Source organism: Variovorax sp. J22R115, assembly GCF_030317005.1.
Classification (GTDB): domain Bacteria; phylum Pseudomonadota; class Gammaproteobacteria; order Burkholderiales; family Burkholderiaceae_C; genus Variovorax.
The window spans coordinates 396175-453714 of record NZ_JASZYM010000003.1 but is presented as its reverse complement, the minus strand read 5'-3'; the positions used below and the strand labels follow the sequence as shown (position 1 = coordinate 453714).

The 57540-nt window shown below is 63.0% G+C and carries 50 protein-coding genes and 2 pseudogenes (1 of these 52 only partly in view); 17 read left to right on the top strand and 35 right to left on the bottom strand.

The features are described from left to right. Positions 1-929, top strand: the 3' portion of a protein-coding gene (locus tag QTI04_RS07480) for an IS1182 family transposase (protein WP_286614797.1). 520 nt of this gene lie to the left of the window's left edge; 929 of the gene's 1449 nt are visible here — the last part of the coding sequence; its start codon lies beyond the left edge, outside the window; its stop codon occupies positions 927-929. Positions 930-1320: 391 nt separating this feature from the next. Here QTI04_RS07480 and QTI04_RS07475 read toward each other — a convergent pair whose 3' ends face one another. From QTI04_RS07475 to QTI04_RS07405, 15 genes are all read right to left on the bottom strand, one after another. Next, positions 1321-2502 carry an aminotransferase class V-fold PLP-dependent enzyme gene (locus tag QTI04_RS07475; protein ID WP_286614795.1) on the bottom strand — a complete coding sequence of 394 codons (1182 nt, stop codon included), beginning with the start codon at positions 2500-2502 and terminating at the stop codon, positions 1321-1323. Between the two features lie 49 nt (positions 2503-2551). Next, positions 2552-3904 (bottom strand): NAD(P)/FAD-dependent oxidoreductase, encoded by a 1353-nt coding sequence (locus QTI04_RS07470; protein ID WP_286614793.1) that lies wholly within the window; start codon positions 3902-3904, stop codon positions 2552-2554. Positions 3905-4122: 218 nt separating this feature from the next. Next, complete coding sequence (locus tag QTI04_RS07465) at positions 4123-4785, bottom strand: amino acid ABC transporter permease (RefSeq protein WP_286614791.1); 663 nt, start codon at positions 4783-4785, stop codon at positions 4123-4125. After that, positions 4782-5444, bottom strand: coding sequence for an amino acid ABC transporter permease (locus QTI04_RS07460; protein ID WP_286572167.1), 663 nt, complete (start codon positions 5442-5444; stop codon positions 4782-4784). The genes QTI04_RS07465 and QTI04_RS07460 overlap by 4 nt, the downstream gene beginning before the upstream one ends. Positions 5445-5495: 51 nt before the next feature. Further along, positions 5496-6371: a transporter substrate-binding domain-containing protein gene (locus QTI04_RS07455; RefSeq protein ID WP_286614788.1), complete on the bottom strand. Its 876-nt coding sequence runs from the start codon at positions 6369-6371 to the stop codon at positions 5496-5498. 50 nt (positions 6372-6421) lie between these two features. Next, the gene (locus QTI04_RS07450; RefSeq protein ID WP_369292795.1) at positions 6422-7150 is read right to left on the bottom strand and encodes an amino acid ABC transporter ATP-binding protein; all 729 of its coding nucleotides are present in this window, start codon (positions 7148-7150) and stop codon (positions 6422-6424) included. A gap of 77 nt (positions 7151-7227) precedes the next feature. Beyond that, positions 7228-8004 (bottom strand): amino acid ABC transporter ATP-binding protein, encoded by a 777-nt coding sequence (locus QTI04_RS07445; protein ID WP_286614786.1) that lies wholly within the window; start codon positions 8002-8004, stop codon positions 7228-7230. A 45-nt stretch (positions 8005-8049) separates the two neighbouring features. Continuing rightward, the gene (locus tag QTI04_RS07440; protein WP_286572169.1) at positions 8050-8691 is read right to left on the bottom strand and encodes an amino acid ABC transporter permease; all 642 of its coding nucleotides are present in this window, start codon (positions 8689-8691) and stop codon (positions 8050-8052) included. Positions 8692-8698: 7 nt separating this feature from the next. Further along, positions 8699-9352, bottom strand: coding sequence for an amino acid ABC transporter permease (locus QTI04_RS07435; protein WP_286572170.1), 654 nt, complete (start codon positions 9350-9352; stop codon positions 8699-8701). A gap of 31 nt (positions 9353-9383) precedes the next feature. Beyond that, positions 9384-10217, bottom strand: coding sequence for a transporter substrate-binding domain-containing protein (locus tag QTI04_RS07430; RefSeq protein ID WP_286572171.1), 834 nt, complete (start codon positions 10215-10217; stop codon positions 9384-9386). Between the two features lie 56 nt (positions 10218-10273). Beyond that, positions 10274-11269 (bottom strand): glutamate cyclase domain-containing protein, encoded by a 996-nt coding sequence (locus QTI04_RS07425; protein WP_286614785.1) that lies wholly within the window; start codon positions 11267-11269, stop codon positions 10274-10276. Next, the gene (locus QTI04_RS07420; protein ID WP_286614782.1) at positions 11266-12549 is read right to left on the bottom strand and encodes an aminotransferase class I/II-fold pyridoxal phosphate-dependent enzyme; all 1284 of its coding nucleotides are present in this window, start codon (positions 12547-12549) and stop codon (positions 11266-11268) included. The genes QTI04_RS07425 and QTI04_RS07420 overlap by 4 nt, the downstream gene beginning before the upstream one ends. 12 nt (positions 12550-12561) lie before the next feature. After that, positions 12562-13650, bottom strand: coding sequence for a glutamate cyclase domain-containing protein (locus QTI04_RS07415; RefSeq protein WP_286614781.1), 1089 nt, complete (start codon positions 13648-13650; stop codon positions 12562-12564). Positions 13651-13660: 10 nt separating this feature from the next. Beyond that, entirely contained in the window at positions 13661-15160 is a 1500-nt protein-coding gene (locus QTI04_RS07410; protein WP_286614779.1) for an aldehyde dehydrogenase family protein, read from the bottom strand. Between the two features lie 33 nt (positions 15161-15193). Further along, entirely contained in the window at positions 15194-16081 is an 888-nt protein-coding gene (locus QTI04_RS07405; RefSeq protein ID WP_286614776.1) for an NAD(P)-dependent oxidoreductase, read from the bottom strand. 251 nt (positions 16082-16332) lie between these two features. Here QTI04_RS07405 and QTI04_RS07400 point away from each other — a divergent pair, with 251 nt between their 5' ends. Both QTI04_RS07400 and QTI04_RS07395 read left to right on the top strand, forming a co-directional pair. Continuing rightward, positions 16333-17301 carry a LysR family transcriptional regulator gene (locus QTI04_RS07400; RefSeq protein WP_286614774.1) on the top strand — a complete coding sequence of 323 codons (969 nt, stop codon included), beginning with the start codon at positions 16333-16335 and terminating at the stop codon, positions 17299-17301. Between the two features lie 264 nt (positions 17302-17565). Then, positions 17566-17661, top strand: a pseudogene (locus tag QTI04_RS07395) (RidA family protein); the annotation flags it as partial. A 273-nt stretch (positions 17662-17934) separates the two neighbouring features. Here the strand turns inward: QTI04_RS07395 and QTI04_RS07390 are convergent. The 7 genes from QTI04_RS07390 to QTI04_RS07360 form a co-directional block, all read right to left on the bottom strand. Beyond that, positions 17935-18915 carry a tripartite tricarboxylate transporter substrate binding protein gene (locus QTI04_RS07390; RefSeq protein WP_286614772.1) on the bottom strand — a complete coding sequence of 327 codons (981 nt, stop codon included), beginning with the start codon at positions 18913-18915 and terminating at the stop codon, positions 17935-17937. A 37-nt stretch (positions 18916-18952) separates the two neighbouring features. Then, the gene (locus tag QTI04_RS07385; RefSeq protein WP_286614768.1) at positions 18953-20332 is read right to left on the bottom strand and encodes an FAD-dependent oxidoreductase; all 1380 of its coding nucleotides are present in this window, start codon (positions 20330-20332) and stop codon (positions 18953-18955) included. 24 nt (positions 20333-20356) lie between these two features. Beyond that, positions 20357-21322 carry a tripartite tricarboxylate transporter substrate binding protein gene (locus tag QTI04_RS07380; RefSeq protein ID WP_286614766.1) on the bottom strand — a complete coding sequence of 322 codons (966 nt, stop codon included), beginning with the start codon at positions 21320-21322 and terminating at the stop codon, positions 20357-20359. An 18-nt stretch (positions 21323-21340) separates the two neighbouring features. Next, positions 21341-22699 carry an FAD-dependent oxidoreductase gene (locus QTI04_RS07375; protein WP_286614765.1) on the bottom strand — a complete coding sequence of 453 codons (1359 nt, stop codon included), beginning with the start codon at positions 22697-22699 and terminating at the stop codon, positions 21341-21343. A gap of 106 nt (positions 22700-22805) precedes the next feature. Next, positions 22806-23585, bottom strand: coding sequence for an IclR family transcriptional regulator (locus QTI04_RS07370; protein WP_286614762.1), 780 nt, complete (start codon positions 23583-23585; stop codon positions 22806-22808). Positions 23586-23587: 2 nt separating this feature from the next. Beyond that, the gene (locus tag QTI04_RS07365) at positions 23588-24508 is read right to left on the bottom strand and encodes a tripartite tricarboxylate transporter substrate binding protein (RefSeq protein WP_286614873.1); all 921 of its coding nucleotides are present in this window, start codon (positions 24506-24508) and stop codon (positions 23588-23590) included. 94 nt (positions 24509-24602) lie between these two features. Next, complete coding sequence (locus tag QTI04_RS07360; protein ID WP_286614760.1) at positions 24603-25964, bottom strand: FAD-dependent oxidoreductase; 1362 nt, start codon at positions 25962-25964, stop codon at positions 24603-24605. Between the two features lie 99 nt (positions 25965-26063). Between QTI04_RS07360 and QTI04_RS07355 the strand changes: the two genes are divergently transcribed. From QTI04_RS07355 to QTI04_RS07345, 3 genes are all read left to right on the top strand, one after another. Next, the gene (locus QTI04_RS07355; RefSeq protein ID WP_286614757.1) at positions 26064-26948 is read left to right on the top strand and encodes a LysR family transcriptional regulator; all 885 of its coding nucleotides are present in this window, start codon (positions 26064-26066) and stop codon (positions 26946-26948) included. 541 nt (positions 26949-27489) lie between these two features. Next, the gene (locus QTI04_RS07350; RefSeq protein ID WP_286614753.1) at positions 27490-28473 is read left to right on the top strand and encodes an IS5 family transposase; all 984 of its coding nucleotides are present in this window, start codon (positions 27490-27492) and stop codon (positions 28471-28473) included. A gap of 242 nt (positions 28474-28715) precedes the next feature. Then, entirely contained in the window at positions 28716-30617 is a 1902-nt protein-coding gene (locus QTI04_RS07345) for a P-loop NTPase fold protein (protein WP_286614751.1), read from the top strand. A gap of 480 nt (positions 30618-31097) precedes the next feature. Here the strand turns inward: QTI04_RS07345 and QTI04_RS07340 are convergent, their stop codons facing one another. The 5 genes from QTI04_RS07340 to QTI04_RS07320 form a co-directional block, all read right to left on the bottom strand. After that, positions 31098-31799: an SOS response-associated peptidase gene (locus tag QTI04_RS07340; RefSeq protein ID WP_286614748.1), complete on the bottom strand. Its 702-nt coding sequence runs from the start codon at positions 31797-31799 to the stop codon at positions 31098-31100. Between the two features lie 15 nt (positions 31800-31814). Then, positions 31815-31961, bottom strand: coding sequence for a hypothetical protein (locus QTI04_RS07335; protein WP_286614747.1), 147 nt, complete (start codon positions 31959-31961; stop codon positions 31815-31817). A gap of 522 nt (positions 31962-32483) precedes the next feature. Then, positions 32484-33086, bottom strand: a complete 603-nt coding sequence (locus tag QTI04_RS07330; RefSeq protein WP_286614744.1) for a hypothetical protein — start codon at positions 33084-33086, stop codon at positions 32484-32486. A 150-nt stretch (positions 33087-33236) separates the two neighbouring features. Next, positions 33237-33623 (bottom strand): putative phosphothreonine lyase domain-containg protein, encoded by a 387-nt coding sequence (locus QTI04_RS07325; RefSeq protein ID WP_286614743.1) that lies wholly within the window; start codon positions 33621-33623, stop codon positions 33237-33239. A gap of 760 nt (positions 33624-34383) precedes the next feature. Continuing rightward, positions 34384-34707 (bottom strand): hypothetical protein, encoded by a 324-nt coding sequence (locus tag QTI04_RS07320; RefSeq protein ID WP_286614742.1) that lies wholly within the window; start codon positions 34705-34707, stop codon positions 34384-34386. A 142-nt stretch (positions 34708-34849) separates the two neighbouring features. Here QTI04_RS07320 and QTI04_RS07315 point away from each other — a divergent pair. The 3 genes and pseudogenes from QTI04_RS07315 to QTI04_RS07305 form a co-directional block, all read left to right on the top strand. Then, a pseudogene (locus tag QTI04_RS07315) lies at positions 34850-36505 on the top strand (DNA internalization-related competence protein ComEC/Rec2); the annotation flags it as partial. Positions 36506-36541: 36 nt separating this feature from the next. Then, positions 36542-38050, top strand: coding sequence for a circularly permuted type 2 ATP-grasp protein (locus tag QTI04_RS07310; RefSeq protein ID WP_286614739.1), 1509 nt, complete (start codon positions 36542-36544; stop codon positions 38048-38050). An 18-nt stretch (positions 38051-38068) separates the two neighbouring features. Further along, a complete protein-coding gene (locus tag QTI04_RS07305) occupies positions 38069-39025 on the top strand; it encodes an alpha-E domain-containing protein (protein WP_286600042.1) in 957 nt (318 codons plus the stop codon). 31 nt (positions 39026-39056) lie between these two features. On the opposite strand, the gene glpK is transcribed toward QTI04_RS07305, so the two are convergent. Both glpK and QTI04_RS07295 read right to left on the bottom strand, forming a co-directional pair. Next, on the bottom strand, positions 39057-40550 hold the full coding sequence (gene glpK / locus QTI04_RS07300) for a glycerol kinase GlpK (protein WP_286600043.1): 1494 nt from the start codon (positions 40548-40550) through the stop codon (positions 39057-39059). 13 nt (positions 40551-40563) lie between these two features. Continuing rightward, complete coding sequence (locus tag QTI04_RS07295; RefSeq protein WP_286614737.1) at positions 40564-41334, bottom strand: DeoR/GlpR family DNA-binding transcription regulator; 771 nt, start codon at positions 41332-41334, stop codon at positions 40564-40566. A 98-nt stretch (positions 41335-41432) separates the two neighbouring features. On the opposite strand from QTI04_RS07295, the gene glpD reads away from it, so the two are divergent. The 7 genes from glpD (at position 41433) to QTI04_RS07260 (ending at position 49201) form a co-directional block, all read left to right on the top strand. Continuing rightward, positions 41433-43097 (top strand): glycerol-3-phosphate dehydrogenase, encoded by a 1665-nt coding sequence (gene glpD / locus QTI04_RS07290; RefSeq protein ID WP_286614736.1) that lies wholly within the window; start codon positions 41433-41435, stop codon positions 43095-43097. Beyond that, a complete protein-coding gene (locus QTI04_RS07285) occupies positions 43088-44164 on the top strand; it encodes an ABC transporter ATP-binding protein (RefSeq protein WP_286614734.1) in 1077 nt (358 codons plus the stop codon). Before glpD ends, QTI04_RS07285 begins: the two co-directional genes overlap by 10 nt. 1 nt (position 44165) lies before the next feature. Next, positions 44166-45236, top strand: coding sequence for an ABC transporter ATP-binding protein (locus QTI04_RS07280; RefSeq protein ID WP_286600048.1), 1071 nt, complete (start codon positions 44166-44168; stop codon positions 45234-45236). Then, positions 45233-46126: a carbohydrate ABC transporter permease gene (locus QTI04_RS07275; RefSeq protein WP_286600049.1), complete on the top strand. Its 894-nt coding sequence runs from the start codon at positions 45233-45235 to the stop codon at positions 46124-46126. Before QTI04_RS07280 ends, QTI04_RS07275 begins: the two co-directional genes overlap by 4 nt. Then, a complete protein-coding gene (locus tag QTI04_RS07270) occupies positions 46123-46935 on the top strand; it encodes a carbohydrate ABC transporter permease (protein ID WP_286614731.1) in 813 nt (270 codons plus the stop codon). The genes QTI04_RS07275 and QTI04_RS07270 overlap by 4 nt, the downstream gene beginning before the upstream one ends. A 133-nt stretch (positions 46936-47068) precedes the next feature. Then, positions 47069-47377: a DUF2160 domain-containing protein gene (locus QTI04_RS07265; protein ID WP_286600088.1), complete on the top strand. Its 309-nt coding sequence runs from the start codon at positions 47069-47071 to the stop codon at positions 47375-47377. 93 nt (positions 47378-47470) lie between these two features. Beyond that, positions 47471-49201, top strand: coding sequence for an ABC transporter substrate-binding protein (locus QTI04_RS07260; protein ID WP_286614727.1), 1731 nt, complete (start codon positions 47471-47473; stop codon positions 49199-49201). A gap of 51 nt (positions 49202-49252) precedes the next feature. Here QTI04_RS07260 and QTI04_RS07255 read toward each other — a convergent pair whose 3' ends face one another. Both QTI04_RS07255 and gltS read right to left on the bottom strand, forming a co-directional pair. Continuing rightward, positions 49253-50536 carry a bifunctional 2-polyprenyl-6-hydroxyphenol methylase/3-demethylubiquinol 3-O-methyltransferase UbiG gene (locus tag QTI04_RS07255; protein ID WP_286614724.1) on the bottom strand — a complete coding sequence of 428 codons (1284 nt, stop codon included), beginning with the start codon at positions 50534-50536 and terminating at the stop codon, positions 49253-49255. A 117-nt stretch (positions 50537-50653) separates the two neighbouring features. After that, the gene (gene gltS, locus QTI04_RS07250) at positions 50654-51868 is read right to left on the bottom strand and encodes a sodium/glutamate symporter (RefSeq protein WP_286600053.1); all 1215 of its coding nucleotides are present in this window, start codon (positions 51866-51868) and stop codon (positions 50654-50656) included. 235 nt (positions 51869-52103) lie between these two features. Here gltS and QTI04_RS07245 point away from each other — a divergent pair, with 235 nt between their 5' ends. Next, positions 52104-52484 carry an antibiotic biosynthesis monooxygenase gene (locus QTI04_RS07245; protein WP_286614723.1) on the top strand — a complete coding sequence of 127 codons (381 nt, stop codon included), beginning with the start codon at positions 52104-52106 and terminating at the stop codon, positions 52482-52484. 5 nt (positions 52485-52489) lie between these two features. Here QTI04_RS07245 and mltB read toward each other — a convergent pair whose 3' ends face one another. From mltB to QTI04_RS07225, 4 genes are read right to left on the bottom strand one after another with little or no spacing between them, the layout of a single operon-like run. Next, positions 52490-53569: a lytic murein transglycosylase B gene (gene mltB / locus QTI04_RS07240; protein WP_286614721.1), complete on the bottom strand. Its 1080-nt coding sequence runs from the start codon at positions 53567-53569 to the stop codon at positions 52490-52492. 53 nt (positions 53570-53622) lie between these two features. Beyond that, a complete protein-coding gene (locus tag QTI04_RS07235) occupies positions 53623-55617 on the bottom strand; it encodes a DUF3488 and transglutaminase-like domain-containing protein (RefSeq protein ID WP_286614719.1) in 1995 nt (664 codons plus the stop codon). Next, the gene (locus QTI04_RS07230) at positions 55611-56618 is read right to left on the bottom strand and encodes a DUF58 domain-containing protein (RefSeq protein ID WP_286600060.1); all 1008 of its coding nucleotides are present in this window, start codon (positions 56616-56618) and stop codon (positions 55611-55613) included. Before QTI04_RS07230 ends, QTI04_RS07235 begins: the two co-directional genes overlap by 7 nt. After that, on the bottom strand, positions 56615-57535 hold the full coding sequence (locus QTI04_RS07225; RefSeq protein ID WP_286600061.1) for a MoxR family ATPase: 921 nt from the start codon (positions 57533-57535) through the stop codon (positions 56615-56617). Before QTI04_RS07225 ends, QTI04_RS07230 begins: the two co-directional genes overlap by 4 nt. Positions 57536-57540: the final 5 nt, after the last annotated feature.

The following is a 57540-nucleotide window of genomic DNA, read 5'->3' as shown; positions in this document are numbered from 1 at the left end:
AGCGCTACCTCGATGCTTTGGAGACGGCCGACCGCACGCAGCCGCCGGAAGTCGAGGCCAAGACCGAGCGGTTGCAGGACAAGATCAAGAAGCTGCGCGAGCAGATGAAGCAACTCGATGCCACCAAGGAACAGCTGAAGAAGGAGCCCGACGAGCAGCGCTCGCTCACGGATCCCGATGCACGTTCGATGCTTCAGTCAGGCAAGAGCACGGGCCTGGTGGGCTACAACGTTCAGACCGCCGTCGATGCAAGGCACCACTTGATCGTGGCTCACGAGGTCACCAACGTCGGCCATGAGCGCGCGCAACTCAGCAAGATGGCAAAGGCTGCGCGCGAGGCGATGGGCAAGACCAAGCTGCAAGCCCTTGCCGACCGCGGGTACTTCAACGGCACGGAGTTGAAGGCCTGCGAGGACGCGGGCATCACGACCTACGTTCCCAAGCCGATGACCTCCAACGCCAAGGCCGAGGGGCGCTTCGACAAGAGCGACTTCATCTATATCGCCAAGGATGACGAGTACCAGTGTCCAGCGGGGCAGCGAGCCATCTTCAGGTTCGGCACGATCGAGAGGAGTGGCCTAAAAGCACGCCTCTACTGGACCAGCGCCTGCCCCAACTGCCCGCTGAAAAGCCAGTGCACGCCCAGCGCCTATCGGCGCATCCGGCGATGGGAGCATGAAGCGGTGCTCGAGCGCGTCCAGCAACGCCTTGATTGCAAGCCCGTCGCTATGACACTAAGACGATGCACCGTCGAGCATGTCTTCGGCACGCTGAAGTACTGGATGGGTTGGACGCACTTCCTGACGAGGAAACTGGAGCACGTGGGCACCGAGATGAGCCTGCACGTGTTGGCTTACAACCTGAAGAGGGTCATCGCGATCTTGGGTATCGCCAGGACGATGAAGGCGATGAGATTGATGGAGGCGTGAGCCTTATAAGGCCCCTCTGACGACCGATTCGAACGACCCCGGCGCACTTGCTGCGCGCCGCCTACTGGACAAACTGCTTCTGGCACTTCGCCGCGTTCAAGTAATGTTCTGCGCACTGGAAGCCGAGCGTTTGCACACGGCCTCGGCCCGAAACTGCTATCGAAAGGCCGAGCAGGAAAATTCCGTTGTGCAGCGGGAACCGTCCTTAGGAAGAGCAGGGCGGATCTGCGGCTTCGTGCCCTTTGCGGAACTAGCGGCCTTAGAAAGGCAGCCGTTCAAGGCGAAAGTTTGCTTCGGCGCCGTACGAAGCGCCTACGCCATACGTCAGTTCAGATGCCCCCAACGACAGCGCCGCAGTGGAGCGCCGGCACCTTCCAACTCACATGGGATCTCAATCCATCGCGCCGGACGGACCGTCGGTATCGACCCGTCTGCGCATGCGCGATGAAACGAGGCCGAGGAGTTGGTCAACGTCATCCGGAGTGTTGAAGGCGCCAAACGAGATGCGGACGCCACCTCGCTCGGGCGAAACACGGACCAGATTCTGCGTGAGGTAGTTCACCCACTTCGCCGCAGGAAGAGCCAGGACGTAGATGTGAGCTCGCTGGCCTCGCTGTCGCGGCCCCACCAGGGCAACGCCCAACTCGTCCAATCCCTCGATGAGTCGGTCCCCGAGCATCTGCACGTGCTCTTCGATGCTCGCGACGCCGATACTTTGAATGAACTCAATCGACCTCGTGAGCGCATGCAGGTGTGGGAGATTGAAATTGCCGAACTCGAAGCGGCCAGCATCTCGGCGGGTTGTCATCTCGTCCGGTCTTGCCACATAGTCCTCGGGTGGGTTGGCCAGGCTACTCATGGCAAGGTACACAGGTTGCAGCTCCTGGAGGTTCTGCTTCACGTACAAAATCCCTGTGCCCTGTGGCACCAGCAGTCCCTTATGGCATCCGGCGGCCAAGACGGATACGCCCAGCTTCTTGACATCAATGGGTAGGACCCCGACGGATTGCATGGCATCGACCACTAGGTAGATGTTCTTCTTCGCGCAGTGCCGTCCGATGTCCTCGATGTCGTGGCGCTGACCGGCGTGGAACGTCACGTGCGAAAGTGAGATCACACGGGTCGACTCGTCAATGTGGTCGGCAAACGTATCTGCGTTCGCCACTTGGTCATCCGGAAGGCTCACGAATTTGACCTTCACGCCTCTGCGCTTGAGGTGAAGCCAGGCATAGGCGTTGTTCGGATGGTCCCCTTCGAGCATCAGGACGGTGCTCCCGGGCTGCAATGGCACTGCGTTTGCGGCTATGTTGAGCCCCTCGGACGTGTTCTTTGTGAACGCAATCTCGTCGGACGAGGCATGCAAAAGCTCCGCCACCTTTTCGCGGGCGACCTCGACTCGACGCATCCAAACCGGTTTGGGGCCAGCCATCTCGTTGCCCTCAACCAAGAATTCGCTCAATGCGCTTCGAACACAGTTCGGCATGGGCGTCTGATGGGCCGAATCCAGGTAGAGCATCCGTTTCGTCACAGGGAACTCCTGCCGAACGGCGTTGATGTCAAGGGAAGCGCTCATTTCGTCCTTCGTGATTGCTGCTTGTGCCACCAACGGCACCAGCGTGGAATTAGTGCAGCTTGACCCGCGAGCCGCTTGAGGGCTCAAGGCAACGGGCTAGCGTTTCGAGCGTCACACGCCGCCATCCGTGCAGTGCGGCTTCGTGCATCTTGTACATAGAGAGGTACATCAACTTCGCGAAGACACCCTCCACGAACATGCTCTTCCCTACCACCCCGCCCATCAGGTTTCCGACGGTGCTGTAGGAGCCGAGGGAGACCAGAGAGCCGAAGTCGCGGTACGTGTAGTTGGGAAGCGGGCGGCCCTCGACGTGCGTGGGCAGATGTCGCGCCAAGAAGGCGGCCTGCTGGTGCGCCGCCTGGGCACGCGGAGGCACGAAGCCTCGGCCGTCAGGCTTTGCACAGGCCGCGCAATCCCCAATAGCAAACACTCTCGGATCGTTCGTCGTTTGCAGGGTCGGGCGAACGACCAGCTGATTGATTCGGTTCGCCTCCAAGCCGGGAAGGCTCCGCAAGAAGTCTGGAGCCCGGACCCCGGCAGCCCAGACCGTGATTTCCGCGGGGAGCAACTCACCGTCGCTCAACTCGACGCCATTTTTGTGAACTCTCGCCACTTTGGCTCCGACGTGAACCGAGATGCCCTGCTTCGTGAGAAGTTTGTGTGCGGCCGCTGAAAGTCTGGGAGGAAGCGCGGGCAGTATCCGGTCCGCCGCCTCGACAAGATGAATCTCGAGCCCCTTGTTGCTGGTCGAAACGGAAGCGCCGTACGCAATCACTTCACGCCCGGTCCTAAGCAGTTCGGCCGCCAACTCGACGCCAGTGGCGCCCGCACCGATGATGCAAACCCTCAGCTGCGCCGCTGCCAGAACGCCCTCCTGAGACTGTGCACGAAAGCACGCATTCATCAATTTGCGATTGAACCGCGCCGCGTCGCTAAGACACTCTAGCTTGAGCGCGTGCTCCTTGACACCTGGAGTTCCGAAGTCGTTGCTCTGGCTTCCAACCGCAAGGACCAGCGTGTCGTAGGGAAACGTGCGAGCCGGCGTAATCTGCTCGCCCTCCCCGTCGACGAAGGGCGCAATTGCCACCTCGCGAGACTGCCGGTCAAGGCCAGTCATCTCGCCCATTCGATACACGAAGCCGTGGTCACGTGCGTGCGCCAGGTAGCCTACCTCGTGCCGCCCCATGTTCATGCTGCCCGCTGCAATCTCATGCAGCTTCGGCTTCCAGATGTGGGAGCGCGCCTTATCGACGAGCGTCACCGAGAGCCACTCGTGCCTGCCAAGTTGAGTTGCTAGTTCGAGCCCGGCTGCGCCGCCCCCAATTATCACGACGCGATGACGCCCAGCGGAATCCGACGTCTGGTCTCGCCCGGGCAAAGTGGCTGCCGTATGCTTGGTCATGGCAAACCTCAGTTGTAGCCAAGGACCGCTACGTTGCGGAGGTCCACTTCACGCGCATCATTGGCCGGCGGGATAGCGCGCACCGCCAATGTGAGACTGCTATGGTCAGAGCCATTGCCCTCAGTCGGGCCTGTCCACTGGAGCAAGTGGCTTTTCAAAGGGTGCAGTGAGCCAGCCTCGGCGACGAGACGAATTTGCGATTGCATGTTCATGATAGGTTAGCTGCGCAGCTTGCTTTCGAGGTAGCTAGCCAGCAGAGTAAGTGGATAACAAATGGCGAAGAAGACGAGCAGGACACCGCAGTAGATGGGCACTGCGTGCGCGTCGGTACTGACGTAGGCGAGCCGCTCAATCATCTGACGCGCAGACCCGAGCAGGTCGGTGACGCCGACTACCGATGTCAAAGCACTCGCCTGGATGAGCACGGTCAACTGGCCGATGTACGGTGGGAGAAACCGGCGGATGGCCTGAGGCATAACGGCAAAGACGAGCGCCTCAACCTTGCTCAATCCAAGTGCTCTTGCCGCTTCCGTCTGACGTGACGAGATGGACTTCAATGCACCACGAGCGGTTTCGGCAATGTTCGCCCCACCCCAGACAGCAAGTCCCAGTACGGAGGCAGTAATGGGACCGGTCGTGATGCCGACATGCGGGAGCGCGAAGAAGACGAAGAGCAGCGTAATAAGAGATGGCACGCCTCGGAAGATGTCGATGTAAAGCCGGACGGCAACTTGCACCCACCTCGTCGTACTAGCAGAAAGCGACCCGATGAACAGACCAATCGCCGTCGCCAGCAACGTCGTGAGCAAGGAAACCCACAACGTCACATAGAGGCCACTCAGCATGTGGGACGCAACGGGTCCAATCCAATCCTGGTTCATTTCACAGCTCCCAGACCCGGAACTGCGACTGCACGTTCAAGCCGGCGAGACGCAATGGCGATAATGTTGGACACAACTAGGTACGCGAGAGCGGCAATGCCGAAAATCTCGAACACCTTGAAGGTATCGGCGACCATTCGGTTCGCCACGTAAGTGAGCTCCTGGTAGCCCACGGCAATCATGAACGACGAGGAGCGGAACTGGGTTATTGCCATCGTCGTGGCCGCCGGAATCGATGCACGGACGCCGAGCGGAAGCGTGACGTCCAGGAACGCACTCGGCGCGGACATGCCGAGCGCACGAGCTGCGACCACTTCATTCGGATTCACCGCGCCGTACCCAGCTCGGAAAATCTCCGTGTGATAGGCGGCACCCCACAGTCCGAGCGCCAACCACGAGGTATCGAACGGCGTCAGCTTGATTCCGAGGTCAGGCAGCGCGAAATAGAGCATCACCACCTGCACCAAGAGCGGAGTACATCGAAACAGGTTCGCGTAGCAGGCGATGACTTGGCTCAACACGGGAATTCGAGCGTGGCGAGCGGCGCCCATCAGCATCCCGAGGACGATTCCCATCGAAATTCCGATGACGCTTATAAGCAGTGTTCGGCCAAGTCCGCCGAGCAAGACCTGCAGCTCGTTCAGGGTTGATGTAAACATGTTTTCCTCTTCATCGCAGGTACGCGCTCAGCAGTACGTCCGAACTCTTCCTCAGGAAGCCTTCAGACAGTCAAGGGCGCCGCTCTTGGAGTAGTCCAATTTCAGGTTCGGGCCCGGGACCAACTGGCGATACTTGGCCGCGAAGGTCGGGTCCTTCACCTCCTGGGAGAACGACTTGAAGAAAGCGTCTTCGGCCCGCATCTCTTCCAGCACAGCATTCACCCAGTCGAGCATCGGCTTGTTGCCCTTCTTCACGCCGACGCCTTGGACGGCGGTCGCTGCGAGAGTCCCGACAACCTTGAAGTTCTTTTGCATCTGGGCGAAGTTGAACCCGTACACGTCGATGTACGCGAAGGCATCCGCCCGGCCTTGAGTCAGCATCGTCGAGCCTTCTGCCGCCGTCTGCGACGTGACCAGGTTCGCCTGGGGATAGCACTTCTGCAGCCACGTTTGATAGGTGCTGCCGGTTGGCGTCACGACGGTCTTGCCGGTCAGGTCGCCATAGTCGGCCACCTTCGAGTCCTTCGGAACAATGAGTTGCAGATTGCTCACCCAAATCGGATTCGAGTAGTCCAGCTGTTCCGCTCGCGCCGGCGTGTATGCAAGCGACGCCAGAATCATGTCAATCTTGCCCGACTGCAGGAACGGGATGCGGTTGCTGTCGTTCACGCACTGTGTCTTCAGGCCGTCGCCGGTACCGAGCGCGAACTCTGCGATGCGCTTCACCATCGCGTACTCGTAGCCGGCCGGCTTCCCGTCAATGCCGACGTAGCCCGCGGGCGGGTACGTGCAGTTGATGCCAACGGTGAGAAAGCCCGCGCTCTTCACCTCAGGGGGAAGAGGAACGTTCACCTTCGACGCGGCAGCACTGGCAAACGACATCGTTGCGATGGCGACGGAAATCGAGGCAAAGAGAATGCGATTCATGGCTTACTTTCAGTGTGATTGGGAAGGGATGGGGAGCAACTGCTGCGTTCTCAATGTTTTGTCATGCGCGAAAGGAACTGCTTGGTTCGTTCCTGCTTCGGATGGTCGAGAACCTCCGACGGCGGACCTTGCTCAACAATGTTTCCGCCGGCCATCAACACCACACGGTCACCGACCTCGCGAGCGAAGCCCATCTCGTGCGTGACGACAAGCATCGTCATCCCGGATTTGGCAAGGTCCTTCATGACCGCCAGAACCTCGCCGACCAGTTCAGGGTCGAGAGCTGAGGTCGCCTCATCGAAAAGCATCACATGCGGCTGCATCATGAGTGCTCTAGCGATTGCGACGCGCTGCTGCTGTCCGCCGGAGAGTTGGTCGGGGTAGTGGTCGGCCTTCTCGGCCAAGCCAACCTTTCGGAGATACTCCCGGGCCCTCACCTCTGCGTCGGCGGGGGATTCCTTGAGAACACGGCGCGGGGCCAGCGTCAGGTTCTTCAGCACATTAAGGTGCGGAAAGAGGTAGTAGTGCTGGAAAACCATCCCGACTCGCTGCCGAATCTGGTTCTCGTTCAGCGAACCGGATGAGAGGTCTACGCCCTCTAGGAGAATCTGCCCAGAGTCGATGCGCTGAAGAAGATTCGCGCACCGAAGCAGAGAGCTCTTGCCCCCACCACTCGGGCCGACGATGACAACTACCTCACCACGCTGAACCGCGAGGTCAACGCCTTTCAGGACCACGTTGTTCCCGAATGCGAGGTGAATGTCCCTCAACTCGAGAATGGGCTGTTCGGCGGCCCTCGTTGCAGACGAGCTCATCATCGTGGCACCTTCTAGTATTTTCACGACAGTTCTCCTGTTCAACCCCGGTGGCTGTTTGCCTGGAAGCGCTTCACGAAGGTCTGGAAGCGTTCCGTTTTCGGATTGGCAAAGACCTCAGCGGGGGGACCGTCTTCGATGATTACTCCCTGATAGAAGAACAGAAGCCGGTCGGCGACGTCACGTGCGAACTGCATCTCGTGCGTCACGATAATCATCGTCATGCCTTCGTTGCTGAGGTCCCGCAGCGTCTTCAAGACCTCGTCAACCAGCTCTGGGTCCAGCGCCGACGTCACCTCGTCGAAGAGCATCACCTTGGGGCGCATGGCGAGCGCCCGCGCGATTGCCACGCGTTGCTGCTGGCCGCCGGACAACTGAGACGGAAAGTGGTCTGCCCGGTCCTTTAGGCCTACCTTGGCCAGGAGCTCCAGACCATGCGCGCGGGCATCCGCCTTCGAGTCTTTGTTCACAAGGACCGGTCCCATCATCACGTTCTCGATGGCCGTCTTGTGCGGAAAGAGGTTGTAGTTCTGGAAGACCATTCCAGCCTTGGTCCTTAGGTTGGCTACGTCTGCTTCAGACTGGCGGCGCCGCGAGGGGCCGCTTGTGCCGCCGCTGTAGCCAACAGCATCGCCGTCAACCAGAATCTCGCCCGCCTGAAATTCCTCAAGGAAGTTGATGCAGCGAAGAAGGGTCGACTTGCCGGAACCGCTGGGGCCCACCAAGACAACAACTTCTCCCTCTTTCACGTCAAAGGAGATGTCCTTCAGGACCTGGTTGCTTCCAAAACTCTTGGATACGCCCTTGACCTCAATCATGGTCCGCCGAGATGTTGGGGAGTGCGCTAAGTTCATCGTTTGCCTTCAGGAGGTCTTGAGACGGCGCTGCAGGTACGTTGCGCCGAGCGAGATGGGGTAGCAGATGCAGAAGTAAATGAGCATCACAGCGAAGAAGATTTGGAACGCTGCGAGCGTGCGTTCCACGACTTCACGCGAGGCGTAGGTCAGCTCCCAGACACCCACGATGGATGCGTACGAGGTGCTCTTGACAGCAATCGACGCCGTCGTCACGAGGGGTGGCAGCGCCAGACGCATGCCGAGAGGGAGTTGAATTTGCGTCAGGATTTGCGCCTTGCGCAGCCCGATAGACATGCCCGCTTCTACGGTCGTCTTGGGGACGGCGAGAATCGAGCCGCGCACGATGTCGGCCACGAACGCAGCGAAGTAGATGACCAGGGCAATAGTCGCCGCCACATAGTTCGGGGCATCCAGGCCCATGCGGGGCAAGCCGAAGTAAGCAATGAAGATGAGCACGAGAACGGGCACCCCGCGAACGATGTACACGTACACCGTCAGCACCGAGCGCACCGCCGTGCCACCGAGAGCGGCGAACACGCCGAGTGCCGTCCCCAGCAGGAAGCTGAAGACCACTGTAGCTGCGGCCATCTCAAGCGTCACAATCGCCGCCTTGAGGAGATAACCGAGGTTGAGAATTGCAACGTCCATGTGAACCTCAGCGGCGCTTGCCTGCAGGAATCTCGAGCCAACGGAACAGGGCGCTGGCGATGGTGGTCAGGATGAGGTAGAAGGCGGCGATGACCACGAACACCTCGTAAGATGAGGCGGTGCGCTCCATGACGAGCTTGCCGCTCAAGGTCAGGTCCACGACGCCGATACCGGCCACAAGTGACGTGTCCTTGATGAGCACCACGACCTGATTGCCAATCGCCGGCACTACCTTGAGCACCGCTTGGGGCAGCACGACGCGGAAGAACACGCCCGCCGGCTTTAACCCGATTGCACGTCCGGCATCCCACTGGGTCCGGGGCACCGCGGACACGCCCCCTCGGAAGACTTCCGCCAAATACGCTGTGTGCTGCACAGCGATTGCAATGGCGCCGCAGTAAATGCCGTCTAGCCTGGAGCCTAGAAGAGGAGCGCCGTAGTAGACGACAAGAATGAGAAGGAACGTCGGAACGTTCCGAAGGAACTCGATCACGGCGTAGGTCGGAACCCAGACCACCGCCCTCTCTGAGACGCGCAGAAGGACCAGCAGCACGCCCAGCACCACCGCAACTGGCAGACACATCGCGACGAGCGCGAGCGTCACCAGGAAGCCGTCGAAGAACTCCGGCAGCCATCCTGCGGCTAGATTGAGCCAGTTCATGATTGCTGTCCCTCTGTGCAGCGCCCAACGCTCACTTGGCGTTCACGTAGTACTTAGTGTTCAGCGCGTCTTTGCCGAACCACTTTTTGTAGCTGGCGGAATAGTCGTTGAACATGGAGCCTGCCCGCATTTCATTGACGTACGTATCCAGGGCCAGCCACCACTTGAAGTCACCTTGCTTCATGTAGATGGCGTTGTTGGTGACCGCAGTCATCCGCTCGTCGAGGATTCGCACGTCCTTGTTCTGCGCGGCGTACCAGAGGGCCACCGGCTCGTCGAGCTGGGCTGCATCGACTCGTCCGCCCTTGACCGCAGTGAACTGAGCGCCGATGGAGTCCAGCGTCGTAGTCTTGGCCTTTGGGAAGAACTGCTTGGCACGTTCAGCCTGCACAGGAGTCGACAGGATGGCCGTCGACACCTTGTCGTTGTTGAGGTCTGCGAAGGTCTTGAACTTCGAGTCGGCCTTCACGATGACAACAATCGAAGAGTCGATGTAGCCGCGGGTGAATGCGACACGCGCGATGCGGTCTGGAAGAACCGTTGCCACGTGAATCCCGAAGTCCACCTTGCCGCTGTTGACGTTCTCCCAACGAGCTGCCGAGCTCTGCTTGACGAACTCGATGTGCTTCGGGTCGTCGCTTCCGAACAGCCCCTTCGCGATGAGCTTGGCCACGTCGATGTCGAAGCCAGACAGGTCACCCTTCTCATTCACGAAGCCGAAGGGCGGAGATTCGCTGCTGACGCCCACGATGACTTTGCCGCGGGCGAGCACTTCGTCGAGCCTGGACTTCTCCTGGGCGGCAGAAGTTTGCGAGACGAGCAGACCTGCAAAGAGCATGCAGACAGCACCAATAAGTTTGCGCATGGAGAACTCCTCTTGTGGTGGGGATGGGTTGATGGGAAGGATTGGTAAGCAGCCGGTCAGTTGAGCGCCGGCTTGACGACAGCGCGCAGCATTTCGGTGAAGGCGATGTGTGTGTCCAAGTGCATGCCATCGACATTGGCGTCCACGACGTTCTGCACGGAGTTGATGAGGCCGATATCCACGCCGCGCATCAGCAATTGACGCTCCAACTCCGGGGTGTTTAGCAGGCGCGCATTCTTTCGACGCGCAGCGATTGCCGCGGCGATTGCGTTGCAGCCCCAGTTCGAGCATGCAGCGGTGACCAGCACATCTGCCGGCGTCACTGCGGCGATGGTTGCGCCGAACTTCACGTGGTCGGCGACTGCCTGGGTGATAGCTCCCATACCGATTTCGTTTCCGCCATCGCCGACAGCCACCGTGGGAATGCCTTGAGCAAGCGCTTCGTCGAACAGAACGTCGATGCGCGCCCGCCCCATGCCGTAGTCGATGGCACGCATGCTGTAGTACACGCCATCTCTCGCGCGTCCGACCCGCTCAGTCGAGAAGAAGAGGCTGGGCTTGTAGCTGGCGAGCAAGGCTTTCGCCTCGGCCTTGGCGTCCTCGTCCTTGGTCGTGAACGGCAAGAGCGAGCAAACTGCGAGGCTTCCATCCTTGCATGCGATTTGCGCTTGCTTGAACGGCAGCACTGTCACGCCGGCGCTGGTCAGGATGGCTTTCATGCCCGGAAGCAGAGTCTCTTCTGCGAGCAGCACGCAATGGACGCGCTTTCCGATGGACAGGGCGCGAATCACGATAGCGGCGCCGGCAGGTCCATCGTTTTCGCCGATTTCGGTCGAGATCCAGGCACGCGAGACCGAGCCTGTGGTCACAAAGACGGTTGCGCCGTCCGGCACGCCCAGCAGAGCATCTGCTGCCGCACCGACCAGGGAGCCGCCTTGGCGTGCCCGAGCAGCCACGTAGAGGTGTTCGACGCCGCGGCCGCCGATGTCCAAGCTCACTAACTTGTCGAGCCGCTCGTCGATGGATTCAAGCACTTTGCGGTCGACCGTCATTTCGTGTCCCCCAAGATGAGTTGGGCCAGGTCCTCGGGCTTCGCGACGTAACGGGCGACCTCGCTGAACGAAGTGTTCATCGCCTCGATGACGCGAGCCATGCCGCCGACGCGCTCGATGGCGCCATGAGTCGGCTTGAGGCGCACAGAGACACGGGCGCCTGGTTGACCGTGCGTGTTGACCGTCAAGATGCCGTGGTCACGCAGAAGGACCATGCCCAGGGCAGAGGTCACTTCGGCGGGCGTGACGCCGGCGTTGTCGGTGCTCCTGCCTGCACGGCGGAAGACCTCCTTGAGCGCCAGATCCTCTTCAATCATCGGCCCGAGGTCGCTGACGGCGACGAGTTCTGCTCCGAGACGCTCTTGCAGTGCATGAGCCAGTTTTTGCCCGGCTTGTGCCTCGTCGATGAGGTCTTGCGGGGAGAAGCGTTGAATCGAGCGAAGGGCACTTGCCGCAATAGGGGCCCGGGCTTCCATCCCGAACTCCGAGGCCTTGGCGGAGACTCGCGTCACCAACTCAGGACGCCCCACCAGAAGCCCAGAACGTGGACCAGACAGACCGGCCTTGTCGCAGTTGGTGATTGCCAGGTCGCCGCCAAGCTTGAGGCTGAGAACGCCAGACCGCAGCACGGGCCTCATGCGAGCACCGTAGGCTTCATCGAGCAGCACCTTGGCTCCGCGCGCCTTCGCGACGCCTGCGGCATCCATTGCAACTGCGTCGTCCAGGAACTCGAGGCTGCTGGTCACGGTGGTGATGACGACCAGCGCAGGCTTGTGCTGCTCGATGGCTGCAGCCCAGTCCTTGTCACCTTGCACTTCGTGGAGTTCGACTCGTGCGATGCCGCAACCACGAATGACCGATGCGTGCGAACGACCGCCAGGCGGCACCACGGAAACGACGCTGCGGCCCTCGGCCAGCGCGGCGATGGCAGCGATGATGCCGGCGCTCGTGCGGTTCACGGTGGCGACTCCGTCGGTCGGAAGCCCGCCCATGTGAGCGATAGCGGCCTGCCTAAGCTCCTCGGCGAAGAGACCTGGCCCGACCCACTCTTCACAGTGAGTGTTTAGGTCTTCGACCTTGAGTGGGAACTCACGCTGGTTGCCGGTGAAGACGCCAATCGACTGGGGGCCGAGCTTGCGGACGCGTTCGGCCGCGACCTTCTGGCCCTGGCGAAGACGTCGAGCTTCGTCGACGCTGGATTGAATGATGCGGCCCCTTGCGAATCCGACGATGGGGTCGAGCGGATTTCCGAAGGAGTCTGTGGATTTTTTCTGTTGCATGCGAGTTCCTACTTACGCGGCGGACGAGGTGCGGATGGAGATTCCGGCAACGACCCTCAGAAGGGAGACGAAGGCGAGATGGCCCGAAAAGTCGATGCCATCGACGACCATGCTCTGCTTCGAAGTGGCGCCATCTCGTGCACCTGCAGCGACGGTGACGGCAATGAGTTCGTGCTCGGTGTCGGGGTCATGGAGCAGCTCGGTGTCCGAGAGCAAGACTGCCAAGGCTGCCGCGACTGCACACGCGCCCCAGTTGGATACAGCGGCGCTCACGGTCACGTCCGTCGGGACGACGGTCACAACGCCGGAGGCGTGGCCGGCGAGCGAACGACCGCGCATGGGAAGTACGTCGCGAATTGCCTCGCGGACCGCCCCGAAGCCAACTTCATTGCCGCCATCGCCAATGCCGATGGTGAGGACGCCTGCTTCAGCGGCGTGGTACGCGAGCAGGTAGACATAGCCGACGGTGAGCGGGTCGCGGCAATCGCCCCGAACACCATGGAACTGACCTTCGACGTTTGGTCCATCCCGTTCGACGAACACGACGGCGCTGGGATTGAGCCTTTCGATGAGTTCGCGAGAGCGGGTCTGCCCTGCGTTCATTCCGATAGGGAACGACTCGACCGTGATAGGTTCGTAGGTCCGACCTGGTTGGGATTCGGCCCAAGTGGCAAGCTTGGTGTTGACCAATTCGACAGCGGCGACGACTGGTGGGAGATGCGCGTCTTCGGTCACAAAGACGACCTTGGCATGCAGACCTTTGACGATAGCCGCGGCCAGCGCCGCGGCGCCGACGGGCCCGTCGGTTTCGCCCAAGGGCAGCTTGGGAGCAACGCCGGCGCCAGTCGCGATGACGACGGTGCTGCCAGGGCGGACCTTGGCCTTCAGGGCGGCGGCGGCGGCCATCGAGAGTGGCGCTCCCTGATGGGCGCGACAGACCTCGTACATGGGCACAACGATACCTGGGGGAAGTCCGCCGCTAAGCGGACGGATTTCCAGGGTCATCAGACGGTCGATTCGGTTGCCCGATTCAACCTGCTCCGATGTCAGGGCGACGCCGGTCGCGGCGCTCGCTGTGGTCGACGAGGTTGTCACGTCCATTTTGGTCACCTCAGATGCCGTACGTCACGCTCTTGCGGCTGGTGTAGCTCTCGAGTGCACCTTCAATCGAGTACTCAGCGCCGATCCCACTCTGCTTGGCACCGCCGTAAGACATGCCCGGAATCTGACCGCCTGCACGGTTGACCTGAATCCAGCCGGCGTCCAACGTTTCGGTGGCGCGCATTGCGGCGTTGATGTCGTTGGTGAAGACGTACGCAGCCAAGCCGTAGTGGGTGTCATTTGCCATAGCCAGCACTTCGGCTTCGTCCTTCCATGGGATTGCGACCAGGACGGGACCGAAGACCTCTTCCTTCGCAATGCGCCAGGTGTTGTCCACGCCACTGAAGATGACAGGCGTCGGGAAATAGCCCTTGGCATCCTGAACTGCGGGCGGCAGCTTGCCGGTTTCGACCTTGGCGCCTGCGTCGATGGCTTCCTTGATGAAGCCGCAGACGGCGGTGTACCGTTCCGCGTTGATGACCGCACCGATATCGGAAGATTCGTCAAGAGCGTCGCCGACCTTCAGCGCGTTGACCTTCTCGACGAGGCGCGGCATGACCTTGCCCCAGGCGGATTCGTGGATGAACAAGCGGGAGCCGGCCGTGCACGACTGGCCTTGGCGGGCGAAGCGCATCGCCGCAATGATGTTGTTCACGGTCGTGTCGAGCTGGGAGTCGCCCGCCACGTCCGGATAGACAATGCAGGGGCTCTTGCCGCCGAGCTCAAGCGTCAGGTGACCGATGCGGTCGGCGACGGCGTGAGCCACCTTCTGGCCCACTTCATGGGAGCCGGTGAACGAGACCTTCGCGACGTCGGCGTGCTGGCTCAGGGGAGCGCCTGCCTCCAGGCCTTCACCGGTCACGACGTTGAACACACCAGCCGGGAAGATGTCGGCGGCCAGCTCGGCGATGCGGATGACGGCCAGCGGCGCGTCTTCGGCGGGCTTCAGGACCAACGTGTTGCCCGTGCCCAGCGACATGCCAATCTTCACGGCGGCAAGCACCAGCGGCGAGTTCCAGGGAATGATGGCGCCGACCACGCCGAAGGGTTCGCGAGTGGTGTAGCTGAAGAGGCCCGGGCCCAGTGGGAGGGTTTCACCCTTCTGCTCGGCGATGACGCCGCCGTAGTAGCGCAGGACCTCGGCAGTGCTTGCGACTTCCGGGCGGCTTTGGGTGCGCAGGGCATTGCCCGTTTCGGCGGCCAGAATCTTGGCAATTTCCTCGGCGTTGGCCGTGATGCGGTTGCCGAACTCGATGAGCATCGCGCCGCGCTCACGAGCGGCCCTGCGACGCCACTTAGGGAACGCCGCCTTGGCTGCGGCCACTGCAGCGTCCACATCCCGCGCATCAGCCGCTCCGACGTTGGCGATGGTGTCCAGACGGCAGGGATTGACGACCGCCAAGGTCTTTCCACCAATCGGCTTGGACCATTCACCATTGATGAAGTTGCCAGCCAAACCGGCGCTCGGCAGCTTGACGTCGCCGTATTTGGATTGAGTAGAGTTGCTCACGTGAATCTCTCGCAAAAGGGGATGGTTGAAGACTTAGGCGGCTGCTTGCAGGCGCACGCCCAGCAACTCTTCGTAGATTTCGCAAATGCTGGTAGAGTCCTTGCCGCCGAGGCCCTTGGCGCGTGCGGCGTTGTAGGTCTGCTTGACCAGCTGGCCCAGGGGCATCGGGTAGTTCGAGAACTCGTCGAGGCACAGGCCGATGTCCTTGTGCATCAGGTCGATGGCGAAGAACGCCGGCCGCTCCGCAGTGAACAGCGTCTTGTGGAACCAGTCGAGCATCTTGCTGCCCGCCATGCCAGCGGTCAGAACGTCACACAGCACTTCGAGATTCCCGCCAGCCTTGACACTTGCGGCAAGGACTTCACCGAGTGCAACGGTGTTGATGGCAACGATGAGGTTGTGGCTCAGCTTGGTCAGTTGGCCGGCGCCGATGGGGCCGCAATGAACGATGCGACCGGCCAGGTTGTTCAGCATCGGAGTTGCGCGTTCGAGAACGGCAGCATCGCCGCCGACCATCAGGACGAGCTTGCCGTTTGCCGCACCGGCCACACCGCCGCTGACCGGCGAGTCCAGGAACTCGACGCCCTTCGAGGCAGCAGCCTTGGCGAGTTCCTTCGTGGTTTCAGGGTCGACCGTGCTGAAGTCAACCAGGACAGCGCCCTTGCTGACGGAATTGAGCACGCCTTCGGGGCCAGTCACCGCGGCGCGAAGGATGGCCGGCGTGGGAAGGCTGAACATGACGGCGTCGGCGCCCTCCGCAGCGGCCTTCGGGTTCGAGGCGGCAGCGGCACCCTTCGAAACCAGCGCCTTGACTGCAGCGTCGTTTGGGTCAAATACGGTGACCTTGAAGCCTGCGGCGACCAGGCGGGAAGCCATTTCCGCGCCCATCTTGCCTACACCAATGAATGCAACGTTCTTCATAACTTTCAATCGCTCCTGTTTGGAATGAGTGAACTTTATGGAGAAGGGTCTCGAAAGATAAGACCACAGATGCTTACGGAGAACGTTAGCTTTTCTTTCCTATTGAACCGTCATCAGTAAGCGGCCCGCAGCCCTGGCGCGCTACTTGCATGCAATGAACCTTCGTCTATTTTTCCTTGGGGGAAACCCTAAGTAGAGGGTGCCATGGGCCCTTGAGAGGCGTAAAACAACGTTAGTTTTTCTGTCGCCTTATGCTGAATCTCTCCCGGCTTCACCTTTTAAGCGAGCTCGCCGTCCTGGGCACCATCGCCAAGGTCGCTGAAGCCGTAAACCTAACCCGCCCGGCTGTTTCCCAGCAGCTCGCCATCCTCGAACAAGAGACAGGAGCGGTGCTTTTCGAACGGTCCGGCCGCGGCGTCCGGCTAACTCTGGCCGGGGAGAGCCTTGTCGCTCGGTCGGCCAAGGTTTTGGACCTGGTCAACGAAATTGAAGCCGACTTGGCCTCCGCCAAGGGCGCGGTGGCCGGGGAAGTTCGAATTTCCGCGTTCGGGTCCGTTGCGACCACCTTCATCCCCGCGGTATTTGAAGACCTACTGCGTGAGTTCCCGCAATTGGACTTGCGTTTCGAAGAGCTAGAGCCTGGCGAGAGCCTGAAAGCTGCGGCAGCAAAACAGGTCGATTTGGCGTTGGTCGACGACTCGATTAGCGCAGAAGCGCTCGCGAGCATGCTGTACTTCCGACCTGTCTATGAAGACCACTTCTCAGTGGTGATGGCAGCCAATCACAGATTAGCCAAGGAAGCATCGATTCAGGTCTCGGAGTTGTCATCTGAGAACTGGGCCATCAACAGGAACGCGCAGACCTACAAGGCGCAAATCGTCAACGCATGCCATGAGGCTGGCTACACGCCACGCGTCGTGGCCAGCTGCCGCAACATGGCGGCAACACTCGAGATGGTTCGCACTGGCTACGTGGTCACTGTTCTCCCTGCCTTGGCGCTCCGGGCGGCGGCAGCCGACCCAGCCTTCGCGGTGGTGCCGGTGGCACCACTGATGGTGCGCCGAATTTTTGTGGCGATGGTCCAAGGCACGTTCAGACGACCAGCAATTGCCGCCGTACTGCGCGCGCTTGACGGCGTTGTTGCCAGGTTCGCGGGGACGACGCAATCGCTCAACTCCGACGCGAGGGCCAAGCGCACCGAAGGCGTGCTCTCAGACTAGGTCGGCACGCTTCGGCGGCGGCGGCAGCGGCTGGCTCGCTACGGCTTCGCACAGGAGACTGATGACCGCCTTCGCGTTAGGGCGCTTGTAAGCCCGTTGGGCGTCGCTATGAGAATGTTTCGCGTGGCGGGTGGGTCGAGCGGCGCGATGTATAGGCCGAGAACTCGGCCCATCTCGCGAAAATCCGATGGCTGGCACACCGACACGAGCCCTGCGTTCCGGACGAGCTCAGCGTCGCGAGCATGGTCCGACACCTGCTGATTGGGCGCTCACGCCCGTAGCGCAGTAGGCGTGGCGCAGCTTCCGCGGGGCGCCTGCGTGGAGATCGAACTGATCGCGCAACTCGTGGAAGCGGCCTAGGTCGGTGGGACGTTCACGTATCCGCTTTGGGCAGGAGCCGGCACCCCAGGCATTGGGAGCGTTTTTGCCAGAGTAGCCGACGGCTTCTCAGCGAGAGCAGACGAAGGGGAGGGCAGGGCGGATGTGCTGCTTCGTGCCCGTTGCAGACACCTGCGTGAGCTTGAAGAACTGGAGCAACCGGGGCCAACACCAGCCATTCAATGGGGATGCCAGCAAGCAGCCGCTCGAGGCCAGTCTCGTGACCCGGAAGCCGACATTCCGACGCGCGACCCGTCATTCAAGCGTAATGCCGGCTCTCTTGATGGTTGGCCCCCACAGGGCGGCCTCCTTCTCCATCATTGCCTTGAACGACTGGGGCGATCCTCCCATGGGAAATGCACCAAGACGATCCAGTTGTTCTTTGAAAGAGGTGGCTGCCATCGCCTGATTGACCGCCGCATTCAGACGCTCCACAACTGCATCAGGAACGTCGGAAGGCACAACGATGCCGAACCAGGAATACAGCTCGAAATCCTTCAGCCCTTGCTCGATCAGGGTGGGCACTTTCGGGAACTGTGGCGAGCGTTCTTTGCCAGTCACGCCCAAGGCCTTCAATTTTCCAGCCATAAGCAGCGACTGAGCGGAGAACTGAATGTCGAAGTAGACGGGCACCTCGCCGGCCATCACTGCGGTAAGAGCCGGGCCCGAACCCTTGTACGGGATGCCCGTGATCGAGGTTCCCGTCGCCTGCTTGAATAGTTCTGCGCCCAGGTGAGGCATCGTGCCGCCGCCTGACGACGCGTAGTCCAGTTTGCCCGGCTGCGCCTTGGCCATGCGAATCAGGTCCTGGATGTTCGTTGCGGCAAAAGTCGGTGCCGCGACGACGATGTGAGGACTGCGAAACACGCCTGCGACGGCGCGAAAGTCACGCATCGCGTCGAAGGACATTTTGGGGTACAACCATTTGCCCGTCGTCAGAACGTTGCTGCCCATCAGCAGGGTATAGCCGTCGTGCGGCGCTGCAAGGACGGCCTCACTGCCCACAATCGCGCCGGCGCCGGGCTTGTTTTCGACCACCACAGGCTGGCCGAGCGCCGCGGCCATGCCGCCCGCAACGGCACGTGCCGTTGTATCCGAGGGACCGCCCGGCGGATAGGGAACCACCAGTCGAAGCGGTTTCGTCGGAAAGCCCTGGGCCGCTGCCTGGTTGGCCCATGCTGTTGCAACGACGAGAACGGCGGCGAGAATGCGCCACTTGCGCGAACTTGAGGACATTGCGTCTCCTGAAATTGTTGGGATACGTTGGGCCGCCTTAGGTGGCCAGTGCGACAGCTTTGGCGTCCTCCAGGGATACGAGCGCGCTATCGCGCCGGAGTCGTGCCTGCACGGCCTGATGGTTGACGGCAGTGGGTTCGACCGCTTGAGCCGTTGCAAGTCCCGCCAGCACGCCGCTGGCCTCGCCCAGTGCCATGGCCGTGCCCATGTGCCGGCTGCCGCCATTGGCGCTACGCGTGGCGGAGATTGCGCGGCCGGTCACGATCAAGCCGGGCGTCAACTCGGGCAGAAGACAGCCCATCGGAATCTCGAAGGGATGTTCAGGCATCCAGAGCGAAATGCCGGTGCCGCCGGCTTCGTGAAGGTCCATCGGGCCGGCGCCGAGCGCAATGGCATCCGTAAAGCGCTTGCCGCTCACGATGTCTTCCTCGGTCAGGGCATAGCGTCCGCGGATGCGGCGCGTTTCCCGCACGCCGACATGGGCAGCAATGTTCGCCAGCGTCGAACGCCCGAAGCCCGGCACGCGCTCGCGCAGGAAGCCGACGATCGAGTGGACCTGGCCTCGCCCTTCGCTTTCCGCGCGGCCAAGGTCGGCAGGATCGAGCGCATCGATCTCGGGGATGCGACTCATGAGGCAGATCGCATCGGTGTTGCCGGGCGTGCTGCAGAAGGAAAGGCTCTCCCAGAAGATTCGACCTGCCTTCACGCCCTCGAGCGCGAGCGCGCGCTTCTCCTCGCGCGGCAACGCACGAAAGCGGGCGACGTCGACGTTCGAGAGGCGGAAGACGAGTGTGCAAGGCTGGCGGCGCCGACGCAGTTCTTCCTCTCCTCCCTCAAAAGCGGCACCGCTCGCAGCCGCGACCATCGCATCGCCGGTCGCATCGATGACCACGTTGGCACGAAAGGCCCGACGGCCGCCAATGTCCTCCACGACCACGCCGCAGATCCGGTCGTCTCGCAGCATGGGCGCTGCCACGCGTGAATGAAGGCGAACATCGACACCCGCCTCGCGCGCCAAACGGTCGCAGGCGATCTTCGTGACCTCTGGATTGAACGGAAAATTGACGAGCGGAATGGGCTTGTTGCTGGCTTCCGCCAACACGTACCGACTGAACCCATCGCTCCCGCCCAGGTCCGTCACCATTTCGGTCAGTTCAAGAGGGAGCCCGCCGACGACGCGAGTCTCGCCGTTGTAGAAGCCGAGCCACTGCGCGACCATCGCGTAGGTGCCCGTGCCGCCGAGGCACCCGGCATGTTCGATCAGCAGCGTCTTGGCGCCTGTGCGCGCGGCGGCGACTGCAGCGATCAAGCCCGAGGCCCCCCCGCCTGCGACGATGACGTCATAAGTCGCATCAATGGGTGTGCGCAAGCGCTCTTCAAAGATCGACGCGATCGGTGAATCAATCATGGTCTTCATGTCCTCATCTGTTCTGCCAGCCACTCACTCGGCCGAGATGTTGTTGCGCTCGATCACGGGCTTCCAGCGGGCCAACTCATCCCTCATGAACTTGCTGAACTCCTCACGCGAATTCGCGGCTGGTTCCATCATTTGCTGCTCGAGGATCGAGACAACTTCAGGGTCTCGCAGGACAGCGCCGATTTCCTTGCTCATGCGGTCTGCGAGGGCGGGTGATGTCTTTGCCGGTGCAACGAACCCAATCCAGGCGCTGCCGACGATGTCCGGGTAGGACTCGCGCAATGCGGGGACTTGGGGGAGCAGCGCCGCACGTTCAGCGGTGGAGACAGCCAGCGGCACCACGGTGCCCGCCTTGACTTGCCCGATCACGCCTTGCGCAGGCAGGCAAGCCATGTGCACGTCGCCCGCCATGATCGAGGTGATCGCCTGTCCGGCGCCGGCGTACATCACAGGCACAATTTCCGTGCCGCTCTTCATGGCCAGCATGGCCATCACGAGGTGCCCGAGCGAGCCGTTGCCCACGTATGCGTAGTTGTATTTGCCAGGGTTCTTCTTGAGAAGCGCCACGAGTTCTGCGACGGTCGACACACCGAGCGACTTCGTCGCCACCAGCAAGCAGGGCTGGCGTACACCCAATGTGAGCGGGACCAGGTCCTTAAACGGGTCATAGCTCATGCTCTTGTACAGCAGCGTGTTGTTGACCAGCGGGCCGGCGATGCTCACGCCGATCACGCTGCCGTCCGCGGGCGCCTTTGCAATAAAGGCTGTACCGATCATTCCGCCGGCGCCGGGTTTCGATTCGACGACGAAGGCTTTGCCCGATTTCTTTTGAAGGCGATCCGCGACGACGCGCGCAACCGTATCAGTAGTCGTCCCTGCGCTGAAGGGGTTGACAACGGTCGTCGTCCTCGACGGCCAGTCCTGAGATGAGGCGATGCCTGCCGCAAGAAACGCGAGCGCTGCGACGGTTGTGCGGATGAATGGTTTCATGGTCATGTTCTCGACGACCTATGCAGCAATCGCGGTCTCGACCTGCGATCTGCGGAAAAGGGCCTTGCCCTGCGAGAGGCGGCTTTGCACTTCCGCAACTTTCACTGCGGAAGGAAGGCGATTCGTGGTCGTTGCCATGGCCGCCAGCGTGCCGACGGCTTCGCCCATGGCCATAGATGTGGCCATGTGACGTGCCCCGGCCATGGCTTCCCGCGTCGAGCTCAAAGTACGGCCGCAAACCAGCAGTCCTTCGATGCCGGCAGGAACAAGCGCACCGAGCGGGATCTCGAAAGGCGACGGCGGCGCATAGAGCGTGATGCCGGTCCCGTCGGGCTCGTGTCGATCCATGGGACCCGCGCCCAGCGCCACGGAATCCTCGAAGCTGCGCTCGGTCATGATGTCTTCTTCGGTGAGCGTGTAGCGCCCTTGAATTCGACGCGTTTCCCGGACGCCCACACGCTCGGCGATGTCCGCCAGGACTGCGTTCTCGAAGCCCGGAATCTCACGCACGAGGAAGGGCACGATGCTCGCAATCTGCCGGCGTCCCTCCTGCTCGGCGCGCGAGGCATCGCGTTCGGAGAGTGCATCGATGCCCGTGATCCGGCTCATCAGGCAGATGGCGTCGGTGCCGGCCGGCGTGCTGACGAATGAAAGCGATTGCCAGAACAGTTCGCCGCGCTCCAGGCCGCCAAGGACAAGGCGGCGACGCTCAGCCGACGGGACCGCCTTGAAGCGCGCAACGTCGACGTTCGAGAGTCGGAACGAAAGCGTGCACGGCTGCCGCTCAGCGCGCGCGTCGACAGCTTCGCCATGACATTCGACACCGGCGCTGGCGCAGACGGCAGCGTCGCCCGATGCGTCGATGACGGTGCCGGCCGTGTAGGCCTTGCGTCCGCCAACCGTTTCGACGATCACGCCTGTGATTCGCCCGTCGTTCGTGAGAGCACGCGAGAAGCCAACGTGAAAGAGCACCTCGGCGCCGCTTTGCTTGACTGCATCGTCGAGAACGACTTTCAACGTTTCGGGATTGAAGGGCAGGACCCGCAGCCCGAAAGGGGTGCCAGCCGCTTCGCCCATCACGTAGCGATGGAAGCCATCCGAACCCCCTGCGGCCTGCACGCGTTCGGCAAGCTCAAAGGGAATCCCGCCGACCACGCGCGTTTCGTCGTGAAAGAAGGCAACCCACTGCGCAACCAGATTGGCGGTGGCCGCCCCGCCGAAGCAACCGCCGCGCTCGATCACAAGGGTTCTTGCTCCGAGACGCGCAGCGGCCATCGCAGCCACTGTGCCCGAAGCGCCTCCGCCCACCACGATCACGTCGTAGTGCCCCGCAATCGGAGTGCTCAGGTGCTCTTCAATATGTGTGTCGTCTGCCATCGCTGTCTCCGTTGATGGGCGTTTGGACCTTCCTCGCGCCGTTAGGAGGCAGTGTGCGAAAACCCGAGTTGACCCACAACGAAACGTTCACGGATGTGAACGCGAATTAGGAGCCGGCCTTCTCGGACAATGTGCGGCGCGAAGCTTGTGCGCCGATCGCTTGCGCGCAGTTGCGCAAGGCCTGCTCGATGAGTCTCTGGCGTGTGTCGTCGAAGCGCGCCGAGGGAAGTGCCACGCCCACTGCCGCGACGGCCTTGCCGTGAATGTCGAGGATGGGTGCAGCAACGCCCACAATTCCAGGCGTGAATTCCCCTATGGAGCTGGCGATACCCTCCGACTTGATTCGGTGGAGCTGGCGGTGCAGCGCAGCGATCGAGAGAATCGTCTTGTTCGTGAGGGGCACCAGCTTGACCCTCCGAAAATAGGCCTCGCGCTCGGCCGCTGCCATCCATGCCAGAAAGATCTTGCCGCCTGAGTTGGCATACAGCGGCGCGCGCACCCCCACATGCATGGCGTAAAGCACTGCATGCGACGAATCCACACTGCAGATGCGCTCAGCCATGTCGTCATTGAGCAGGCTCAAGCCCGACGATTCCCCAGTAGCCGCCGTCAGCTGTTCCAGGAAGGGTCGGGCATAGTCGACCAGCTCTCGCGTTCGCGCACCGCGACGTGCGACGGCGAAGGCACCGTCTCCAAGCCGGAATGCGGCAGAACCCTCCAACGGCTCCACGTAGCCGCGTTCCGCGAGATTCCGGAGCAACTGGGTCAGGCTGCTCTTGGGTATTGCCGTTCGTCTTCCGATCTCCGCATGCGTCATCGCGCGGCCGGTACTCGCCAACAGTTCGAGAATGTCGAGTACACGATCCGCGGATTTGACGGGGGCCACGGCTACTCCAGCTTGATGCCGCGCGCGGTGATGATGTCGCTCATGATCGCAGCTTCATCCTTGATGCGGGTTTTCAAACCGTCTGGCGATGTCCCGACGGCTTGCCAGCCTTGATTGAGCAGCTTCTGACGCGCATCCTCGCTGCGGATGATCTTGGGCACTTCGGCATTCAAGCGATCTTGTGCAGCTTTGGACAGTTTGGCCGGACCAACGAGTGCAGCCCACACTTCCAGGTTGAAATTCTGCACCCCTGCATCGGCCAACGGAGGAACGTCGGGTACCACGGCGCTGCGTCCGCTGGTCAGCCCGATTGCCTTGAGCTTGCCGGCCTTGACCTGCGGCATGGCAATTCCTGGGGGAACCAGTGCCATCTGAATCTCGCCGCCCAACAGGCCCGTGATGACTTCGGGATTGCCCTTGAACGGGACATGCACCGGCGCCAGTCCCTTGGTCTTCGCCTTGAGCACTTCCATGCCCAGATGACCTACGGAGCCGTTGCCGACCGAGCCGTAGTTCCACTTGTCGCCGTTCTGGGCGGCAGCAGTGAAGAACGCGGCACCCTCAGGTGACTTTGCGGGTGCCACCAGGACGAGCGGCGCGGTCGCCAGCAGCGAGATGTAGCTGAAGTCCTTGGCGGGGTCGTACGGCAGCTTCGGGTAGAGCATCTTGGCCGATGTCAGGTTTCCATTGATGACGATGCCGAGCGTGTGATCGTCCGTCGCCTTGGCTACCTGATCTGCTGCGATGTTGCCCGAGGCTCCCGCCTTGTTTTCCACGATCACAGCCTGGCCGAGTACCTTGGAAAGGGGTTCGGCCAATGTGCGCGCCACGATGTCGGGCGTCGACCCTCCGGGAAAGCCTACAAGGATCCGGACCGTCTTGGTCGGCCACGTCGAGCCGGGAGTGGACTGTGCGAATGCCATCGGCGCGGCGGCTGTCAAGGCGGCGGCCACTGCCAGAATGTTCAGGTTGCGTCTCTTCATGGTTGTCTCCATTTGGATTGATCGGAATTCGTGGTCAAGCCGTGTCGCGGCCGAGGTAGGCGCCGGCAGATTCGAGGTGCTGCTGCAGCTCCTTGACGGGGAGGTCACGCGGACGAACGTTTGCCTTGATCGCCAGCGCGGCTGCAGCGCCAGCGGCCTGACCCATAACAAAACAGCCGCCCGAGACACGCGCAGCCGATTGACCCATGTGCGTCATGGATGCGCAGCGACCGGCGACCAGAAGGTTGTCGATCTCGCGAGGCAACAACATGCGGTACGGCAGATGGTTGAAGCCGCGACTGTTGGGAATGTCCTGCCACTTGAAGGCAATGTTGCCGGCGACATGCTCTTCGATCATCCAGCCGTTCACGCCGATGCTGTCGTCGAAGCTGGCGCACTCGAGCACGTCCTCTTCAGTCAACTGGTACTCGCCGACCACGCGACGGGTTTCCCGCACGCCAACCTGCGGGGCGATCTCCAGGATGTAGGCGTTCTCGAAGCCCGGTGCCGACTCGCGCAGGAACTGGAAGAAGTCGACGATCTGGCGGCGACCTTGCACTTCTGCGTCGCTCAGCTGTGCGGCGTTGGTGCCGTCCACCGGGGAACCATCCGCGTTCGCAAGCTGGGTCACGTTCGCACGCCATTCCGCAGGGTTCTTCTGGGGGCGGATGATGGGGGTCTTGCGCGGAAACTTGCGGCCGAGCTTCTCGGCCTCGTCCATCAGACCGCCGAACTTGTTGTACGCATCGCCCGCCGCCGCGGCGTCCACGCCGTTGACCCGGAACATGGTCGAGGGGTACATCATGTCGTGCCCGCTCGTGCCCTTCTCGAAGGGCGCCCCAGCGAACGCCGCCAGGTCACCGTCGCCCGAGCAATCGATGAACGTTTTGGCGAGAACCGCGTACCGACCCGACTTGGTCTCGATCAGCGCGGCGCGGATTCGGTTGGGACCATCCATCAAGACACCGACCAGGTTCGCGTGAAACAGTAGTTGAGCACCGCTGTCCAGCACCAGGTCATCGGCAGCCACCTTGAACGCGGCGTTGTCGTAGGCCTGCGCGGCGATCTTGTTGCCGAAGATCACATGGGGCTCGTTCAGGCCACCCAAGGCGCTGATGCGCGCCAGAAGGTCGTCCGCAACGCCATGCACCACCTGCTTGATGGTGCCGTGCACGTTTGCGTGCAAGCCACAGAAGTTGGTCACGCCTGCGGCAGTGCCCATGCCACCCAGGAAGCCGTAGCTCTCGACAAGCAAGGTGGATTGGCCGGCGCGAGCCGACGAAGTGGCCGCAGCGATTCCTGCGGGGCCTCCTCCCAACACGACAACGTCGTATTCGCCCCAGACGGGGGTGTCACGGCTGGGTTCGTTCAGGGTGGCTCGCGTGAGGTTTTGCATGGCGATGTCTCGGTTGGTTGTGGGTTGCCCGAATTCTGGTTTTAGCCCACTATTTCGGCAATGCCATGCGGCCAATACTCATAAACGGGAATCTAAATAATGGACCTGAAGCTGCTCGCCGTTTTCGATGAGGTCTACAAGACGCGCAGCGTCTCGCGCGCGGGCGAGAACCTAGGCGTGGCGCAGTCTTCGATCAGCATTTCGCTGGCCAGGCTGCGCCGACACTTTGGAGACCCGCTCTTCGTTCGTACGTCGGAGGGCATGCAGCCGACCCCTCACGCCACATCGCTGGTGGCGCCCGTCCGTCAGGCGTTGGAGCTCCTACGTGGCATCACGCGCCAGCAGGCGATGTTCGACCCCGCGAAGGCGCAGCGGACATTTCGCATCTGCATGACGGACATCACTCACCTCGTGCTGCTGCCGGCGCTCGTCAATCGACTGGGTGACATCGCTCCCGGGATCAGCGTCGAGATCACGCTCATCTCCGGGCAGACGCCGAAGATGCTTGAGTCGGGGGAGGCGGACCTGGCGGTCGGCTTCATGCCGCAGCTGGAGGCTGGCTTCTACCAGCAAAAGCTGTTCGAGCAGGACTTCGCCTGCGTCGTTCGACGTAACCATCCACGGGTGCATTCGCGTCTGTCGCAAGCGATGTTCAAGCGCGAGAACCATGCCCTGGTGACCGCGATCGGCACCGGGCACACCTTGGTGGAGGAGGAACTTCAACGTCTCGGGGTCAAACGGAACGTCGCACTCCGGCTGCCCAACTTTCTAGGTATTGGCGGACTTGTGGCCAGCACTGACTTGGTGGTAACGGTGCCACGACGAGTGGCCGAGACCCTGGCCCGGATTGCCGACGTGAAACTGCTACCTCCACCTTTCCAACTACCCGTCTTCGCGATCAAGCAACATTGGCACGACCGGTACCAGCAGGATCCGGCAAACCGATGGCTGCGCTCTGTGATCTCCGATCTCTTCCTGGAGTAGAGCTTGTGCGGGAAGGTAGCAATTCCACGGCCAAGTTCGGCTATCGGGCGAATCGAATCCCGTGGAGGAACTGTCGGTAAAGGCCTTGAGCAACCTTGACGAAGGTCAGCTTCTGTTGCTACCGAAGGTCCGCACAGGGCTGACCTGACCTCGTCAGTTGGACCGTCTACGTCGGCAGCGCAGCGATAGCGGTCCTCCGGACCGACGGGCGCAGATGACTGTAAATTGCCGCTCTGCGGCCATTCGAAGCGCCCTACCCCGCCGTCGTTGCCAGGGGGTTGCCTTCCTACCCTGCGCGGATCAAGCAACCTTGGGGATGGGGACGTCCATAGCCCACGACGCCTCCGTGACCCGAGCCGCCCTACGATGCCTGAGAGGATCGTGGGGCGTGCCGAAAGCAGGTCACCCTTCATTGCACCGCCCGCCTGAGAAGCCGCGGCCGCGGCTCTGTTGAGAAGAAAGTGAGGCTTCGGCTCCGCTCTCCGCCGCACCTCTAGGGATGGTCTGCAAAACAGGCCCGGCACTTGCATGATCTGAAGCCATGATTTCCAAACGCGTGACTCCCCCGGCTCAACTCGGACTGGGTTTGAATCTGTCGACGAAGAAGACGCGCAAGCGCGAGTTCCTCGACGAGATGGATCGGGTGGTGCCCTGGAGCGCATTGGTCCAGATCGTCGAGCCGCACAGCCCGCGGGCTAAGACCGGACGCCCGCCCTTTGCAATCGAGACGATGCTTCGCATCCATTACCTGCAGCAATGGTTCGGGCTGAGCGATCCGGCCATGGAAGAGGCGCTGCACGATGTGCCCTTGTACCGAGAGTTCGCCGGCCTGGGCGACGGCGTGAGCCGCCTGCCCGACGAGACCACGATCCTTCGGTTTCGCCATCTGCTTGAAGCGCACGACCTGGCTGTCGACATGCTGCGCGTGGTCAATGACGTCCTGCAGGCCAAAGGCTTGATGCTGCGCACCGGCACCGTGGTGGACGCCACTTTGATCTCGGCGCCGAGTTCGACCAAGAACGCCGAAGGTGAACGCGATCCGGAGATGCATCAGGTCAAGAAGGGCAACCAGTGGTACTTCGGAATGAAGGCCCACATCGGCGTGGATGCCACATCGGGGCTGGTGCACACAGTGGTGGGTACGGCGGCGAACATCAGCGACATCAACGTCGCTGGGTCGCTGCTGCACGGTGAGGAACACGCAGCCTTCGGCGACTCGGGCTATCAGGGCGTGCACAAGCGTGCGGAGGCCGCAGGACCGACCTGGCATGTGGCAATGCGTCCTGGCAAACGTAGGGTGCTCAACCCGTTCATCGAGCCCGAGTTCGTGGCCGAGCGCGTGGAGAAGATGAAGGCCAGCATCCGAGCCAAGGTCGAACACCCGTTCCGTGTGATCAAACGGCAGTTCGGCTTCAACACGGTTCGCTATCGAGGCCTGGCGAAGAACACGGCGCAGATCGTCACGCTGTTTGCACTGTCGAACCTGTGGATGGCGCGGCGGCGGTTGATGGAGGCCGGGGCATGAGTGCGTATGCGACGCCCGATTCGGGCTTGCAAGGCCGCCAATACGGCGGCCCTGCCCACCAAAACGATGCCGGGCCTGCTCGAATGAGCAAAGCGGATGCATCGTCATCGTCGGGTTCATTCAATCACGTCCGCAGATCACGTTCTGCAGACCATCCCTAAAGACCCGTTCGTGCTGCCGTGCGACCTACGGACGTCTTTCCGTGCCCTGCATTAGCATTGGCGCTGAGAGGAGGCAGATGAATGCCGGCAAACATCGACCCGAACGCCCAGATAACCGGGTTTCTTAACTACTACTTCAAGATCAAAGCGCCAAAGTACGCAGTCATGTTGAAGGGACCATGGGGCTCCGGAAAGACTTGGTTCATCGAGGAGCAGCTGAAGCATCTACCCACGGATCAGAGGACCCTCTATGTCAGCTTGTACGGGGTAAGCTCGAAGTCGGAAATTGAGGATCAGTTCTTCGAACAACTGCACCCTATCCTGGCACACAAGGGGACCAAGGTGGCTGGAAAGATCCTGAAGGGTGCACTCAAGGCAACGCTCAAGATCGACTTGGACAACGATGGGAAATCAGATGGAAGCGTATCCGTCGGAGTGCCAGATGTGAACGTAGCCGACTTGCTGAAGAACTCCAAGGGCGGCCTCAATCTGATCTTCGATGACGTCGAGCGCTGCGAGATCCCTCACTCTCAACTCTTTGGATATATCAACTACTTCGTCGAGCACGACCAGACAAGAGTAGTCCTCCTGGCCAACGAGGACGAAATCATCGCCAAAGAGAGGAGATCCGCCCCGGCAGAGAGCCAGACCAAGGATGAAATCCAGTACCTGCGTGTGCGCGAGAAGCTCATAGGGAAGACCTTTGAAGTGCATCCCGATCTGCCGAGAGCGCTTAGTAAGTTCCTCGAGGAAGTTAGCGACGGGGATGCAAAGAAGGCCTTGGAGCGCGAGAGAAGTCTGGTTGCAGACCTGCATGCCTGTTCTGGCTATCGCAACTTGCGCCACTTGCGGCAAGCAGTACTTGATTTTGACCGCTTGGTTGGCGAAATCGATGCCACCACTCGAATCGAAGAGATGCTACGCGGCATCCTCGCTACCTTCCTGGTCTACACCTTCGAGATTAGATCCGGGTCTTTGCGAGCCGACGAGATCCGGACCGTGGACTCTTGGCTAGCCTTGATGAAAGAAGACAGTAGGGACGTAGCACGGGAGTTGAGCCAGAAATACCCTCCATTGAAGGCACTTGATTCCGTTTTGCCGAGCGAGCTATGGGCAAGGATCATGGACACAGGTCTTCTGGATGGAGAAGCCATTCGAGCGGCCGTGCGGCAGAGCAAGTTCGTCGCAAAACAGGATGAACGTCCCGATTGGCTCCAGCTTTGGGACGCATTCAGTATGGAGGATGTTGCCCTAAGCAAGTTGCTGGCTAAGGCCGAGAATCGACTTCGAAGCTGCGAGTACACCGTGCTGGGTGAGCTGATGCACATAGCGGGCGCCATGATCGGACTCTCGTCGATTGGTGTGTATGCAACCCCGGCCCGCCACATTGCGAAGCTTGCATTGGCAAACGTTGACCAGTTGCCATCAGAACAGCTCTTGTCTGATGAAGACGATGGGTTGAGGAGGGGAAGCTGGGCAGGACGGATCTTTCATGGCGCCGACAGGCCCGAGTTCAAACAGTTTCAAGCAGCTGTAGACAAGAAGCAGGCCCGCGCCAAAGTGGAGTCGTATGCGGACAAGGCGGATCAACTGCTCCAGGCGTTAATGAGAAAAGACCCCTCGGCATTTGCGGGCTCGATCGCATGGAGCAATAGCGGGGGCGGTCCGCTTGCAAGTGAGCCGATACTCGTAAAGATTGAACCCAAGTCTTTTGTTCAAGCAATCGAAGTGTTGAGTGGAAGTGAGCTCGCCCAAATTGGGCTTGCGTTCAAGCGCAGATACGAAGGCAACAGGAGTGAATTGGCCAGCGAGAGGCGATGGCTCAACGCCGTTGCCAAGCAACTCGCGCCATGGAGGCATCAAAAAGGCACGTTGAGCGGCTTCTATCTTCGGTTGCTTCGTCAGGAAGTTACAAGGGCTGCACAAGGCTTTTCGCTGACGACTGTCAAGAAGAAATTGGTTTCAGAGGATTCGGAGTTATAGGTCAGGGCAAAGGGCCCGCGTGTCGAGAGCCCTGGCTTCAACGTATCGCTAGCGGCGACGCCGGCGGGGTGGGCGTCGCAATGCTGGAGGTGCGATCTTTGAGCCGGGGGGACCGCGGAGGTGGGTGCGGGTCCGAGAGCAATTTCCCTGCACTTCTTGCCGCTTGGGGCCGGCACAGCATCGTGCGGCTGACCCGTCGACCTCCGCAATTGGCCGTGGAACCGAGATTGCTTCGACATCGCTCCTCAGCTAGGCTTCGCGTCCAGGCGGACCGAACAGCCGGAGGTCTCATGGCTACCTTCGACTACTTCTCTTGGCAGCGTCCATTTTGCTCGGCGATGTCTGCTGTACCAGCATAAGAAGACGGCCATGCGCAGTTCCTTGAATTTCTTCTATCAGTCTTGAACGGTGGATCGCAGGAAGTACCTCGCAGCGATTTCCGCCCGCAAGAACTACGCGCAAACCGCCGCAAAACGGTCTCTAGAACAGTCCTGGCTCGGACGGCGGCTGTATCACCTTCCCGCTGTACGTGCGTGGAGCGCGCGGCGGAAGCGGAGCCTCATAGGTCTCGAGTGGTCCCATCCACTGGCTGAAGAACTTCGGTGCTTGGGCGAGGGGGCAAGTTAGCCAAGCGTCGTAGTCGGCCGGGTCGAGAACTACCACCATCCTCTTCTCGTCCTCTGCCTTGTGAAAACGCTGCATGACCGGGTGGCCGGCCGCGTTGACCGTCAACATCGCGAAGCTGTAGAGCTCATGCCCGGTCTCCGGGACTCGCCACTTCGTGTAGATCCCAGCGATGCCCATTGGTACGTCCCCTGGTTGATAGATCCTCCAGCGCACGGCCTTGCCCGTTTCGTAGCTGGGCTCGAAGATGCTCTCGGCCGGGATGATGCAGCGCTGGCTGCGACGCCAGGCGTCTTTGAAGCTCGGAAGCGTGGCTACGGTCTCGGTCCTAGCGTTGTAGGTGCGCCGACCATAGGCAAGCTCCTTAGCGAAATACGGAAGGAGGCCAAAGGCGCCGTCGTGGACTATGCGGTTGCCGGATCCGTCCTCGGCGAGCCGAATGAACGGTGCTAGGCCGGTTGGGAAGACGGTGGCGATCGGATCATCGCGACCTCGGACCACGCCGAAGAAGCTCAGCAGTCGATCGGCACGAGAGACAGCTTCGTAGTTGGAGCACATGATTGGAATGATGCCCTAGCCCTCGGCGGACGACCGTGTCTCGCAGTACCAGACCTGATAGCACCAGCGCTTCTCCACCTTCTCGAAGGGGGCGAAGCTGATGGTGTCGTTTGCGCAGGCCGCGAGTTCGGGGCGCCAGAGGATTCCCAGCGGTGGCGTCATGTGGCCGGGGCCGTTCGCTTCGTACAGGCCAAGTTGCAGGCGCGCCTCCGCCGGGTCAGGATTCCATGGAAATCAACAGCTCAGCGACTGTTCCCCGACACGGCGCGCCCTGCCTCTGAAGACCCGCTCGTGGCCTGGAACTGCACCGCCTCGTGCTTAGGAAAGCAAGAGCGTGAGAACCACCGCGAGCGCTATGGCTACCACAAGGACCAGGCCATCTAGCAATCGGACCGCGCGCCATACGAACCGTGGCACCTCGCTAGCAAACTGACGCAACCCATCGGCGTGGGGCGCCCCGCGCGGAAGAAGGGCGGCCGCGCCCAGAGCGCCCAGGACGAGCAAGGCCGCAGTACACAAGACCGCAGCAATCACGGCCGCGGACGCCACGAGAGACAGCAATACACCGTTCATGTTTCAATTCTGGCGTGCCAATCGGTTAGTGCGCACACACGCGAACGCGCAACGGGGGCGACTCAGTTCGCTAGGGTGGCGGTGCCGCGGCTGATCGCGCCATTGAGCAACTCAACTGGCGAACTCCCGCGACTCCACTTCATCCTTTGCGGCTTCCAGCACACGTGCAGGGTCCGACAGGAGAAGCTGGCGCGGACGCTTTCCACCAAGAAAGCCGTTCGTGCTCTCGAACCAGGTCGCCAGCCACTCGGCGCTGTGTTTACCCAGCACCTGCAGGACGTCCTTCATCGCAGGCAGCGGATGAAAGTCGCCGCCCAGTGCGTAGCGTGGGTACAGGTCTCGGTTGCCTTGTCGAAGCGCGAAGACACGGCCCTGAGCCTTCCAGCGGCTGACGCTTCCTATTGGATTGCCGGGGCCCAGCTTTGCAAACTCAGCCACTTGCTGCGCCGTGTACCACTCCGTGCCTTCCTGGATGGCGCTACGGGCGCGCCCCTCCATCCGCGCTTGTGCAGAGTGGGCTGGCGTGATCTCTGCTCGTCCCGCGAACAGCTCTACGAGCGTCTCGAGTGCAGCTAGGCGGCGCTCGTGTCGAACGGCCAGTACTGCGGTGAGCAAGTCAGGCAGCATCTCCTGAACCTCGCGAATGTCCTTCTCCGTCAGCTCATGGGATATTTGGTGAGGGTCCAGATCAACGTGAAAGCTTAGGTTCTTCATGGCGGCTCCGCCGCGCAGCGGTGCGAATTGTGCAAGTTAGCATAGTCAACTCGCACAACTCACACAAAAGCTCGGCCATTTTTGCTGGACCCCGGGGAGGTCAGCGCCCGCGGCGCGTGGTCCAGCCGCACTCAGGCGTCCAGACGAAGCCTACGCCTCGTATGTAAAACGATCCCGACCATGCATTGTGTCGACATCCCGCTTATAGCGGAGGCGTTCTGTGAACCCTGCATTTCGCAGTACCTCTCGCACGCGCATAACTTCCTTGCGAGCTCGCCAGCTACGCGTGTAGACGCAAATAACGTGTTCTGCGTAGCCAACGAGGATGCCTTGACGCGTGCTGACCTTCGCGCAAGACAATCCGTTGGTCGATACCAGCGCGAGTACCTGGATCCAAGCTTTGTCAATCGTCTCCGGCGGCCTGTAGACAAGCCATTTTCCCGATTGATCGGTACTCGAGAACACCTCGCCAGGCGCCGTGATGCTCAGCCACGGCTCTTGCAGCGCGATGCTCGGATTGAGGATGCTCTCCAACATTCACGAAATTCTGTGTGTACCGTGCCTTGTAGGCAAGAGGAGGCATCAAGGCAGCTTCTAGCCGCGTAGCGGGCGCCAGGCTCACGTCGGAAACTTCGCTCCCGCGTGCATTGGATGCCTGCGAGGTTGACGACTCTTCTTCTCGTCGGCCTTCGAAGCCCAGCTCGAATGTCCACTTCTGAGCGGATTGAGCGCCGTCGGGACCGCGGCTGCGAGGCTGGTTTCCATGGGTCTGCAGGAAGCGAAGCTCGGATGTCCTAGCGAAGCAGTAGGCCGCCCGGTTTGCCTCTCGAACAATCCGATCGCCGGCTCCGAGCACCGACCGGTGGCTCGCTAGTTCCAGGCGATGACGCTCACATCTCGCGTGCGTCGGTGCGATGGGCCTGCTGAGCTACGCCGGATCAGCAAAAATGCATCGCTGTATCGATAACGAGACTTATCAAAAGGGGAGGGGATTTCTGAAGCATCGCCTCGCTACATCGCAGCTATTGGGTGGACCCCAGGGCAATGCGCGCCCCGAGCTATGCCGTCCAAGGCGCGTGTGCTCCACCGCTTGTGCGATTCCAGGGCTTAGTTTTTTTCTCAGGAGCGACCACGCCGGGTGCGTCGTTTCGCCGATTCACGCAGGTCAGCGATTCGACTTGCGATTCCGTTCTCACGATCCAGCGTTGTAAACGGGTTCAGTGGGAAGATCTGAGCCGGATGAGTGCTCGGAGGGACTTGGAGGATTGACTTGCGAAAGTTCGCTTGAAAGCTGAGGTCATTCGAGACGCTGCTGCAGAACCGCCAGAGCGCTGGCCAAGCCTTGGTCAGATTGCGAATAGGGGGATTCGAATTGCGCGACGCTTACCCATTGCCCTTCTTGCCCCGGGTGAACGTAACTCGCGTAGTCGTCGACGAGAAGCGCCTGCTGCGCCGCCTCGATGCCGGGAATGAAGGTCAGGTCTTTGGTCGCGCCGCTCCACTCAACGTACTCGACAGACGCGAACCATGCCGGTGCGAGGCCTTCGATCCGCGCTTCCCGGTAGAGCCCCCGGTCGCAGTGCCGACCCGATCCTGCGGCCGGTCCTCCACGATTTGGCAAGTGCGTCTACTACTGTGTTTCAAGAGTCGCTAACGAATGCGCGCGTGCGCGTCGCGATCGACATGTAGAGTAGACAATTCGGGCGAATTGAAAAGAGTAGGGAACTTTGCTGCTCGGAGTAGAGAACGGTTGATTTTTACCAGACCGTGCGGATTGGGACGTCTTCCGCGCGACCGGCGTCGCCCACTTGATGGCCATCTCGGGCCTTCACATCACCATGTTCGCGTGGCTTGCCGCCTTGGCGGTCGAAGTCCTGTGGCGGCGCAGCGGCAGATGGATGCTGCGCTGGCCGGCGCAGCATGCGGGGCTGGTCGGCGGCGTGCTGCTCGCCACGCTCTATGCCGCATTCAGCGGCTGGGGAGTGCCCTCGCAGCGAACGGTGTGGATGCTGGCTGCCGTCGCCTTGCTGCGCATGACGGGGCGGCGTTGGCCTTGGCCCTATGTCTGGCTCTGCACCTGCGCGGTCGTGGTGGCGTTCGACCCTTGGGCCCTGATGCAGCCGGGCTTCTGGCTGAGCTTCGTGGCGGTGGGGGTCCTGTTTGCCGCGGATGCCGGAGAACCTCATGGCGAGCGCTCTGGCGTCGCAAGCCGTCTGGCGCGCGTGTGGCGCGAGCAATGGGTCGTCACGCTGGCGTTGACGCCGCTGACGCTGCTGCTGTTCCAGCAGATCTCCGCCGTGGGCTTGTTGGCGAATGGGGTCGCGATTCCATGGGTCACGCTGGTTGTGACGCCGCTGGCCATGCTGGGCGTCGTCTTGCATCCGCTGTGGGATATCGCCGCGTGGGCCGTGCAGGTCCTGTCAGTGCTCCTGCAGTGGCTCGCTCGCCTGCCATTCGCCACCTTGTCGATGCCAGCACCTGCGTTGTGGATGGCAGTCGCCGGCGTGGCGGGCGGCATCCTGCTCGCCATGCGCCTGCCTTGGTCGATGCGTTTGCTGGGTCTCCCTCTGGTGCTGCCGGCGTTGCTCTGGCAAGCGCCGCGCCCGGCCATGGGCGAGTTCGAGCTTCTGGCGGCAGATATCGGGCAGGGCAATGCCGTGCTGGTGCGTACGGCTACGCACAGCCTGCTCTACGACGCCGGGCCCCGCTACAGCCCGGAGAGCGATGCTGGCCAGCGCGTGCTCGTGCCCCTGTTGCGCGCCCTCGGCGAACGGCTCGACACGCTCGTGCTGAGCCATCGCGACAGCGATCACACCGGTGGGGCGCCCGCGGTGCTTACCATGCAGCCGAAGGCCGAACTGCTGAGTTCGATCGAGGCAGAGCATCCGCTTCAGGCGCTGCGAACCGCCCGGCGCTGCGAGGCGGGCCAGCGCTGGACCTGGGACGGCGTGGTCTTCGAAGTGCTTCAACCGGCCGCGTCCGACTATCGGACCTTCACCAAACCCAATGCGGTCTCGTGCGTTCTTCGCATAGGCAATGGCCGGGCAACGGCCATGCTGGCCGGTGACATCGAGCGTCTGCAAGAGGCGGCGCTGGTCGCTCGCACGTCCGATCTGCGCGCCGACCTGCTTCTCGTGCCTCATCACGGGAGCAAGACCTCGTCGAGTGATCTGCTGCTCGATGCCGTCCGGCCGCGCGTCGCGCTCGTCCAGGCCGGCTACCGCAACCGATTCGGGCATCCGGCGCCGGAGGTGGTCGGGCGCTATGTCGAGCGCGGCATCGCGCTGGCCGACTCCCCGCATTGCGGCGCGGCATCCTGGTCCAGCAGTGCCCCGGGCACGGTCGGGTGCCTGCGGCAACAGGCACGCCGCTACTGGCACCATGAAATGCCGCAGCTTTCCGGCAGTGTTTGGCCTTGAACTTGCTAAGCTATGCCCAAGGAGATTGGTCGTCCCATGCACAAATTCGATGAGATGTATGAGCAGCTGCCCTACAACGGCGCAGCGGTCCGAAGCCACTACAAACGCTACGACCAATGGCTTGCGAAGCAACCCGGCGAGGTGATGCGATCGCGGCGCGAGGAGGCGGAAATGATCTTCCGCCGGGTCGGCATCACCTTTGCCGTCTATGGCGCGAAGGACGAGGACGGCTCCGGCACCGAGCGCCTGATTCCCTTCGACCTGCTGCCGCGGATCATCCCGGCGCACGAGTGGGCCTCGATGGAAAAAGGCCTGGTGCAGCGCGTGACGGCGCTCAACCGCTTCATCCATGACGTCTATCACGGCCAGGAAATCATCAAGGCCGGCGTCATTCCGGCCGAACAGATCCTGAAAAACGCCCAATACCGGCCGGAAATGGTCGGCGTCAAGGTGCCCAACGACGTCTACTCGCACATCGCCGGCATCGACATCGTCCGGGCGCCGGACGCCAGCGGCAACGGCGAGTACTACGTCCTGGAGGACAACCTGCGCGTGCCCAGCGGCGTGAGCTACATGCTGGAGAACCGCAAGATGATGATGCGGCTCTTTCCCGAGCTGTTCAGCCAGAACCGCATCGCACCCGTTGCCCACTACCCCGACCTGCTGCTCGAAACCCTGCGCGCGTCCGCGCCGCCGGCCACCGCCGAGCCCACCGTGGTGGTGCTCACTCCCGGCATGTACAACAGCGCCTACTTCGAGCACGCCTTCCTCGCGCAGCAGATGGGGGTGGAACTGGTCGAAGGGCAGGATCTCTTCGTCAAGGACGACTTTGTCTACATGCGCACCACACGCGGACCGAAGCGCGTGGACGTCATCTACCGCCGCGTCGACGACGACTTCCTCGACCCCGAAGTCTTCCGCCCGACCTCCACGCTCGGCACCGCCGGCCTGATGCGCGCCTACCGCGAAGGCAACGTCGTCATCTGCAATGCCGTCGGCACCGGCGTCGCGGACGACAAGTCGATCTACCCCTACGTGCCGAAGATGATCGAGTTCTATCTCGGCGAGAAGCCCATCCTCAAGAACGTGCCCACTTACATGTGCCGCAACAAGGACGAGCTCGATTACACGCTCGCGAACATGAAGGACCTGGTCGTCAAGGAAGTGCACGGCGCCGGCGGCTACGGCATGCTGATCGGCCCGGCGGCCACCCAGGCCGAGATCGAGGACTTCAAGAAGGCCGTGCTCGCCAAGCCCGACGGCTACATCGCGCAGCCCACGCTGAGCCTCTCTACCTCGCCAACCTTCGTGGATGCGGGCATTGCGCCGCGCCACATCGACCTGCGGCCCTTCGTGCTGTCGGCCAAGGAAGTGCAGATGGTGCCGGGCGGCCTTACGCGCGTCGCGCTCAAGGAGGGTTCGCTGGTCGTCAACTCGTCGCAGGGCGGCGGCACCAAGGACACCTGGATTCTCGAGGCGGACCGCGGCGCCAAGCCGCGCGAAGCCTCGCCGCAATCGCAATCGCAAACCCAGTCGTCGTCCTGATCAGGGGAGCCACAAGATATGTTGTCACGCACCGCCGATCACCTCTACTGGATGTCGCGCTACACCGAGCGCGCGGAGAACACCGCGCGCATGCTCGACGTCAACTACCAGACCTCGCTGCTGCCGCAATCCGCCGAGGTCGCCAAGTACGGCTGGCAGGGGCTGCTCTCCATCAGCGAGCTGCTGCCGCTCTACAACGAGAAGCACGACGGGTTCAAGCCCGACGAGGTGATGGAGTTCATGGTCAAGGACGAGTCGAATCCCTCGTCCATCCTCTCGTGCCTGCGCGCCGCGCGAGAGAACGCCCGCGCCGTGCGCGGCGCGCTCACCACCGAAGCCTGGGAAACGCAGAACACCACCTGGCTCGAAGTCAACCGCATGCTGCGTGCCGGTGATTTCGAGCGCGACCCGGCGCAGTTCTTCGAGTGGGTCAAGTTCCGCTCGCACCTCTCGCGGGGCGTGACGCTGGGCACCATGCTGCAGGACGAGGCTTTCTACTTTTCGCGCCTCGGCACCTTCCTGGAACGCGCCGACAACACGGCGCGGCTGGTCGACGTCAAGTTCCACGCACTCAACAGCGAGTTCTTCGGCACCGCCACCGAGGAGGACCAGGAGTACGACTTCTATCACTGGAGCGCGATCCTGCGCAGCGTCTCGGCCTTCGAGGTCTATCGCAAGGTGTACCGCGACGTGATCAAGCCCGAGCGCGTGGCCGAACTGCTGATCCTGCGCGCCGACATGCCGCGCTCGCTGCACGCGAGCTTGCAGGAGGTCGTCAACAACCTCGACAAGGTGAAGAACGAGCAGAGCGCGGAGACGCAGCGGCGTGCGGGCAAGCTGCTTGCCGACCTGCAATATGCGCGCGTCGACGAGATCCTCGCGACCGGGCTGCATGCGTATCTGACGCAGTTCCTGGATCGAGTGAATGAGCTGGGGTGGCGGATCAGCCAGGACTTCCTGGTGCCTGGGCACTAGAGCCCACCCCCCAGGCTTCGCGCACTTTGCTTCAACGTGTCGTGGCTTGGCGTACGGCCCGTTCCCAGCGGGCCATCGATTCCTCGGCTTGAGCGCGGCCCATCGTGGGCATGAAGCGTCTTTCGATGCGCCACAGCTTCGACAACTGCCCGACGTCGCTGTACACGCCCGTCGACAGCCCCGCGAGATAGGCGGCGCCCAGCGCCGTGGTCTCCGTCACTTCCGGTCGAACAACCGGTATGCCGAGCAGATCTGCCTGGAACTGCATCAGCAGGTTGTTCACGCACGCGCCGCCATCCACCCGCAGTTCCGCCACCGGCGTTCCGCCCGCCGCAACCGCATCGCGGCTCATCGCCTGCAACAGCGCGGCGCTCTGGTAAGCGATGCTTTCCAGGGCAGCGCGCGCGATGTGCGCGACGGTGGTGCCCCTGGTCAGCCCGGTGATGATCCCTCGCGCATCGGCGTCCCAATAGGGCGCGCCGAGCCCGGTGAAGGCCGGCACCATCATCACGCCGCCCGCGTCGGGCACGCTCTCCGCCAATGCCTGCACTTGCGCGCTGCCTGGAATGGCCTTGAGGCCATCGCGCAGCCACTGCACGACCGCGCCGCCGACGAACACGCTGCCTTCCATCGCGTACTGCGGCTGCGCGCTGGTCTGCGCGGCGCTCGTGACGAGCAGGCCGTTGTGCGAGGGCTGGAAGGCGCTGCCTGTGTGCATCAGCAGGAAGCAGCCGGTGCCGTACGTGTTCTTCGCCATGCCGCCCTCGAAGCAGGCCTGGCCGAAGAGGGCGCTCTGCTGGTCGCCCGCGACGCCGCCGATCGGCAGGCTGCGCTCCAGCAGGGCCGCGTCGGTATCGGCGAAGTGCGCACTCGACGGCCTGACCTCCGGCATCAGCGATGCGGGGATGTCGAGGGCCTTCAGCAGGTCCGCGTCCCACTGGTTGCTGTGCACGTTGAAGAGCATGGTGCGCGACGCATTGCTCACGTCCGTGACATGCACCTTGCCGCCGGTCAGCTGCCAGATGAGCCAGCTGTCGATGGTGCCGAAGGCCAGCTCTCCGCGCTCGGCCTGGGCGCGCACACCGGGCACGTTGTCGAGCAGCCAGCGCAGCTTGGTGCCGGAGAAATAGGCATCGATCACGAGGCCGGTCTTCTCGCGGATGGTGTCGGTCATGCCGTCTTCGCGCAGCCTGGCGCACAGCGGTTCGGCGCGGCGGTCCTGCCAGACGATGGCGTGATGCACCGGGTGGCCGGTCTTGCGGTTCCACACCACCGTGGTCTCACGCTGATTGGTAATGCCGACCGCGTGGATGTCGCTTGCCTTCAGCTGGGCCTTGGCGAGCACGTCGCGCGCGGTGGCGAGCTGGCCCGTCCAGATCTCCATCGGGTCGTGCTCGACCCAGCCGGGCCTCGGATAGATCTGCGTGAGTTCCTGTTGGGCGATGGCGACGATGCGGCCCTCGCGATCGAAGACGATGCTGCGGGAGCTCGACGTGCCCTGGTCGAGGGCGAGCAGGTAGGTCATGACAAAGAGTCCTTCAGTGTTCGCGCGCTATTTCGCAGCGGACTTGGGCGCGTTCGATCAGCTCGGGGAAGGGCGGCGGCGGTTCCGCGTCGGTGAAGAGGCAATCGATCTGCGAGAGCTTCGCGAGCTCGATCATCGCAGGCCGGTTGAACTTGCTCGCGTCGGCGGCCAGCCACACCTCGCGCGCCTGCGCGATGATGGTTTGCGCTACCTTCACTTCCCGCAGGTCGAAGTCGCGCAGCGTGCCGTCGGCCTCGATGCTCGACACGCCGATCAACGCGATGTCGACCTTGAACTGGCGAATGAAATCGACCGTCGCCTCACCGACGATGGCACGGTCGCGCAGCCGCACCGAGCCGCCCGCCACGATCACCTCGCAGTTGGGGTTGTCGCTCAGGATGGTGGCGACGTTCAGGTTGTTCGTGATCACGCGCAGGCCGGTGTGGTGCAGCAACGCCTTCGCAATGGCCTCGGTCGTGGTTCCGATGTTGAGGATCAGCGAACAGTCGTTGGGCACCCGCGCCGCCACCGCGCGCGCAATGCGGGCCTTGCCTTCGGCGTGCAGCGTCTCGCGCTGCTGGTAGCCGATGTTCTCCGTGGTCGAACTCGGCACCCGCACACCGCCGTGAAAGCGCGTGAGATGCCCTTCATCGGCCAGGCGCTGCACATCCCGGCGCACCGTTTGAAGGGTGACCCCAAGCATCTCGGCCAGTTGTTCGACGGTGACGGAGCCGCGCGAACGCACGGTGTTGAGCAGCTTGAGTTGGCGCGGATTGGAGTTCACGAGTCAGGCAGATCGAAGCGGCAAATGACTTTAGAACGAAAGGAAACGAATGGACTTAAGGGTTAACGCCGAAGAAAATCGCGTCGTAAGGAACCAGAATGAAAAAATTCGAAAGCGAAGAGCCCTCAAACCGTGCATTAAGTCACATTCGAACGGACCCATCCCTCGTGAGCGAATCACCCCCGTCATCGACCGCCTCCGCCGCTGACTGCGACGTGCTGATCGTCGGCGGCGGCATCAACGGATGCGGCATCGCGCGGGACCTGGCGGGCCGGGGATGGCGCGTCGTGCTGTGCGAGAAGGACGACCTCGCGGCGCACACCTCGTCCTCGTCCACCAAGCTGATCCACGGCGGACTTCGCTACCTCGAGTACTACGAGTTCTCGCTGGTCCGCAAGGCGCTGCAGGAGCGCGAGGTGCTGCTCAAGAGCGCGCCGCACATCATGTGGCCGCTGCGCTTCGTGATGCCGCACGACCCGTCGATGCGGCCGGCCTGGATGATCCGCATCGGCCTCTTCATGTACGACCACCTGGCCCGTCGCGAGGTGTTGCCGGGATCGCGCACCGTCGACCTGAAACGGCACGAGGCCGGTGCGGCGCTCAAGCCCGAATTCAAGCGCGGCTTCGTGTACTCGGACGGCTGGGTCGACGACGCGCGCCTCGTGGTGCTGAACGCGCTCGATGCGCGCGCACGCGGCGCGGAGGTGCTCACGCGCACCCGATGCGTCCGGGCGCAACGCAACGGCGAGGGCTGGACCGCCGTGCTCGAAGGTCCCGAAGGCCAGCGCACCGTGCGCGCCCGCGCGGTGGTCAACGCGGCGGGCCCGTGGGCCGAAGCCTTCCTTCGCGGCGTGGCGCACTCGGCGCAGGGCGAGGCGCTGGCGACGCGTCATCTGCGGCTGGTGAAGGGCAGTCACATCGTCGTGCCGCGCGTCTTCGGCCACGACCATGCCTACATCTTCCAGAACCCCGATAAACGGATCATCTTCGCGATTCCGTACCAGGATGACTTCACGCTGATCGGCACCACCGACATCGAACTGCAGGGCGACGACCCTGGCGCCGCGCGCATCGGCGATGACGAGGTCGACTACCTCTGCACGCAGGCCAGCCGCTATTTCAGGAAGCCCATCACGCCGTCGGACGTGGTCTGGACCTATTCCGGCGTGCGCCCCTTGCTCGACGACGCATCGGGCGACCCCTCGGCCGTGACGCGCGACTACATGCTCGAATCCAACACCACCGCCGCGCCGCTGCTGTCGGTGTGGGGCGGCAAGATCACCACCTTCCGCAAGCTGGCCGAGGACGCCGCCGACGAGGTCGGCCGAATGCTCGGCGAAACCCGCACTCCATGGACCGAGGGCGCGTTCATGGCCGGCGGCGATCTCTCTGCATGGATCGGCGGCACCAGCCGCACCTCGCGGCCCGACGACGACTTCGAACGCTTCGTCGAAGCGGTCCGCACGAAATACCCGTGGCTCGAATTCAACCTCGCGCGCCGGCTCGCACGGGCCTACGGTGCCCGCGTCGCGGACGTCATCGGCGACGCGCAATCGATGGACGACATGGGCGAGGCCGTTGCCCCCGGGCTCCACGAGCGCGAGCTGCGCTATCTGCGCGACGAGGAATGGGCCTGCAGCGGCGACGACGTGCTATGGCGCCGCTCCAAGCTCGGCCTCCACTTCACGGAGGCGGAGCGCGACGAAGTCGACGCCTGGATGCGGGCTCATGCACGCCTGCAAGAGGAAGCTCCATGCAGCTGACACTCGAACGCGTCACCAAGAAGGTGGGCGCGCAGACCTGGCTCTACCCGCAGAGCATCGCGCCGAAGAGCGGCGCGGTGACCGTGCTGCTGGGCGCCACGCAGGCCGGCAAGACCAGTCTGATGCGGCTCATGGCCGGGCTCGATGCGCCGACCGAAGGCAAGGTCTTCGTCGACGGCAAGGACGTGACGGGCGTGCCGGTGCGCGAGCGAAACGTGGCGATGGTGTACCAGCAGTTCATCAACTACCCGTCGCTGAGAGTCGCCGAGAACATCGGCTCGCCACTCAAGCTGCGCGGCGAAAAGAACGTCGATGCGCGCGTGCGCGAACTGGCCGACAAGCTGCACATCGGCATGTTCCTCGACCGCTACCCGGCGGAGCTGTCGGGCGGCCAGCAACAGCGCGTGGCGCTGGCGCGCGCCTTGGCCAAGGGTGCGCCGCTGATGCTGCTCGACGAGCCCCTGGTGAACCTCGACTACAAGCTGCGCGAAGGATTGCGCGAGGAGCTCACGCAACTCTTCGCGTCCGGTGACTCGACGGTGATCTACGCCACCACCGAGCCCGGCGAAGCCCTGCTGCTCGGCGGCTACACGGCGGTGATGGATTCCGGCGAACTGCTGCAATATGGCCCGACCGCCGAAGTCTTCCACGCGCCGCAATCCCTGCGCGTGGCGCGCGCTTTCAGCGACCCGCCGATGAACCTGATGACCGGCCGCGTGGTGACCGGCGGCGTGCAGGTCGAAGGCGGGCCCATGTTGCCGTTGGCACTGCCCGCCAATGTGGAGGGCGCGGTCACGATCGGCCTGCGCTCCAGTGCGCTGAACGTCGACGCCGGCACCGGCGACATGGCCTTGCCGGGCAAGGTAGAGCTGGCGGAAATCTCCGGTTCCGACACCTTCGTCCACGTCGAGACGCTGGTGGGCGAACTGGTCGCGCAGCTCACCGGCGTGCATCGCTTCGATCTCGGCGCGGTGATCACGCTGTACTTCAGCGCGTCGCAGGCCTATGTGTTCGACAGCGGCGAGCGGCTGGTCGTTGCACCGGCCTGGCGTCACAAGGGAGGCTGACATGGCCCGCATCGACCTCGACCTCGCCCACGCCTATCGCCCGAACCCGACGCAGGACAGTGACTACGCCTTGCTGCCGCTCAAGATGAGCTTCCGCGACGGCGGCGCCTACGCATTGCTCGGCCCATCGGGCTGCGGCAAGACCACGATGCTCAACATCATCTCGGGCCTGCTGGCGCCGTCGAAGGGCAGCGTCAAGTTCAACGGCCGCGACGTGACGCTGGAGACACCGCAGCAGCGCAACATCGCGCAGGTGTTTCAGTTCCCCGTGATCTACGACACGATGACGGTGGCGCAGAACCTCGCGTTCCCGCTGCGTAACCGCAACGTGCCTGCCGAGCAGATCCGCAAGCGCGTCGGCGAAATTGCCGAGATGCTCGACATGAGCGGCCAGCTCAACCAGCGCGCGGCCGGCCTTGCCGCCGATGCCAAGCAGAAGATCTCGCTCGGTCGCGGCCTGGTGCGCAGCGACGTGTCCGCCGTGCTCTTCGACGAGCCGCTGACCGTGATCGACCCGCACCTCAAATGGCAGCTTCGGCGCAAGCTCAAGCAGATCCACCGCGAGCTGAAGCTCACCTTGATCTACGTCACGCACGACCAGGTCGAGGCCCTCACTTTTGCCGAAGAGGTGGTCGTGATGACGCGCGGCAAGGCCGTGCAGATCGGCAGCGCCGAGGCGTTGTTCGAGCGGCCGGCCCATACCTTCGTCGGTCACTTCATCGGTTCGCCGGGCATGAACTTCCTGCCGGCGCAGAGCGCGGGCGGAATGCTCGACATCGCGGGGACGCGGCTGCCGGCCACGCGCGAGCTGCCCGAAGGCGCGCTCAAGCTCGGCATCCGCCCTGAGTATGTCGCGCTGGTCGAGCCGAATGCGCCGGGCGCGGTGCCCGCCACGCTGACGCAGTTGCAGGACGTCGGCACACATCTGATGTTGAGCGCCAGGCTCGACGGCAGCGCGTTGAAGGCGCGGCTGGCATCCGATGCCGTGACTCCGCCTGTCGGCAGCACCGTCTGGCTGCAGGTGCTCGGCCGCAAGAGCTGCTTCTACCGTGACGAGGAGTTGGTCGCATGAACGGAACCAACAAGCCCATCAACCAGCGCGCCTGGTGGCTCGTGCTGCCGGTGCTGCTGTGCGTCGCGTTCTCGGCCATCGTGCCGCTGATGACGGTCGTCAACTATTCGGTGCAGGACATCATCTCGCCCGAGCGCCGCGTGTTCGTCGGTACCGAATGGTTCGCCGCGGTCATGCGCGATGGCGAACTGCACGCCGCGCTGTGGCGGCAACTCGGCTTCTCGATCGCAGTGCTGCTGGTCGAGATCCCACTGGGCATCGTGCTCGCGCTCTCAATGCCGTCGACGGGCTGGAAGGCGTCCGCCGTGCTGGTGGTCGTCGCACTCTCGCTGCTGATTCCGTGGAACGTGGTCGGCACCATCTGGCAGATCTTCGGCCGCGCCGACATCGGGCTCTTCGGATACGCGTTGCAGAAGCTGGGTATCGACTACAGCTACACCGGCAATGCGAGGGACGCCTGGCTCACGGTGCTGCTGATGGATGTGTGGCACTGGACGCCGCTCGTCGCGCTGCTGTGCTTTGCCGGCCTGCGTTCGATCCCCGACGCCTACTACCAGGCCGCGCGCATCGACGGCGCCAGCAAGTTCGCAGTGTTCCGCTACATCCAGCTGCCGAAGATGCGCGGTGTGCTGGTCATCGCGGTGCTGCTGCGCTTCATGGACAGCTTCATGATCTACACCGAGCCCTTCGTGCTGACAGGCGGCGGCCCCGGCAACGCGACCACCTTCCTGAGCCAGTACCTCACGCAGAAGGCGGTCGGCCAGTTCGACCTCGGCCCGGCCGCGGCGTTTTCGCTGATCTACTTCCTGATCATCCTGCTGCTGTGCTTCGTGCTCTACAACTGGATGTTGCGCGTCGGCACGCAGGACGTGGTGGAGGAGACCAAATGAACGAAGACCGCTTCCGCAAGCGCAGCGTGTTCCTGGTGTTCTACATCCTGTTCGCGCTGTTGCCCATCTACTGGATGGTCAACATGAGCTTCAAGACGAACGAGGAGATCCTGTCGAGCTTCTCGTTCTTTCCGCAGACCTTCACCTGGGAAAACTACCGGCGCATCTTTACCGATGAATCCTGGTACTCGGGCTACATCAACAGCCTGATCTACGTCGGCATCAACACCGTCATCTCGCTCACGGTGGCGCTGCCCGCAGCCTATGCGTTCTCGCGCTATTCGTTCCTCGGCGACAAGCACGTCTTCTTCTGGCTGCTGACCAACCGCATGACGCCACCGGCCGTGTTCCTGCTGCCTTTCTTCCAGCTCTACTCGACCGTCGGCCTGATGGACACGCACCTCGGCGTGGCGCTGGCGCACCTGCTCTTCAACGTGCCGCTGGCCGTGTGGATCCTCGAAGGCTTCATGAGCGGCATACCGCGCGAGATCGACGAGACGGCCTACATCGACGGCTATTCGTTCCCGCGCTTCTTCCTCACCATCTTCCTGCCGCTCATCAAGGCGGGTGTCGGCGTCGCGGCCTTCTTCTGCTTCATGTTCAGCTGGGTCGAACTGCTGCTGGCGCGCACGCTGACCAGCGTGAATGCCAAGCCCATCGTCGCGACCATGACGCGCACGGTAAGCGCATCCGGCATGGATTGGGCCACGCTGGCCGCGGCCGGCGTGCTGACGATCGTGCCCGGTGCCATCGTGATCTGGTTCGTCCGCCACTACATCGCGAAGGGCTTCGCGATGGGGAGGGTCTGATGAAATCCACAGCGATTGCAGTGTGTTCTTTGCGGGGAGCACCGCGGAACCGGCTCGGCCGGGCCGTTGGTGTTGCCCCCTGCAAGGGGGTTGGCGAAGCGACACGAAGTGCGCGAAGACTGGGGGTGTGCTGATGTTCGACTGGATGGTCTGGACCACCCCGGTGGCCGTGTTCTTCACCTGCATCGCATTGATGCTCGTCGGCATGACCGTGTGGGAGCTGAAGTCGCCCACGACGGTGCGCCGCGGCTGGCTTCCGATGGATACCACCCGGGGCGACAGGCTCTTCATCGGGCTGCTCATCGCCGCGTACATCAACCTGATCTTCATCGGCATCGCGGGCAAGCTGCAGGAGTGGATGAGCCTGGAAGCCGAACCGTCGATCTGGATCAGCTTCGTCATCTCGATGCTCGTGCTCGCACTGATCATGAAAAAGGGCTGAGCTTCGGGATTCATGATTTTTCCAACGGACCGGCTCTCCGCTTTCCCGGAGCCGCCTCCGCAAGAACCGGGAAGCGCCACCGAGGAGACGACCATGAAGATTCGCTACACAGCATTGGCACTGGCCGCGGCGACTTTCGCCTTGCAGAGCGCCTGGGCCGGGGAGGCGGAAGCCAAGAAATGGATCGACAGCGAGTTCCAGCCGTCGAGCCTGAGCAAGGACCAGCAAACCGCTGAAATGAAGTGGTTCATCGACGCCGCCAAGAAGCTGCAGGACAAGGGCGTGAAGGAAGTGTCGGTGGTGTCGGAGACCATCACCACGCATGAATACGAATCGAAGACCCTCGCCAAGGCCTTCGAGGAAATCACCGGCATCAAGGTCAAGCATGACCTCATCCAGGAAGGCGACGTCGTCGAGAAACTGCAGACCTCCATGCAGTCGGGCAAGTCGATCTACGACGGATGGATTTCGGACTCCGACCTCATCGGCACGCACTACCGCTACGGCAAGATCTTGTCTCTCAGCGACTACATGGCCGGTGCGGGCAAGGAGTGGACGAACCCCGGCCTGGACGTGAAGGACTTCATCGGCACCAGCTTCACCACCGCGCCGGACGGCCAACTCTATCAATTGCCCGACCAGCAGTTTGCGAATCTCTACTGGTTCCGTGCCGACCTCTTCGCGCGCAAGGATCTGCAGGACAAGTTCAAGGCCAAGTACGGCTACGACCTCGGCGTGCCGCTCAACTGGAGCGCCTACGAGGACATCGCCGAGTTCTTCACGAACGACGTGAAGACCATCGACGGCAAGCCGATCTACGGGCACATGGACTACGGCAAGAAGGACCCGTCGCTCGGCTGGCGCTTCACCGATGCATGGCTCTCCATGGCCGGCACGGCAGACAAAGGCATCCCCAACGGCATGCCGGTGGACGAATGGGGCATCAAGGTCGCGGCGGACAAGTGCACGCCCGTTGGCGCCAGTGTGGCGCGCGGCGGTGCGACCAATTCGCCCGCGGCCGTCTATGCGCTGACCAAGTACGTCGACTGGATGAAGAAATACGCGCCCAAGGAAGCCACGGGCATGACCTTCGGCGAAGCTGGCCCAGTGCCCGCGCAAGGGCAGATCGCGCAGCAGATCTTCTGGTACACCGCCTTCACCGCCGACATGACGAAGGCGGGCCTGCCCGTCGTGAACCCCGACGGCTCGCCCAAGTGGCGCATGGCGCCCGGCCCCAACGGCCCGTATTGGAAGCAGGGCATGCAGAACGGCTACCAGGACGTCGGCTCGTGGACCTTCTTCAAGGGCCATGACGCCAACAAGACCGCAGCCGCATGGCTCTACGCTCAGTTCGTGACCTCGAAGACCGTCTCGACCAAGAAGAGCGTGGTGGGTCTCACCTTCATTCGCGAGAGCGACATCCGCCACGAGTTCTTCACGAAGAACGCCGACAAGTACGGCGGTCTTATCGAGTTCTACCGCAGCCCCGCGCGTGTGGCGTGGACGCCGACCGGCACCAACGTGCCCGACTACCCGAAGCTCGCGCAGCTTTGGTGGAAGAACGTCGCCGAAGCCGTGACCGGCGAGAAGACGCCGCAGAAGGCCATGGACAACCTCGCCGATGAAATGGACCAGGTGATGGCCCGCCTGGAACGCGCCGGCATGGCCAAGTGCGCACCCAAGCTTGCGCCCAAGGGCGACCCCGCCAAGATGCTGAGTACCGAACACGCGCCGTGGAAGAAGCTCGACAACGAGAAGCCGAAGGGGGAGACGATCGATTACACGAAGCTTCTGACCGCCTGGCGCGAAGGCAAGGTGCGCTGATTGCGGGAATGGTACACGCGTGAGAGCTGGCGTCTCGCGCGTGTCCAGCCTTCAAGACGGATGGCGAAGAAGAAGCCGATCAACGGCATTGAGTGTTTCGTACGACTCCCTCAAGTCATCGAAAAGCGCCTCGTTGCTAGGAGCTGCCGCCTGGCCGTGCCAACCTGCACGGAAGTGGTCGAAGATCTCTCCGAACGACAGATTCCCGTCGATCATGCCCAGGAGTTTGGCGCCATAGCGTCCGGGATTGACGCGCACGCTGAGCCTTGCGTTCTCATGATTCAGGATGAACGGTTGTCCGCGATTGGTATTGAATACCCTGGCAACGATCTCACCGGTGAGTGGCTCGTGGAAATAGAAGGGTACCGCATTGATATCGCCGTAGGCTGCGGTGCGGTCGTCTGACGTCGCATAGAACGAGTGAGTGATGATTTCGCCTCCGAGCAGCTCAGCCACCTCGTACTGCTTGCGCCGCGGCATCGCCCGAAGTTCTGCGATGCGGTCGGGCGGCTTGCGTCCGAGCACCATGTGAGGTAGATACGGCGACCGACCGCGCGCGACGTCCGTGAATTCGAGATGGAGGCCGTGATCGTCTTGAAACCAGTCGAATATTTCTCCTGCCGTGTAGGCTCGATCCTGTGAATGCAGGAAAAGGTCGTAGATGCCCGCATCGCCCATGCGATGGTCATGGTGCAGATCCTGGCTGCGCCGGAACCAATTGCCAGGCGGAAGGCTGCCAAGGATGTCGCGGGTTGCGGCGATCTTTCGTGCTGGGTCTTCTTCGGCTCCGTTGATGAGGCGCATCAGCGACTGCGTCTGATAGATCGCGGTGCGACCGACGGCCGCGTACACCATGATGCCCAGTGCGCCGTCCGGCTTGAGCACGTGGCGCAGCGCGTGCAAACCCTGGTCTGGGTCCGCAAGGTGATGAAGAACGCCACTGCAGTTGACGTAGTCGAAAGGCGAGAGGCCGAGGGAAGGCAGATTCAGGATCGAGTCACGTATCCACTCGATGTTGCTCAACCCACGAACGCGGGCGCGTTCTCGCGCAATCGCGTTGCTGGCGTCGCTCAGGTCCAAGTGAACAATTGTGGCGTCGGTGTGCTTGAGTTGCTCAGCCAGGTAGATGGTGGCGTCTCCGGTGCCACCGCCGGCGACCAACGCTCGGAACCCCTGCCCAAAGGACTGCCGCCCCCCAAAGCAGTAGTGGTTGATCATCGGCAGGCTTTCGAGCCATGTACTGATCAGCCGCTTGCGTTCATCTTCGGGATCGCGGGGTGGGTATGGAAGCGTTTCGTATTGACGACGGACTTCTGGAATATGGTTTTCGGGCATCGGGTACCAAGATAGACAGGCGATCAGGGAGCAGATCCGCGAGCATACCGAACCAGCCTTCCTGGCCACCTGTTTCGCGCCCCCGTCGGCAGCAACCTGGCCTCCACGCACCCCCGCTCACCGCGCCATGAACCCGATGACAAGCGCGTTCACCAAATCGATGAAGAACCCGCAGACCAATGGAACCACGATAAAAGCCCGCGGTGCGGCGCCATGGTCCCGCGTCACCGCGCTCATGTTTGCAATCGCCGTCGCGGTCGACCCCAGCGCGATGCCCCCGAAGCCTGCACAGATCACGGCCGACTCGTAGTCGCGTCCCATGAACCGGTAGACCACGAAGACGGTGAAGGCAATCGCCAGCACCACCTGCAGCACGACTGCCGTCAGTACGAAGGTCGCGACGCCTTGCATCTGCCACAGCTGCAGGCCCATGAGCGCCATGGTCAGGAAGACGCCGAGGCAGATGTCCGACACCAGGGACACCCCGGCGCGCATGCGGTCCCAGTGCCACAGCTGGCCCTTCTGCTTGGTGAACAACGAGGTTACGTTGCGAACCAGGATGCCGGCGAGGAGGCTGCCGACAAAGGCTGGCAGCCTCAACCCGGTCAGCGCGATGAGGTCACTGATGCCGCGACCGAGGATCAACGCCACGTTGAGCCAGAGCAGCGCCATCAGCACGCTGTTGTAGTCGAGACGGGCCCGGTTCTCGTCCTCGAAATGGGCTCCGGCCTCCAGTACGGCCTCGGCCGACGAAACGAGGTGGTGCCGGCGCATCAGGTAGGCTGCGATGGGGCCGCCGATCGCGCAGGCCGCGATCAGCCCCGCCATGTTGCTGGACAGGCCGATGACCTCGGCATTGGTGATGCCCAGGTCGCGAACGAAGTGCGGCACCCACGCCAGGGTGGTGCCCACGCCACCCGTGAGGGAGATCGAGCCCGTCAGCAGCCCCGCGCGGCGGTCCAGTCCGAAGCCGGTCGCCACGGCCATGCCGACCAGGTTCTGCGCCACGATGAAGACCGCGGCGAGTGCCAGCAGGATTGCCAGCGGCCGTCCGCCCTGGCTCAAGGTCCGCACGTCCGAACCCAGCCCGATGGCTGCGAAGAAGTACAGCAGCAGGATGTCCCGAACGCCGAGTTGGAAGTCGACCTTCAGCCCCATGGTCAGATACAACACGCTGACGATCGCGATGCACACCAGCCCGCCCAGAACCGGCTCCGGAATGCTGTAGCGCCGCAGCAACTCGAAGCGGCGCGTGCAGGCCTTGCCGACGAAAAGCAGCAGCACGGCGAGGGTGAAGCTGACGTAGGCGTCGAGATGGAGGTCTTGGGGCAAGTGCGTGCTCCTATGAGGGGCGTGCGTCCGGCTGGACGGGCCAGGCGCTCATGATGGCAGATCAGTGAATTTTCACGAACCTCGTGCGCTATTGCCTCGCTCTGTCGGCCACTCTCATTTACATTGCCGCAATCTCCAATCAGTGCAGCACAGTGAATCCAATAGACAGAAGATCCCCCACCCAGCTTTGCGGCGGCATGCACCGATTCAGAAAAGCGCGTACGAAGGCCCATTCATGAAGAAGGTTCTTCGAGCGTGGACGTTCTGGATCCGGTCACATCTCAAGGAGGAATGCGGCGCCTATCTGGATCAATTCGTTTTGCCCGAATTGCGGCGACAGCCAGGAAACCTCCGTGCTGCGCCGCTGTTTCGGGATCTGACCGATGGCACCACGCAGGTGGTGGTGGCGTCGATCTGGGAATCGATGGAGCATATTCGCGCCTACGACGGAGGCAGTTCGGCGGGACCTACGCTCGACCCAGCCATTCGGGCGAAGATTCTCGACCGGGACACGATGGTGCGTCACTACGTCCTCGATTCGATCGATGATCCCGCCCTGGCGATGCTGGCGGCAGACGAGCTGAATGCAGGGTCCACGGGCAGCACGAACGCCTGAGCCCATCACTGCTCCATCGCCGCCCGCACTTCGCGCCCCAGTTCGATCACCGACATGGCGTAGTAGCTGCTCCAGTTGTAGCGAGTGATCACGTAGAAGTTCTGGGTGCCGGCGACGTAGGTGGGCGTCTCGCCGCCGTTCTGCAGTTCGATGAGCGCGAGCAGGCCCGTGTGTTTGAGCGCATCACCGCGCAGCACGGCGCCGCCGGCGACGAAGGCGTCGGCGCTGAAGGTCGGGACGATGTCGGGCGCCAGCAGCACGTTTTTCTTGAGCCGCGATTCGTCGAAGCTCACGGGAAAGGTCGGCGACATGCCGGGCTTCCAGCCGAAGGCCTTGAAGTAGTTTGCCACGGAGCCGATCACGTCGGCCGGGTTGTTGACCAGATCGATGCGGCCGTCGCCGTCGAAATCCACCGCGTACTTGGCGATGCTGCTCGGCATGAACTGGGGCATGCCCATGGCGCCGGCGTAGCTGCCGACGGGAGTCATCGGGTTTTCGGCGGTGCGGCTTTCGGTGCTGAGGAAGCTTTCGAGCTCGCCGCGGAAGAAAGCCCGGCGCTCGGCCGCGCGGGGATGGGCGTCGGGGAAGTCGAAAGACAGTGTGGCGAGCGCGTCGATGACGCGGAAATTGCCCATGTTTCGGCCGTAGATGGTCTCGACCCCGATGATGCCGACGATGATGTCGGCGGGCACACCGGTCTTCGCTTCGGCGCGCGCGAGCGTGTCGGCGTTGTTGCGCCAGAAGCGCACGCCGGCCTGGATGCGCACGGGGTCGATGAAGCGGCTGCGGTAGACGTACCAGTTCTTGGGCGTGCCGGTCGGCGCAGGGAGCATCAGGCGCGGCACGTTGGGCAGTTGCCGCGCGTTGCCGATGGTTTCCCGTACCCACGCGCGGTCGAGATTGCGGCGCGCGGCGACTTCATCGGCGAATTGCATCGCATCTTCGCGCGTGGCGTAGGGGATGGCACCGCGCACCGGGCCGTTGCGCTTTTCGGACTGAGTCTGCGCGGAAGCGGGCGCCGCCAGCAGGAAAGTGGTCGCCACGACGAGAGCCGTCGCGAGGGCGTGGGGGAGATGGCGTCGCATCGTGTTGATTGTGCCGCCCGCGTGGACGGCGTCTCCTGTGGACACAAGTGGTTTCAGCGGGGCCATGCCAGGCGGCGGAATTCGGCACGCAGCGCGGAGAGGGCATCGCCCGGCGCCTTGGCGTAGCGCTGGGCCTCGAGCCTGAGCAGCCAGTCGTACGCGGGCTGCGCGCTGGTGCCGAAGCGCTCGTCCAGCCGTGCGGCCATCTGGCGCGGCGGCGTTGCCTCGGGCACATCGATGCCCGCCTGCTTCAGCCGCGCCCGGGCCTGGCCCAGCAGGCGCAGCCAGGGGTCATGCTGGCTGCGCTCCCAGAGCGTCCAGGCAGCGCCGGCGAGGCTGGCGGTCACCATCAGCATGAGCAGCACGATCACGAGGTCCTGCAGGCTGGGTGTCTCGAAGCCGATGTTCTTGAGCAGGTCCAACTGACGGCTCTGCGTGTAGTTGAGCACCCACTGGTTCCAGCCGTTGTTGATGGCCTCCCAGGTGGCGCGCAGGGTCTGCGACAGCGTCGGGTTCATGGCCTCGATCGCGCCGGCGAACAGGCCCGGCTGTGCCGCGAGCCGGCGGAACTGGCCGACGCGATCGGGCGAGATCGCACCGGTGGGGTCGACGCGAACCCAGCCCGCGCCCTCTTGCCAGACCTCGGCCCACGCATGGGCGTCGCTGTTGCGCAGCACCCAGTAGGTGTCGACGTTGTTGAGTTCACCGCCCTGGTAGCCGGTGACGATGCGCGCCGGAATGTCGAGCGCACGCATCAGCACCACGAAGGCCGAGGCGATGTGCTCGCAGAACCCTGCCTTGATGTCGAACCAGAACTGGTCGGCGGTGTCGTCGCCGTAGAGCCCGGGTTCGAGCGTGTAGGCGTACCCGCCTGTGCGAAGCCGTTGCAGCGCGGCTTGGACGAAAGCCTGGGTGGACGCGCCCGCTAGCGCCGGGTCGCGACGCATTTGCGCCGCGAGCGCGACGGTGCGCGGGTTCGAGCCCGGCGGCAGTTCGACGTAAGGTTGCAGCGTGGACGTGCGACGCAGAGGGCCGCTTTGAAACTGCGTGAAGCTCTCCGCGCGGTAGCGGACGAGATCGCTGATGGGGCGGTTCGCGATCCATTGCAGTTCGGGCGTGCCGAAGATCTCGTAGCCCGGGACATCGGGCTTGGCCGGCGTGGCATCGAGCGTCAGCAGCCAGGCACGGTTGACGGGTTCGAGGGTGACTTCGTAGGCAGTCGCCTCGCCTCGCACACGGAGGTTTTGCGGCATGAAGCCGCGCGAGAACGGAGGTGGAGCGCTCCATTCGCGGCCGTCGAACCGCGACATCACGGGCCCGCGGAAGTACAAGGCCGAGCGCGGCGGGACGCGATTGCCATCGAACCGGATGCGCGCGGCGATGCCGTTGTCGAGCGCCAGCTCCGCAATGGTGCCCACGCGCATCGTGTTCGACAGGCCGGTGCGGCCGGCCATGGCGTCGCTGGGCGTGCCCCACAACGGTGCCATGCGGGGGAACAGCATGAACAGCACCAGCATGATCGGTGCGCCGAGCAGTGCCATCCATCCCGCGGTGCGCGCGGCCTGCGCCAGCGGCGGCTTGCCGACCGGCATGTGGGCATTGACCAGCGCGGTCAGCAGGCCCAGCAAGGCGAGCAGCATCGCGAGCGCCGTCATCAGCGATTGCGAATAGAAAAAGTTCGTGAGCATCGTGAAGAAGCCCAGGAAGAAGATCACGAAGGCGTCGCGGCGTGCGCGCAGCTCCAGCGTCTTGAGCGCGAGCAGTATCACGATCAGGGTGACGCCGGCATCGCGGCCGAGCAGCGTGCGATGGGTCGAATAGGTGGCGACCAGCGTGATCGCGAGGAGGGCGACTCGCCACCATTTGCTGGGCAAGGGCTTGGCCTGCACAGCCAGGGTGCCGCGCCACAGCAGGACGATGGCGGCGAGCATGCTGCACCACCAGGGCAGGTTGGGGACCTGCGGCAGGAGGATGAGACCGATGACCGCCAGGAGGAAGAGGGTGTCCCGGGCGTCCCTGGGCAAGCTTTGGAGACGGGGAATCAGCATGTCGCCAGCGCCTCCAGGCACCGCCGCTTGTGCGCTTCGCCCTGTGACGGCGCAACGACGCGTCCCGCGACGCGCAATCCGTAGTCGACGCCCAGTCGATCCGCCATCAGCACCCACGCGCAAAGCCGGGACAGGCGCGCCTCGGTGCCGGGCAGGCCCGTGCCGTGCGCATCCAGCCAGAACTCCTGGCGCTGTGCCTGTTGCGTATCCCTGCTGACCAGGTCCTCGGAACCCGCGGCCTGGGCTTGCGCAGCGCGTTTCCAGACGACCAGTTTGAGCGGATCACCGCGCCGGTAGGCACGAACGCCGTCGTATTCACCCGCCAAGTGGGTGCGCGCCGGGGCGGACGCAGCCTGCCCGGGCAGCGGTTCGCCAGCCGGCAGCGGCGGCGGATTCATTTCCGGCGCGGGATAAACGAGCATCTGTGACGCCGGCCGCCAGACCGTCCACACGCGGAAGGTCCCGAGCGGGAAGCGGGTCTCCGCCGTGAGCGTCGGTACGGGATGGAGGCCACGCCGTTCAGGCCTGAACGCCACCTCGACCGTGGCGCTCCCTTGCGCGGGCACGTCGCTCCACGACCATTGCCCGCTGTGGTGGACCGCCAGCCCGATGCCGTAGCGCGTCGTGCGCCGTGCGTTGGTCAACACCACGCGAAAGACGGCGGCTGCGCCCGCGTACTGGGCGTCGGGCGGAATCAGGCGCATCGCGAGGCCACGCAGCGTGCCGTGGCACACGTGCATGCCGACCGCGACGCTGCCCGCCAGGAGAAAGGTCAGCAAATAGCCGAGGTTGAGCTGGTAGTTGATCGACGCGACCAGCAGCAGGAGCAGGGTGGCCGCCAGCATCCAGCCTGCCTTGGTCGGCAGGATGTAGACATTGCGCTGGGTGAGTTCGAGCGTGTCCGAGGGCGGCCGACGCGAGAGGAACCAGCGGTCGATACGCGAACGCAGCGGCGCGAAGGGGCGCGCGATCCGCGCGCGTGCCAGCGCCGGCGCTTTCACGGCAGCGGCACCGCTGCGGTCATGGCGCGTACCTGTTCCACCGCGCCGCGGCCGGCGTCGCCGACGGGCGTGAGGCGATGCGCGATGGTTTGCGGCAGCACCGCTTGCACGTCGTCGGGCGCGACGTAGTCCCGGTTGGCGAGCAGCGCCTGCGCCTTGGCGGCTCGCAGCACGGCGATGCCGGCGCGCGGCGAGAGGCCCTGCAGGAACCAGCGGCCGGAACGCGTCGCGGCAATCAAGTCCTGCACATAGCTGAGCAGTGGCTCGGCGCAATGCACCTGCAGCACGCGCTGCTGGAGCGCGGTGAGTTCGCCGGCCGTCAGCAGGGCGGGCAGCGATGCGAGCATCTCGCGGCGATCGGCGCCGGCGAGCAGTTCGCGTTCGGCGGCGCGGTCCGGGTAGCCGAGCGAGATGCGCATCAGGAACCGGTCGAGCTGCGATTCCGGCAGCGCGAAGGTGCCCAACTGGTCGTGAGGGTTCTGCGTGGCGATCACGAAGAAGGGCGTGGGCAGTGGTCGCGTCTCGCCTTCGACGGTGACCTGCTTTTCTTCCATCGCCTCGAGCAGGGCGCTCTGGGTCTTGGGACTCGCGCGGTTGATTTCGTCCGCCAGCAGCACCTGGGCAAAGATGGGGCCAGGGTGGAACACGAAAGCCTGCTGGGCCCGGTCGTAGATCGCCACGCCCGAAAGATCGCCCGGCATCAGGTCGGCAGTGAACTGCACCCGTGAGAACTGCAGCCCGAAGGTGTGCGAGAGCGCATGCGCCAGGGTGGTCTTGCCGACCCCCGGAACGTCCTCGATCAGCAGGTGGCCGCCCGCCAGCAAACAGGCGACGCAGTCGCGTACCTGAGCCTCTTTGCCCACGATCACCGTGTTAAGCTGACCGAGCAAACTGGCGAGCTTCGCGGCGACGTCCATTTTTG

Excerpts from the sequence above, each read along its gene's own strand:
- QTI04_RS07440 (WP_286572169.1), bottom strand. The coding sequence starts at position 8,691 with ATGGACGTTGCAATTCTCAACCTCGGTTATCTCCTCAAGGCGGCGATT.
- QTI04_RS07465 (WP_286614791.1), bottom strand. The coding sequence starts at position 4,785 with ATGAACCAGGATTGGATTGGACCCGTTGCGTCCCACATGCTGAGTGGC.
- QTI04_RS07245 (WP_286614723.1), top strand. The coding sequence starts at position 52,104 with ATGAAGAAGGTTCTTCGAGCGTGGACGTTCTGGATCCGGTCACATCTC.
- QTI04_RS07275 (WP_286600049.1), top strand. The coding sequence starts at position 45,233 with ATGAACGGAACCAACAAGCCCATCAACCAGCGCGCCTGGTGGCTCGTG.
- QTI04_RS07360 (WP_286614760.1), bottom strand. The coding sequence starts at position 25,964 with ATGCAAAACCTCACGCGAGCCACCCTGAACGAACCCAGCCGTGACACC.
- QTI04_RS07305 (WP_286600042.1), top strand. The coding sequence starts at position 38,069 with ATGTTGTCACGCACCGCCGATCACCTCTACTGGATGTCGCGCTACACC.
- QTI04_RS07345 (WP_286614751.1), top strand. The coding sequence starts at position 28,716 with ATGCCGGCAAACATCGACCCGAACGCCCAGATAACCGGGTTTCTTAAC.
- QTI04_RS07225 (WP_286600061.1), bottom strand. The coding sequence starts at position 57,535 with ATGGACGTCGCCGCGAAGCTCGCCAGTTTGCTCGGTCAGCTTAACACG.
- QTI04_RS07340 (WP_286614748.1), bottom strand. The coding sequence starts at position 31,799 with ATGTGCTCCAACTACGAAGCTGTCTCTCGTGCCGATCGACTGCTGAGC.
- QTI04_RS07325 (WP_286614743.1), bottom strand. The coding sequence starts at position 33,623 with ATGTTGGAGAGCATCCTCAATCCGAGCATCGCGCTGCAAGAGCCGTGG.
- QTI04_RS07425 (WP_286614785.1), bottom strand. The coding sequence starts at position 11,269 with ATGACGGTCGACCGCAAAGTGCTTGAATCCATCGACGAGCGGCTCGAC.
- QTI04_RS07235 (WP_286614719.1), bottom strand. The coding sequence starts at position 55,617 with ATGCTGATTCCCCGTCTCCAAAGCTTGCCCAGGGACGCCCGGGACACC.
- QTI04_RS07350 (WP_286614753.1), top strand. The coding sequence starts at position 27,490 with ATGATTTCCAAACGCGTGACTCCCCCGGCTCAACTCGGACTGGGTTTG.
- QTI04_RS07255 (WP_286614724.1), bottom strand. The coding sequence starts at position 50,536 with ATGCCCGAAAACCATATTCCAGAAGTCCGTCGTCAATACGAAACGCTT.
- QTI04_RS07415 (WP_286614781.1), bottom strand. The coding sequence starts at position 13,650 with ATGGACGTGACAACCTCGTCGACCACAGCGAGCGCCGCGACCGGCGTC.
- QTI04_RS07460 (WP_286572167.1), bottom strand. The coding sequence starts at position 5,444 with ATGTTTACATCAACCCTGAACGAGCTGCAGGTCTTGCTCGGCGGACTT.
- QTI04_RS07270 (WP_286614731.1), top strand. The coding sequence starts at position 46,123 with ATGAACGAAGACCGCTTCCGCAAGCGCAGCGTGTTCCTGGTGTTCTAC.
- QTI04_RS07390 (WP_286614772.1), bottom strand. The coding sequence starts at position 18,915 with ATGTCCTCAAGTTCGCGCAAGTGGCGCATTCTCGCCGCCGTTCTCGTC.
- QTI04_RS07375 (WP_286614765.1), bottom strand. The coding sequence starts at position 22,699 with ATGGCAGACGACACACATATTGAAGAGCACCTGAGCACTCCGATTGCG.
- QTI04_RS07335 (WP_286614747.1), bottom strand. The coding sequence starts at position 31,961 with ATGACGCCACCGCTGGGAATCCTCTGGCGCCCCGAACTCGCGGCCTGC.
- mltB (WP_286614721.1), bottom strand. The coding sequence starts at position 53,569 with ATGCGACGCCATCTCCCCCACGCCCTCGCGACGGCTCTCGTCGTGGCG.
- QTI04_RS07435 (WP_286572170.1), bottom strand. The coding sequence starts at position 9,352 with ATGAACTGGCTCAATCTAGCCGCAGGATGGCTGCCGGAGTTCTTCGAC.
- QTI04_RS07430 (WP_286572171.1), bottom strand. The coding sequence starts at position 10,217 with ATGCGCAAACTTATTGGTGCTGTCTGCATGCTCTTTGCAGGTCTGCTC.
- QTI04_RS07400 (WP_286614774.1), top strand. The coding sequence starts at position 16,333 with ATGCTGAATCTCTCCCGGCTTCACCTTTTAAGCGAGCTCGCCGTCCTG.
- QTI04_RS07420 (WP_286614782.1), bottom strand. The coding sequence starts at position 12,549 with ATGCAACAGAAAAAATCCACAGACTCCTTCGGAAATCCGCTCGACCCC.
- QTI04_RS07310 (WP_286614739.1), top strand. The coding sequence starts at position 36,542 with ATGCACAAATTCGATGAGATGTATGAGCAGCTGCCCTACAACGGCGCA.
- glpK (WP_286600043.1), bottom strand. The coding sequence starts at position 40,550 with ATGACCTACCTGCTCGCCCTCGACCAGGGCACGTCGAGCTCCCGCAGC.
- glpD (WP_286614736.1), top strand. The coding sequence starts at position 41,433 with ATGAAAAAATTCGAAAGCGAAGAGCCCTCAAACCGTGCATTAAGTCAC.
- QTI04_RS07445 (WP_286614786.1), bottom strand. The coding sequence starts at position 8,004 with ATGATTGAGGTCAAGGGCGTATCCAAGAGTTTTGGAAGCAACCAGGTC.
- QTI04_RS07405 (WP_286614776.1), bottom strand. The coding sequence starts at position 16,081 with ATGAAGAACGTTGCATTCATTGGTGTAGGCAAGATGGGCGCGGAAATG.
- QTI04_RS07355 (WP_286614757.1), top strand. The coding sequence starts at position 26,064 with ATGGACCTGAAGCTGCTCGCCGTTTTCGATGAGGTCTACAAGACGCGC.
- QTI04_RS07385 (WP_286614768.1), bottom strand. The coding sequence starts at position 20,332 with ATGAAGACCATGATTGATTCACCGATCGCGTCGATCTTTGAAGAGCGC.
- QTI04_RS07260 (WP_286614727.1), top strand. The coding sequence starts at position 47,471 with ATGAAGATTCGCTACACAGCATTGGCACTGGCCGCGGCGACTTTCGCC.
- QTI04_RS07455 (WP_286614788.1), bottom strand. The coding sequence starts at position 6,371 with ATGAATCGCATTCTCTTTGCCTCGATTTCCGTCGCCATCGCAACGATG.
- QTI04_RS07470 (WP_286614793.1), bottom strand. The coding sequence starts at position 3,904 with ATGACCAAGCATACGGCAGCCACTTTGCCCGGGCGAGACCAGACGTCG.
- QTI04_RS07380 (WP_286614766.1), bottom strand. The coding sequence starts at position 21,322 with ATGAAACCATTCATCCGCACAACCGTCGCAGCGCTCGCGTTTCTTGCG.
- QTI04_RS07475 (WP_286614795.1), bottom strand. The coding sequence starts at position 2,502 with ATGAGCGCTTCCCTTGACATCAACGCCGTTCGGCAGGAGTTCCCTGTG.
- QTI04_RS07365 (WP_286614873.1), bottom strand. The coding sequence starts at position 24,508 with ATGGCATTCGCACAGTCCACTCCCGGCTCGACGTGGCCGACCAAGACG.
- QTI04_RS07265 (WP_286600088.1), top strand. The coding sequence starts at position 47,069 with ATGTTCGACTGGATGGTCTGGACCACCCCGGTGGCCGTGTTCTTCACC.
- QTI04_RS07330 (WP_286614744.1), bottom strand. The coding sequence starts at position 33,086 with ATGAAGAACCTAAGCTTTCACGTTGATCTGGACCCTCACCAAATATCC.
- QTI04_RS07280 (WP_286600048.1), top strand. The coding sequence starts at position 44,166 with ATGGCCCGCATCGACCTCGACCTCGCCCACGCCTATCGCCCGAACCCG.
- QTI04_RS07285 (WP_286614734.1), top strand. The coding sequence starts at position 43,088 with ATGCAGCTGACACTCGAACGCGTCACCAAGAAGGTGGGCGCGCAGACC.